Annotated in this window: 55 protein-coding genes (2 of these 55 only partly in view); 30 read left to right on the top strand and 25 right to left on the bottom strand. The window is 52.1% G+C overall.

What is annotated here, in order from left to right; all coding sequences use genetic code 11:
• From mtgA to mpl, 7 genes are all read right to left on the bottom strand, one after another.
• Window positions 1–42: the 5' portion of a monofunctional biosynthetic peptidoglycan transglycosylase gene (mtgA, locus tag ACO0LK_RS00515; protein ID WP_422971128.1), read on the bottom strand. 654 nt of this gene lie to the left of the window's left edge; the window shows 42 of its 696 coding nt (coding positions 1–42); the start codon lies at window positions 40–42; the stop codon falls past the left edge of the window.
• Window positions 42–884 carry a shikimate dehydrogenase gene (gene aroE / locus ACO0LK_RS00510; RefSeq protein WP_422971126.1) on the bottom strand — a complete coding sequence of 281 codons (843 nt, stop codon included), beginning with the start codon at window positions 882–884 and terminating at the stop codon, window positions 42–44. The genes mtgA and aroE overlap by 1 nt, the downstream gene beginning before the upstream one ends.
• 5 nt (window positions 885–889) lie before the next feature.
• Complete coding sequence (locus tag ACO0LK_RS00505; protein WP_186947260.1) at window positions 890–1,732, bottom strand: TonB C-terminal domain-containing protein; 843 nt, start codon at window positions 1,730–1,732, stop codon at window positions 890–892.
• Window positions 1,733–1,842: 110 nt separating this feature from the next.
• Window positions 1,843–3,921: a ribonuclease catalytic domain-containing protein gene (locus tag ACO0LK_RS00500; protein ID WP_422971124.1), complete on the bottom strand. Its 2,079-nt coding sequence runs from the start codon at window positions 3,919–3,921 to the stop codon at window positions 1,843–1,845.
• Between the two features lie 399 nt (window positions 3,922–4,320).
• On the bottom strand, window positions 4,321–4,998 hold the full coding sequence (locus ACO0LK_RS00495; RefSeq protein ID WP_422971122.1) for a chorismate--pyruvate lyase family protein: 678 nt from the start codon (window positions 4,996–4,998) through the stop codon (window positions 4,321–4,323).
• Entirely contained in the window at window positions 4,922–5,494 is a 573-nt protein-coding gene (locus ACO0LK_RS00490; protein WP_422971120.1) for a YqiA/YcfP family alpha/beta fold hydrolase, read from the bottom strand. The genes ACO0LK_RS00495 and ACO0LK_RS00490 overlap by 77 nt, the downstream gene beginning before the upstream one ends.
• Window positions 5,491–6,897, bottom strand: coding sequence for a UDP-N-acetylmuramate:L-alanyl-gamma-D-glutamyl-meso-diaminopimelate ligase (gene mpl, locus ACO0LK_RS00485; protein WP_422971118.1), 1,407 nt, complete (start codon window positions 6,895–6,897; stop codon window positions 5,491–5,493). Before mpl ends, ACO0LK_RS00490 begins: the two co-directional genes overlap by 4 nt.
• A 365-nt stretch (window positions 6,898–7,262) precedes the next feature.
• On the opposite strand from mpl, the gene ACO0LK_RS00480 reads away from it, so the two are divergent.
• The 7 genes from ACO0LK_RS00480 to ACO0LK_RS00450 all read left to right on the top strand — a co-directional run bounded on the left by ACO0LK_RS00480 (window position 7,263) and on the right by ACO0LK_RS00450 (window position 14,444).
• Window positions 7,263–7,874: a hypothetical protein gene (locus tag ACO0LK_RS00480; RefSeq protein ID WP_422971116.1), complete on the top strand. Its 612-nt coding sequence runs from the start codon at window positions 7,263–7,265 to the stop codon at window positions 7,872–7,874.
• 376 nt (window positions 7,875–8,250) lie between these two features.
• Window positions 8,251–8,835 (top strand): TlpA family protein disulfide reductase, encoded by a 585-nt coding sequence (locus tag ACO0LK_RS00475; RefSeq protein ID WP_422971114.1) that lies wholly within the window; start codon window positions 8,251–8,253, stop codon window positions 8,833–8,835.
• A 78-nt stretch (window positions 8,836–8,913) separates the two neighbouring features.
• Window positions 8,914–9,351, top strand: a complete 438-nt coding sequence (gene aroQ, locus ACO0LK_RS00470; protein WP_422971112.1) for a type II 3-dehydroquinate dehydratase — start codon at window positions 8,914–8,916, stop codon at window positions 9,349–9,351.
• Window positions 9,352–9,496: 145 nt separating this feature from the next.
• Window positions 9,497–9,952, top strand: a complete 456-nt coding sequence (accB, locus tag ACO0LK_RS00465) for an acetyl-CoA carboxylase biotin carboxyl carrier protein (RefSeq protein WP_186946906.1) — start codon at window positions 9,497–9,499, stop codon at window positions 9,950–9,952.
• A gap of 110 nt (window positions 9,953–10,062) precedes the next feature.
• Complete coding sequence (accC, locus tag ACO0LK_RS00460) at window positions 10,063–11,430, top strand: acetyl-CoA carboxylase biotin carboxylase subunit (RefSeq protein ID WP_422971110.1); 1,368 nt, start codon at window positions 10,063–10,065, stop codon at window positions 11,428–11,430.
• A 447-nt stretch (window positions 11,431–11,877) separates the two neighbouring features.
• Window positions 11,878–12,789, top strand: coding sequence for a 50S ribosomal protein L11 methyltransferase (gene prmA, locus ACO0LK_RS00455; protein WP_422971108.1), 912 nt, complete (start codon window positions 11,878–11,880; stop codon window positions 12,787–12,789).
• Window positions 12,790–12,794: 5 nt separating this feature from the next.
• A complete protein-coding gene (locus ACO0LK_RS00450) occupies window positions 12,795–14,444 on the top strand; it encodes a DUF3426 domain-containing protein (protein WP_422971107.1) in 1,650 nt (549 codons plus the stop codon).
• Between the two features lie 55 nt (window positions 14,445–14,499).
• On the opposite strand, the gene ACO0LK_RS00445 is transcribed toward ACO0LK_RS00450, so the two are convergent.
• Both ACO0LK_RS00445 and ACO0LK_RS00440 read right to left on the bottom strand, forming a co-directional pair.
• Window positions 14,500–15,426: a pseudouridine-5'-phosphate glycosidase gene (locus tag ACO0LK_RS00445; RefSeq protein ID WP_422971105.1), complete on the bottom strand. Its 927-nt coding sequence runs from the start codon at window positions 15,424–15,426 to the stop codon at window positions 14,500–14,502.
• Entirely contained in the window at window positions 15,426–16,529 is a 1,104-nt protein-coding gene (locus ACO0LK_RS00440; protein ID WP_422971103.1) for a carbohydrate kinase, read from the bottom strand. The genes ACO0LK_RS00445 and ACO0LK_RS00440 overlap by 1 nt, the downstream gene beginning before the upstream one ends.
• Window positions 16,530–16,964: 435 nt before the next feature.
• On the opposite strand from ACO0LK_RS00440, the gene ACO0LK_RS00435 reads away from it, so the two are divergent.
• Together ACO0LK_RS00435 and ACO0LK_RS00430 are read left to right on the top strand one after the other, a co-directional pair.
• A complete protein-coding gene (locus tag ACO0LK_RS00435) occupies window positions 16,965–17,291 on the top strand; it encodes a collagen-like protein (protein WP_422971101.1) in 327 nt (108 codons plus the stop codon).
• A gap of 68 nt (window positions 17,292–17,359) precedes the next feature.
• On the top strand, window positions 17,360–17,551 hold the full coding sequence (locus ACO0LK_RS00430) for a Thivi_2564 family membrane protein (RefSeq protein ID WP_186946899.1): 192 nt from the start codon (window positions 17,360–17,362) through the stop codon (window positions 17,549–17,551).
• Window positions 17,552–17,688: 137 nt separating this feature from the next.
• On the opposite strand, the gene ACO0LK_RS00425 is transcribed toward ACO0LK_RS00430, so the two are convergent.
• Entirely contained in the window at window positions 17,689–18,123 is a 435-nt protein-coding gene (locus tag ACO0LK_RS00425; RefSeq protein ID WP_422971099.1) for an SRPBCC domain-containing protein, read from the bottom strand.
• A gap of 483 nt (window positions 18,124–18,606) precedes the next feature.
• Here ACO0LK_RS00425 and rbsK point away from each other — a divergent pair, with 483 nt between their 5' ends.
• From rbsK to ACO0LK_RS00390, 7 genes are all read left to right on the top strand, one after another.
• Entirely contained in the window at window positions 18,607–19,536 is a 930-nt protein-coding gene (gene rbsK / locus ACO0LK_RS00420; RefSeq protein WP_186946897.1) for a ribokinase, read from the top strand.
• Between the two features lie 305 nt (window positions 19,537–19,841).
• Complete coding sequence (locus ACO0LK_RS00415; RefSeq protein WP_186946896.1) at window positions 19,842–20,846, top strand: BMP family lipoprotein; 1,005 nt, start codon at window positions 19,842–19,844, stop codon at window positions 20,844–20,846.
• Between the two features lie 130 nt (window positions 20,847–20,976).
• Window positions 20,977–22,506, top strand: a complete 1,530-nt coding sequence (locus tag ACO0LK_RS00410; protein ID WP_422971096.1) for an ABC transporter ATP-binding protein — start codon at window positions 20,977–20,979, stop codon at window positions 22,504–22,506.
• A gap of 92 nt (window positions 22,507–22,598) precedes the next feature.
• Window positions 22,599–23,681 carry an ABC transporter permease gene (locus ACO0LK_RS00405; protein ID WP_422971094.1) on the top strand — a complete coding sequence of 361 codons (1,083 nt, stop codon included), beginning with the start codon at window positions 22,599–22,601 and terminating at the stop codon, window positions 23,679–23,681.
• Window positions 23,678–24,649: an ABC transporter permease gene (locus tag ACO0LK_RS00400; RefSeq protein WP_186946893.1), complete on the top strand. Its 972-nt coding sequence runs from the start codon at window positions 23,678–23,680 to the stop codon at window positions 24,647–24,649. Before ACO0LK_RS00405 ends, ACO0LK_RS00400 begins: the two co-directional genes overlap by 4 nt.
• 377 nt (window positions 24,650–25,026) lie before the next feature.
• Window positions 25,027–26,025, top strand: coding sequence for a nucleoside hydrolase (locus ACO0LK_RS00395; protein WP_186946892.1), 999 nt, complete (start codon window positions 25,027–25,029; stop codon window positions 26,023–26,025).
• Window positions 26,026–26,037: 12 nt separating this feature from the next.
• Window positions 26,038–26,880: an isopenicillin N synthase family dioxygenase gene (locus ACO0LK_RS00390; protein ID WP_186946891.1), complete on the top strand. Its 843-nt coding sequence runs from the start codon at window positions 26,038–26,040 to the stop codon at window positions 26,878–26,880.
• Window positions 26,881–27,027: 147 nt separating this feature from the next.
• Here ACO0LK_RS00390 and ACO0LK_RS00385 read toward each other — a convergent pair whose 3' ends face one another.
• Window positions 27,028–27,684 (bottom strand): DUF5610 domain-containing protein, encoded by a 657-nt coding sequence (locus ACO0LK_RS00385; protein ID WP_422971091.1) that lies wholly within the window; start codon window positions 27,682–27,684, stop codon window positions 27,028–27,030.
• Between the two features lie 179 nt (window positions 27,685–27,863).
• Here ACO0LK_RS00385 and ACO0LK_RS00380 point away from each other — a divergent pair, with 179 nt between their 5' ends.
• The 4 genes from ACO0LK_RS00380 (at window position 27,864) to creD (ending at window position 32,117) form a co-directional block, all read left to right on the top strand.
• Entirely contained in the window at window positions 27,864–28,313 is a 450-nt protein-coding gene (locus tag ACO0LK_RS00380; protein ID WP_422971820.1) for a cytidine deaminase, read from the top strand.
• A 97-nt stretch (window positions 28,314–28,410) separates the two neighbouring features.
• On the top strand, window positions 28,411–29,157 hold the full coding sequence (gene creB / locus ACO0LK_RS00375; protein WP_422971089.1) for a two-component system response regulator CreB: 747 nt from the start codon (window positions 28,411–28,413) through the stop codon (window positions 29,155–29,157).
• Entirely contained in the window at window positions 29,154–30,584 is a 1,431-nt protein-coding gene (gene creC / locus ACO0LK_RS00370; RefSeq protein WP_422971087.1) for a two-component system sensor histidine kinase CreC, read from the top strand. Before creB ends, creC begins: the two co-directional genes overlap by 4 nt.
• A 105-nt stretch (window positions 30,585–30,689) precedes the next feature.
• Window positions 30,690–32,117 (top strand): cell envelope integrity protein CreD, encoded by a 1,428-nt coding sequence (gene creD / locus ACO0LK_RS00365; RefSeq protein WP_422971085.1) that lies wholly within the window; start codon window positions 30,690–30,692, stop codon window positions 32,115–32,117.
• A 98-nt stretch (window positions 32,118–32,215) separates the two neighbouring features.
• Here the strand turns inward: creD and ACO0LK_RS00360 are convergent, their stop codons facing one another.
• The 5 genes from ACO0LK_RS00360 to ACO0LK_RS00340 all read right to left on the bottom strand — a co-directional run bounded on the left by ACO0LK_RS00360 (window position 32,216) and on the right by ACO0LK_RS00340 (window position 38,349).
• Window positions 32,216–32,776: an HD domain-containing protein gene (locus ACO0LK_RS00360; RefSeq protein WP_422971083.1), complete on the bottom strand. Its 561-nt coding sequence runs from the start codon at window positions 32,774–32,776 to the stop codon at window positions 32,216–32,218.
• A gap of 61 nt (window positions 32,777–32,837) precedes the next feature.
• Window positions 32,838–33,971, bottom strand: coding sequence for a YbdK family carboxylate-amine ligase (locus tag ACO0LK_RS00355; protein WP_422971081.1), 1,134 nt, complete (start codon window positions 33,969–33,971; stop codon window positions 32,838–32,840).
• Between the two features lies 1 nt (window position 33,972).
• On the bottom strand, window positions 33,973–35,169 hold the full coding sequence (locus ACO0LK_RS00350; protein ID WP_422971079.1) for a cation:proton antiporter: 1,197 nt from the start codon (window positions 35,167–35,169) through the stop codon (window positions 33,973–33,975).
• A 156-nt stretch (window positions 35,170–35,325) separates the two neighbouring features.
• The gene (locus tag ACO0LK_RS00345) at window positions 35,326–36,417 is read right to left on the bottom strand and encodes a gamma-glutamyl-gamma-aminobutyrate hydrolase family protein (RefSeq protein ID WP_422971077.1); all 1,092 of its coding nucleotides are present in this window, start codon (window positions 36,415–36,417) and stop codon (window positions 35,326–35,328) included.
• A 684-nt stretch (window positions 36,418–37,101) separates the two neighbouring features.
• Window positions 37,102–38,349: a putative Na+/H+ antiporter gene (locus ACO0LK_RS00340; RefSeq protein WP_422971075.1), complete on the bottom strand. Its 1,248-nt coding sequence runs from the start codon at window positions 38,347–38,349 to the stop codon at window positions 37,102–37,104.
• Window positions 38,350–38,514: 165 nt separating this feature from the next.
• On the opposite strand from ACO0LK_RS00340, the gene ACO0LK_RS00335 reads away from it, so the two are divergent.
• From ACO0LK_RS00335 to ACO0LK_RS00315, 5 genes are all read left to right on the top strand, one after another.
• On the top strand, window positions 38,515–39,054 hold the full coding sequence (locus ACO0LK_RS00335; RefSeq protein WP_422971073.1) for a hypothetical protein: 540 nt from the start codon (window positions 38,515–38,517) through the stop codon (window positions 39,052–39,054).
• A gap of 146 nt (window positions 39,055–39,200) precedes the next feature.
• Entirely contained in the window at window positions 39,201–39,617 is a 417-nt protein-coding gene (locus ACO0LK_RS00330; RefSeq protein WP_422971071.1) for a lysozyme inhibitor LprI family protein, read from the top strand.
• A 206-nt stretch (window positions 39,618–39,823) separates the two neighbouring features.
• Window positions 39,824–40,705: a dienelactone hydrolase family protein gene (locus ACO0LK_RS00325; protein WP_422971069.1), complete on the top strand. Its 882-nt coding sequence runs from the start codon at window positions 39,824–39,826 to the stop codon at window positions 40,703–40,705.
• Window positions 40,706–40,811: 106 nt separating this feature from the next.
• Window positions 40,812–42,164: a glutathione-disulfide reductase gene (gorA, locus tag ACO0LK_RS00320; protein ID WP_422971067.1), complete on the top strand. Its 1,353-nt coding sequence runs from the start codon at window positions 40,812–40,814 to the stop codon at window positions 42,162–42,164.
• A gap of 156 nt (window positions 42,165–42,320) precedes the next feature.
• Window positions 42,321–43,022, top strand: coding sequence for a ZIP family metal transporter (locus ACO0LK_RS00315; protein WP_329605176.1), 702 nt, complete (start codon window positions 42,321–42,323; stop codon window positions 43,020–43,022).
• Between the two features lie 109 nt (window positions 43,023–43,131).
• Here the strand turns inward: ACO0LK_RS00315 and ACO0LK_RS00310 are convergent, their stop codons facing one another.
• From ACO0LK_RS00310 to ACO0LK_RS00300, 3 genes are read right to left on the bottom strand one after another with little or no spacing between them, the layout of a single operon-like run.
• Complete coding sequence (locus tag ACO0LK_RS00310) at window positions 43,132–43,977, bottom strand: sulfurtransferase (protein ID WP_422971065.1); 846 nt, start codon at window positions 43,975–43,977, stop codon at window positions 43,132–43,134.
• A 53-nt stretch (window positions 43,978–44,030) separates the two neighbouring features.
• Complete coding sequence (locus ACO0LK_RS00305; protein WP_422971063.1) at window positions 44,031–44,960, bottom strand: DMT family transporter; 930 nt, start codon at window positions 44,958–44,960, stop codon at window positions 44,031–44,033.
• Window positions 44,961–45,013: 53 nt separating this feature from the next.
• The gene (locus tag ACO0LK_RS00300) at window positions 45,014–46,114 is read right to left on the bottom strand and encodes an aromatic ring-hydroxylating oxygenase subunit alpha (RefSeq protein WP_422971061.1); all 1,101 of its coding nucleotides are present in this window, start codon (window positions 46,112–46,114) and stop codon (window positions 45,014–45,016) included.
• A gap of 354 nt (window positions 46,115–46,468) precedes the next feature.
• Here ACO0LK_RS00300 and ACO0LK_RS00295 point away from each other — a divergent pair, with 354 nt between their 5' ends.
• From ACO0LK_RS00295 to ACO0LK_RS00285, 3 genes are all read left to right on the top strand, one after another.
• Window positions 46,469–47,119 carry a DsbA family protein gene (locus ACO0LK_RS00295; protein WP_422971059.1) on the top strand — a complete coding sequence of 217 codons (651 nt, stop codon included), beginning with the start codon at window positions 46,469–46,471 and terminating at the stop codon, window positions 47,117–47,119.
• Between the two features lie 36 nt (window positions 47,120–47,155).
• Window positions 47,156–48,088 (top strand): aldo/keto reductase, encoded by a 933-nt coding sequence (locus tag ACO0LK_RS00290; RefSeq protein ID WP_422971057.1) that lies wholly within the window; start codon window positions 47,156–47,158, stop codon window positions 48,086–48,088.
• A gap of 313 nt (window positions 48,089–48,401) precedes the next feature.
• The gene (locus ACO0LK_RS00285) at window positions 48,402–50,789 is read left to right on the top strand and encodes a putative bifunctional diguanylate cyclase/phosphodiesterase (RefSeq protein WP_422971055.1); all 2,388 of its coding nucleotides are present in this window, start codon (window positions 48,402–48,404) and stop codon (window positions 50,787–50,789) included.
• On the opposite strand, the gene ACO0LK_RS00280 is transcribed toward ACO0LK_RS00285, so the two are convergent.
• Together ACO0LK_RS00280 and ACO0LK_RS00275 are read right to left on the bottom strand one after the other, a co-directional pair.
• Window positions 50,752–51,639: a LysR substrate-binding domain-containing protein gene (locus tag ACO0LK_RS00280; RefSeq protein ID WP_422971053.1), complete on the bottom strand. Its 888-nt coding sequence runs from the start codon at window positions 51,637–51,639 to the stop codon at window positions 50,752–50,754. The genes ACO0LK_RS00285 and ACO0LK_RS00280 overlap by 38 nt on opposite strands.
• A 231-nt stretch (window positions 51,640–51,870) precedes the next feature.
• The gene (locus tag ACO0LK_RS00275) at window positions 51,871–53,286 is read right to left on the bottom strand and encodes an FAD-binding oxidoreductase (protein ID WP_422971051.1); all 1,416 of its coding nucleotides are present in this window, start codon (window positions 53,284–53,286) and stop codon (window positions 51,871–51,873) included.
• A 95-nt stretch (window positions 53,287–53,381) separates the two neighbouring features.
• On the opposite strand from ACO0LK_RS00275, the gene ACO0LK_RS00270 reads away from it, so the two are divergent.
• Window positions 53,382–53,933, top strand: a complete 552-nt coding sequence (locus ACO0LK_RS00270) for a cob(I)yrinic acid a,c-diamide adenosyltransferase (protein ID WP_422971049.1) — start codon at window positions 53,382–53,384, stop codon at window positions 53,931–53,933.
• A 256-nt stretch (window positions 53,934–54,189) separates the two neighbouring features.
• Here ACO0LK_RS00270 and ACO0LK_RS00265 read toward each other — a convergent pair whose 3' ends face one another.
• The 4 genes from ACO0LK_RS00265 to ACO0LK_RS00250 all read right to left on the bottom strand — a co-directional run bounded on the left by ACO0LK_RS00265 (window position 54,190) and on the right by ACO0LK_RS00250 (window position 56,405).
• The gene (locus ACO0LK_RS00265) at window positions 54,190–54,891 is read right to left on the bottom strand and encodes a hypothetical protein (protein WP_422971047.1); all 702 of its coding nucleotides are present in this window, start codon (window positions 54,889–54,891) and stop codon (window positions 54,190–54,192) included.
• 80 nt (window positions 54,892–54,971) lie between these two features.
• Window positions 54,972–55,586, bottom strand: a complete 615-nt coding sequence (locus ACO0LK_RS00260; RefSeq protein ID WP_422971045.1) for a hypothetical protein — start codon at window positions 55,584–55,586, stop codon at window positions 54,972–54,974.
• Between the two features lie 69 nt (window positions 55,587–55,655).
• Window positions 55,656–55,922 carry a hypothetical protein gene (locus ACO0LK_RS00255; protein ID WP_422971043.1) on the bottom strand — a complete coding sequence of 89 codons (267 nt, stop codon included), beginning with the start codon at window positions 55,920–55,922 and terminating at the stop codon, window positions 55,656–55,658.
• A 99-nt stretch (window positions 55,923–56,021) separates the two neighbouring features.
• Window positions 56,022–56,405, bottom strand: coding sequence for a nuclear transport factor 2 family protein (locus tag ACO0LK_RS00250; RefSeq protein WP_422971041.1), 384 nt, complete (start codon window positions 56,403–56,405; stop codon window positions 56,022–56,024).
• A 96-nt stretch (window positions 56,406–56,501) separates the two neighbouring features.
• Between ACO0LK_RS00250 and ACO0LK_RS00245 the strand changes: the two genes are divergently transcribed.
• Window positions 56,502–57,253 carry the 5' portion of an alpha/beta hydrolase family protein gene (locus ACO0LK_RS00245; protein WP_422971039.1) on the top strand. The gene runs 91 nt beyond the window's last position, so only the first 752 of its 843 coding nucleotides appear in the window; it begins with the start codon at window positions 56,502–56,504; its stop codon lies off the right edge, out of view.

Below are 57,253 nucleotides of genomic sequence, written 5' to 3'. Positions count from 1 at the left end.
CATCAATACCAGCCAGAACAGGAGTCGCCCAAGGAGTTTCATCAGCTATTCACCTGCATGGCTAAACGCATTTCTGCCAGTACCAGATCACTGGGTGGGCGCAAACCACGCCATAACGCAAAGGCTTCTGCTGCCTGCTCTACCAGCATGCCCAGGCCGTCGCGGCACTGCGCGCCATGGCTGGCGGCAAAACGTAAAAAGGCCGTAGGGGCAGCGGCGTACATCATGTCGTAAGCCAGGGTAGTGGTCGTGAACAAAGCGGGCGACAGCGGGGGCACATCATCATTCAGGCTGGCCGAGGTAGCATTGATGATGACATCCACAGCCTGATCACACTCTTCAAAACGGCAGGCTTGCAGTGTGCAATTGCCGGCCAGGCTTTGTACCTGCGCCAGCAAATCCTGCGCCTTGGCGAGCGTGCGATTGGCGATCAACAAGCTGGCCGGCTGTTCCTGCAACAGGGGCAGCAAGGCACCACGTGCGGCACCACCGGCCCCCAACAAAAGTATACGTTTGCCACGCAGGCTGACACCGGCATTGCGTACGATATCTGCCACCAGGCCTATGCCGTCGGTGTTGTCGCCATAAATACAGCCTGGCTCAAACTTCAGGGTATTGACGGCACCGGCCACCCGGGCGCGCGGGCTTAACTCATCCGCCAGGGCATAGGCTTCCAGCTTGAATGGCAATGTGACGTTCGCACCCTTGCCACCAGCATTGATAAAGTCGCGCACGCTGGCAGCGAAGCCATCGATCGGTGCCAGCAGGCGCTGGTAATCAATATGCTGTACAGTCAGTTCGGCAAAGCGGGCATGAATGGCAGGTGACTTGCTATGCGCTATCGGGTTACCGATAACCACATAGGCGTCCGGTCTGGTATTCATCGTCTTCAACTTTTATCTCCGCGCAGTTCAGTTTCAAGCTGTAGTTCACGGGTAAACTTGAAGCGGGTAATCACTACCCACAAGTCATCCTTGTCGGTAGAACGCATGTTTTGCGGGAAACGTCCAAACGGTGCAGACCGCCTAATAATACGCAGGGCTGCCGTGTCCAGGGCTTTGTCACCAGAGGATTTTTCTATGCGCGGCCCACCTTCTTTTTCATAAATGGTGCCATCCTGGAAAATCGGGATGTAGACGATCAATTCGCCATACAGTTTCTTGCCGTCTTTTTGCGGAAAGTTCAGTGTGCCGGTATCTTCGATACGTTTTTGCATCGCCTTGTAATACACCGCATACCCGGCTTTTTGCGTGCTTGGGGTAATAAAGGTTTTACGCGGACGCTTGTTCTGGTCTTCTATGGTTTGAGAGATTTCCGCTGCCATGCGTGCCAGGGCCTGTGAGGTATCGACCTGATCAGATCCGGTCGCAGGTTTGCGGCTATCATCCAGCGGCTTTTTTTCTTGCTGCGGCAGGCGGAACAATTCCTTGCGTTTGGCCTGGTCTATCAATTGCTGTTGCTGCTGCTCCAGTTCGGCAATACGGCGCTTGGTGGTTTGAGCACTGTCGCCATCTTCGGTCTTGCGCATATCTGGCAACGGCGATTTGCTGCGGCCACTGTCGTGAGCGCCACCACCATCCAGATCCGCCTGGGCCAAAGCTTCGGCCTTCAAGGGTGCCTTGTCGTGCTTGGCATTGACCAGGATGACTTCCAGCCCCGGATCTGCGGGCCGGCTTTCTTCCGGCCTTGGGGCGACAAAATGCAGTAACAGCAAGGTCGCATGGATCACCATTGAAATGATGACGGCAACGGTCAGTATCAACTTGTCGAAAGTTGTCTTTTCAGGCAATTTGTCTTTAAGGTCTGTTGACGGCATCGGTGATTGATCGGTCTGGCTATTCATTAATCTGCTTGTGGCTGTTCGGCAGCAGGCTCATCGCTTCTATCTGTTACTGCGCCGGTGTCTTCTATATCAGTTGCCTCACCATTTTGTTCCGTGGTGGGCGTTTCTTCGATCACTTCGGTCGTATCTTCATCCTGTTCTTCATCTTCACCCAGTTCGGTAACGGTGGATAGCAATTCCAGCAGACGGGCTTCGACAGTGAGATCAACTTCATCCCAGCGCAGAATATCCAGTCTGACCTGGGCACCGCGTGCAGTTTGCGGCATGCCCGGCAAACGAATGATGAGGGGAATATCGACCAGACGCAAGACTTCATCCTTCAATACCACAGCTTCCACCTGACGGGCTTCTTCCTGCCCCAGCCAGCGCAGGCACCAGTAGCGTTCCATATTGTTCTGGAAATCGGCATAGGCCGCATAGGCTGCATCAAAACCTGACACGATGGCAAACAGGTCGGCATCCTTGGGTTTGAAGGGTGCCACCAGCGGCGCTGTCACCCCATGCTGTACACAGGCGATGATTTGCCATTGATTGACCAGATCGGTATAACGGCGCAGCGGTGAGGTACTCCAGGCATATTGATCCACGCCCAGGCCCTGATGCGGTGCTGCATGGGTCAGCATGCGTACCTGCATGCGTGCGGCCCAGCCACCGGGTCCACGGCCACCGGCCACACCCTGCGCCCGGTAGATACCGGGAATGCCATGGTCAGCCATGAGCTTGCCCCAGGTGCTGTTGGCAAATATCATCAGTTCGGCCACGATCTTGTCCAGCGGTGCGCCACGCTTGCGACGCACGATGGAGACGACATCATCTTCAACGTAAAAATTGAAATCGACGCGGTTATTCTGTTCCGGCTTCATGCCAAAGCTTTCGCGCTTGACCATGCGGCCCTGCTCCAGCACTTGCGCCCATTTCCACAGTTGGGCAATGTCGGCCTTGTGCGGATACTCGCCGGCATCGTTCGCCAGGTTATCTTCTGTCACCAGCGCATCAAGGTCATTGTGGCGCAAATTGCTGGCCATCGGGATGGCTTCTACTTTGGTTTCAGTGCTGATGACGGACCAGTCTTCGGTATTCAGGGTTGCATACAGCGACAGGGCCGGGCGGGTCTGGCCTGCACCCAGGGTGTAGGCTTCTACCAGTTCATCTGGCAGCATGGTGATCTTGTCGCCCGGCATGTAGACGGTGGACATGCGGGCACGTGCAATCTGGTCGAGCGCATCGCCACGCTGTATACCCAAAGCCGGGGCAGCGATATGTATGCCCACACGCAACTGGCCGTTGCCGATATCAACGACAGAAAAAGCATCATCAATTTCGGTCGTGGTGACATCATCGATAGAAAATGCCTGTACGTCGGCAACCGGCAAATCGGTCGGCAGGGATGGCACAGTAATGGCGGGGAAAGCCACGCCCTTGGGAAAATGCTCGTAATGGAACTTGGCCAGATGCAAATGCTTGGGGCTGGCAATGCCGCCAGTTGCCAGCATCAGACGTTGCGGCGACATTTGCATGACATCGCAGGCCTCTGCCAGGGCTTTGTATTCGATGCTGTTTTTATCTGGCTTGAACAACAGTTGCAGGGCCAGCGGCTTCATGACATCAGGCAGGTGGTTTTGCTTGAGCTCTTCGACATAGCCTGCCTGTATCAGGGCTTGCTGCTTTTTCTTTTCTATACCGGCCAGCGCTGCTTTCAGTGCGGCTTCTGGCGCTGCCTTATAACGGCCGCGGCCTTTTTTGTAGAAATAAATAGGGGCATTGTGCAGGGCCAGAATCAAGCCTGCTGCTTCCACCGGTTGCGGTGCATGACCAAAATATTCGGCACCTAGTTCGGCAAAGCCAAATTCTTCCTGACCGGCGACTTCCCATAAAAATTCCAGGTCTATCTCGGCCGCAGCGGCCTTGGCCTGCTCAATCAGACTGACAGGATCAGGGGAAGCGAATTGCAACAGCACATCCTTGGCCTTGACCTTGGTGCGCTTGCCACTGGCCATCTCGACCTGATACGCCTCACCAGCCTGCGTCATGAGACTGCCTGCCTTGAAATCACCGGATTCTTCGAAAAATAAATTCATTCAATACTTCTTTAATTAAGACCAAAAAGCTCAACACAGAGGCACGGAGGTACAGAGAAAAGCAAGAGAAAATCTTTGTACTTTTTCACCCTGCTATTGTCAGTCCATCTTGGTTGAGACGTTTGTTGTTTCTATTCTTACTTTGCTTTATCAGCAAAGCGGAAATCATTCAAATACTTATCAATTCCCCTCCTCTTGAAGGAGAAGGCCAGGGTGGGAATGGGGTTCGGTTGATTAGCTACTTATTTCGTTTGCTGAAGAACCCCATCCCCATCCCAACCTTCCCCTTGAAGGGGAAGGAGCTTTATATATATATATATTGCGGCTTGCGTTTTAGCCAAACCAGTTTGTAACGAAGGCTGCCTGCAAGCAGCCTTCCTTTCTCTGTGTTGAAAGGTCTTAAGGTTTTTCAACAAGCTGCAAACTTTCAACCCCAGGCAAAAACACTTCCGTCACCTGTAGACAACCGCCCTTGCGCCAGAACAGTGAGCGACGTGCCAGCATACTTTGCACACCTGCCAGCTCTGGCAACCTGGCTACAATACGGCGTATCAGCGGGTGACTCTGGCGTAACCTGGCATAACTCAAATCGCCCCTGACCACCAGTGGATCATTGAACAGGGTGCTGCCCAAAGATTTTTCACCCAGGGCATGAAACAAGGGCCATTCATTGGCCGTGGCTGTCAGCGGCACGACGGTGTGTCCATACACCATGGCGATGCCATCACAGCGCAAAAATACTTCCCGTTCATGCACTTTCATATTCCGTGGCAAGCCTATGGCAGCATATTCATCCTGTAGACACATGGCCTTGTGCTGCGACAAACGCTGTACACGAAACTGCGCGCATCTGGCCACCAGTCTGGCCGTCAAAGAATCGCGATTGCTCAACCAGTCTTCCATACGGGTACTGGTTTGTACGGCATTCACATGTTCAACCCATCTGGCCGCACGCGGGCGCTGCATCTTTTTCTTCGCTGGCAAAATCGCTGCTTCCAAATCAATGTACCTGATCACAAAACGCCATGACCATATCGAGGTAATCAGCAAATTCGGCAATGCCGTGATCGCTGCCATCAATCACATATTGTTTTGCATCCGGATAATGAGCAACCATTTCATGCCAGTCCAGCACTTCATCACCCGTCGCCGCGATCAGAAAATAGCGTTCCGGCTTGCTGATCTGCTCAACAGCCAGCGAACGCAGCTCTGCCACGTAGTCAGCCTTGAATTCAAAGATGCGGTCGCTGTGGTAATAGGTCGTGACGCCGACATAGCTTTCCAGGTCGCGTGGCGGTTTGACAGCCGGGTTGAGCAATACAGCCTTGCAGCCATATTTTTCTGCCAGCCAGGTCGCATAGTAACCACCGAGTGAAGAACCGATGATGCTCACCTGCCTTGGGTCCTGGCCTGCCAGCAGCGCTTCGGCCTGCTGTATCGCCAGCAAGGGTGAAGGTGAGAGTTCGGGGCAGACAATTTCGTCAGCACGGCCCAATGCCTGCATATGTTCACGCATAACCCGTGCCTTGTAAGAATCAGGCGATGAGCGAAAACCGTGCAGATACAGGATCATGCTGCCCTGGCCTCGCTACCATTCTGTTGCGCGCGATTTTGCAGGGCATCTAGCAATTTTTGATGGACGCCGCCAAAGCCGCCATTGCTCATGATCAGCACATGGTCACCTGGCCGGGCTTGCGCGACGATGGCATCCACCAGATCGGCAATCTTGCTGTGACAATTAACTTTATTACCCAGCGGGGCCAAGGCTTCTGCCAGGTCCCAGCCCAGGGCATCTTTGCCTTCCGCCGCACCAAAACCAAATACCAGGTCAGCCTGTTCCAGGCTGCCGGGCAAAGCCTGTTTCATGGTACCCAGCTTCATGGTATTGGAACGCGGCTCCAGCACTGCAAGAATGCGTGCAGCCCCAACCTTATGCCGCAAGCCGGCAACAGTCGTGCCAACTGCAGTGGGATGATGAGCAAAGTCGTCGATAACAGTGACGCCATCGGCAATGCCGCGCACTTCCATACGGCGCTTGACGCTGATGAACTGGCCCAGGGCTTCAATGGCGATGTCTGGCGTGACGCCGACATGACGTGCAGCGGCAATGGCAGCCAGCGCGTTCTGGCGATTATGTTCGCCATTCAGGTTCCAGTGGACGGTGCCCTGCACTTCGTCATTGAAGACGACATCAAAGTCTTCACCAGCCTGCATAATCAGGCGCCAGGCCTGATTGCCGGCACCAAAGAATTCTTTTTCACTCCAGCAACCCCGCTTCAACACCCGTTCCAGCGAGGCATTGTCGCCGTTGACGATGAGACGGCCGACACCCGGCACAGTACGCACCAGGTGGTGGAACTGGGTTTCTATCGCTGCCACATCGGGAAAGATGTCGGCATGATCATATTCAAGATTATTCAGTACTGCCGTCTTGGCATGGTAATGCACGAATTTGCTGCGTTTGTCGAAAAACGCCGTGTCGTATTCATCGGCTTCGATCACAAAGAAATCCGACGCATGGTTGCCCCACAGGCGGGCAGAAATACCAAAATTCAGCGGTACACCACCGATCAGGAAGCCTGGCGCATAACCGGCATATTCAAGTATCCAGGCCAGCATGGCCGAGGTGGTTGTCTTGCCATGGGTGCCGGCGACAGCGAGTACCCACTTATCATGCAATATATGGTCGCCCATCCATTGCGGACCAGATACATAGGGCAAGCCACGGTTGAGGATTTCTTCCATCAAAGGGTTGCCACGCGATACCACATTGCCTATGACATATAAATCCGGTTCCAATGCAATTTGCTCTGCTCCATAGCCTTGCGTCAGGGTGATGCCCTGCGCTTCAAGCTGGGTGCTCATGGGGGGGTAGACATTGGCATCACAGCCCGTCACCGTATGACCGGCCTCTTTCGCCAATACCGCCAGACCACCCATGAAAGTGCCGCAGATACCTAATATATGAATATGCATAATTGAACCAAATTCCAGAATCCCGCAATTCTACCTGAGAGAAGGCATGTTCTTGTCACCACTCGTAACAGAAGCTGAAAACCTGTGAACACACAGACTAAAAACCTCTCAACACGGGGTCCCAGAGGGGTGCAGGGTGTCACAGAGGAAAATAAAAGTATTAAAAGAATAACTTAAGTGAGTTTTGATTTTAACTTGTCTTTCTCTTGTTCTTCATGCATCTCAGTAAGGTACCTGAGGCTTTTCGGGGCTGCCGCGTGCCTTGGCACCGAAGACAACAAACAGGAGGCATTTCCTTTCTGTACCTTTCTGTATCAAGAGGTCTTGTTTTTGGATTTGACCAGAGTTTCAGTTATGATGGCCGCATGATGATCCATACACCAAACGAAGCTGAAAGCCTGCGGGCTGAGATTGCTGCCCTGGCAGCACGCATGATCGCCGAAGACGGTGCAGACTATGCCTCAGCCAAGCGCAAGGCAGCCAAGCAGTTACTGGGCAACCAGAAAATCAAGGGCGATGTCCTGCCTGACAATGCACAGATCGAACAGGAAGTACGCGAATACAATGAACTGTTCTTTGGCGATACCCAGCCAAAACGCTTGCTGCAACTAAGACAACTTGCGGCTGAGCTGATGGAAGAATTCGACCGCTTCCGCCCCTACCTGGTCGGCGCAGTGCTCAACGGCACGGCAGGCAACCATTCCGATATTTACCTGCACCTGTTTGCCGACAATACCAAGGATGTTGCCATCTACCTGCTGAACAAGGACGTGCAGTTCGAGGTGTCGGAAAGTTTCAACAATCGCAATGACCGCATAGAAACTCTGAGCTTCATGCACAAGAACGAAGGCGTACATCTGGTTTTGCATGACCAGGACGACATTCGCAGCGGCCACGGCAAAAGTACAGAAAGAGCAAATCTCCATGCTTTGCGTGCATTGATTGCGGAAGATGAGGCTGATCTGGAAGGAGAATAGCCTTCAATGTCCTCAGTGTCCCTGCACATTTGACCTGAATACTTTCATGCGGAATCATTTCTGATGCCCTGCTACCAGAATGCGCACGCCTTCGTGCAAGCCGTGATAGCGCGTTATAGCTCCACCCCTCATTATTCTGACAGTGGTTTGACACGCTTATTGGACGATGGTGGGCAAGAACCGTATTTTCACACCACATCGTATGACGGCCAGGAATCGCTAGACTATGGATTAAGCGCAAAACCCGCAGATTGCGCTACGCACATAACCGCATTTGCTGTCCGATCGCCAGATATGCTGGTACTTTCTGTCAGCACAAATTCGCAAGCTGCGCTACTATCCTGAGCCTGAATACACGCTTGTGAAAGAATCCTGTATGAACAAAAGATTTATCGCCCTGGCAGTCGCACTGGGTTTGCTGTCGGCCAGCCTTGGTGTGTATTTCGCCAGCCACCAGGCGCTGCCCGTCACCGCCACGGCTACCTCCACCGCTGCCACACCATCAATTGCCGCGACCACACCAGAAGGCAAGGCCGTCGCGCAATTAATGGCACAGCAGTTAAAAGACAGCGACGGTAAAACGCAGGCGTTATCACAATGGCAGGGCAAGCTACTGGTGGTAAATTTCTGGGCTACCTGGTGTGGGCCCTGCGTGCAGGAAATGCCGGAACTATCTGCCTTGCAAACCGAATTAAAGGGCGCAGCAGTGCAGATATTGGGTATGGGCATAGATAGCCCAAGCAATATTGCTGACTTTACAAAAAAATATCAAATTAGCTACCCATTGTTTGTCGCAGGCATGGAAGGCAGCGAAATATCACGTCAACTGGGAAACCAGGGTGGTGGGCTACCGTTTACTATTCTGATTACGCCGGATGGTAAAGTTGTCAAAAACTACCTTGGCCGCCTGAAAATGGAGGAATTGCGTGCTGACATCGCCAAATTTTCTTCTGAAAAATAAAAGTTGCGACGGTTTTCCTTGCCAATCTAACGCTATTAGCGGCAAAATGCGGCCATCTTCGTCAAATTGAATGTGACTATGGCAAGCAAACTCCTGCTGCTGAATGGACCCAATCTGAACCTGCTAGGTAGTCGTGAGCCAGCCACTTACGGCGCCACTACTCTGGCAGAGATCGAGACTGCAGCCCAGGCGCAAGCCCGTGCAGCAGGTGCTGAATTGGCTTTTTTCCAGAGCAATCATGAAGGCGCATTAATTGATCGCATTCATGCTGCCCAAAAAGAGCAAGTCGATGCTATTATCATCAACCCGGGCGGCCTGACGCATACCAGCGTTGCCCTGAGAGATGCGCTGGCTGCTGTTGCCATACCTTTTATCGAAGTGCACATCTCCAATGTGCATCAGAGAGAAACCTTCAGACATCATTCTTTTCTGTCGGCAATTGCCAAAGGGGTCATTAGCGGCCTCGGTACCGATGGCTACCGCCTGGCAATTGACTTTTCCCTAAGAAATATTTAAATTCTCGCATCTTCGCGCAATTTGCGGATAATGCCAGCCTATTTCGTATATAATCCAAGCTTCGGCGGCATCATCAGAGCTGTTTTCCTGCTCGGAATTGCGCGCCTCAATTAATTCAGAACCACTTTTTTCAAGGGGATTCCACATGGATTTAAGAAAACTCAAGACCCTGATCGACCTCGTAGCAGAATCAGATATCGCTGAATTGGAAGTGACTGAAGGTGAAGGCAAAGTCCGCATCGTCAAATCATCTGCGATGCCACAAAATCAAGTCGTCATGATGCAGCAACCCCAGCACCAGCAAATGATGCCGGCAGCAGCACCTGTCGCCGCAGCACCAGTTACAGCAGCACCCGTGGTACCGGACGGTCATATCGTCAAATCCCCTATGGTTGGTACGTTCTACCGTTCTTCCGCCCCTGGCGCAGCCCCATTTGCCGATATCGGCAAGAGCGTCAATGTTGGCGACACCCTCTGCATTATCGAAGCGATGAAACTGCTGAATGAAATCGAAAGTGATTTCTCAGGCACTGTCAAACAGATTCTGGTTGAAAATGGTCAGCCTGTTGAGTACGGCCAGCCGCTGTTCGTGATTGGCTAATCCAGGCGCGCATTAGGGAAATGTCGGTGCCTGCGGCGAAAAGCCAGCGAGCACTGAAACAGGATTTTCCGCTAATGCAATTGCAACCATTGCCACAGCAAAGTTAAATCATGTTTGAAAAAATTCTTATCGCCAATCGTGGTGAAATCGCGCTACGTATACAGCGCGCCTGCCGCGAGATGGGTATCAAAACCGTAGTCGTGCATTCTGAAGCCGACCGCGAAGCAAAATATGTGAAGCTGGCCGACGAATCTGTTTGCATAGGCCCTGCTCCTTCCAATCTGAGTTACCTGAGCATGCCGGCCATCATCAGCGCCGCTGAAGTCACCGATGCCCAGGCGATTCACCCAGGTTATGGCTTTTTGTCAGAAAACGCCGATTTTGCCGAACGCGTAGAGCAATCCGGCTTTGTGTTCATTGGCCCACGTGCAGAATCCATCCGCCTGATGGGCGACAAGGTTTCGGCCAAACATGCCATGATCAAGGCTGGTGTACCCTGCGTGCCCGGTTCTGAAGGTGCATTGCCTGACGATCCAAAAGCCATCGTGCAAATCGCCCGCAAGGTCGGTTACCCGGTCATCATCAAGGCTGCCGGTGGCGGTGGTGGTCGCGGCATGCGCGTCGTGCATACCGAAGCTGCCTTGCTGAACGCGGTCACCATGACCAAGACAGAAGCGGGTGCCGCCTTTGGTAATCCAGAAGTGTATATGGAAAAGTTTCTGGAAAACCCGCGTCACGTGGAAATCCAGATTCTTGCCGACCAGCATGGCAGCGCCATCTGGCTGGGTGAGCGCGATTGCTCCATGCAGCGCCGCCACCAGAAAGTGATAGAAGAAGCACCAGCGCCCGGAATTCCGCGCAAGATCATCGAAAAAATCGGTGACCGTTGTGCCGCGGCCTGCCGCAAGATCAATTATCGTGGAGCCGGTACGTTTGAATTCTTGTACGAAAACGGCGAATTCTATTTCATCGAAATGAATACCCGCGTCCAGGTTGAACACCCGGTAACGGAAATGATTACCGGCGTCGATATCGTGCAAGAGCAGATACGTATCGCTTTCAATGAAAAACTGCGCTTCAAGCAAACTGATATCACACTCAAGGGCCATGCGATTGAATGCCGTATCAATGCGGAAGATCCATTCAAGTTTATCCCTTCACCAGGTCGTATCACCTCCTGGCATACTCCGGGTGGCCCTGGTATCCGTGTGGATTCACATGCTTACGCAGGTTATTTCGTACCGCCGAATTATGACTCCATGATAGGCAAGGTCATCGCCTACGGTGAAACGCGTGAACAGGCCATTCGCCGCATGCAGATCGCCCTGTCGGAAATGGTCGTCGAAGGCATACAGACCAATATCCCGCTGCACCGCGAATTGATGATTGATGCCCGCTTCATTGAGGGCGGCACCAATATTCATTACCTGGAACACAAATTGGCGGATATGCCAGAGTTGTCGAAAAAAGCAAAATAATCGAATTAAAAACCTCTCAACACAGAAACACCGAGGGGTACTGAGAAAAACTTCAGGCTTATCTCAAAAACGTAGTTTGGGCTCGGCCCAAACTACAAATAAGGAAAAGAAGCACAGAGAAAACCCAAGTTTTTCTCTGTGCTTTTGGCTTTGTTATCAAGCCTCTGTGGTAAGCTTTTTTGTTGTTGATATGTTTTAATGCAATAAATAGACGCTACAGATTTATATTGCTGGTGCACCCGATGACGTCGATGATGAGTTTGTTTTTCTCTTGATTTTCTCTGTGCTTCCTCTGTGCCTCTGTAATGAGCCTTTTGGTCTTGAAGTTTATTGAAGTATCTTGAACGGGACTGACACAAAATCGTCCCAGCAAGGAGCTGCAACACAGCTGGGGCGGTTTTGCGTAAGTCCTATTGAAGTAATAACGTCGTATAAGAAAGTAGCAATATGGGTTGGATAGAAATAGTGATTGAAGTAGCGCGTGAGCAGGCAGAGGCTTTGTCGGATGCCCTGATGGATGCGGGCGCACTGTCTGTTTCCGTCGAGGATGCTGACGAAGGCACGGATGCCGAAAGACCATTGTTTGGTGAACCTGGCATGGAGCCAGATGAAGCCGCCTGGGACCGCAGCCGCGTCGTGGCTCTGGGCGATGTCGATTGCGACCATGCAACGCTGGTCACCGAAGCAGCTACTGCCATCAGTCTGGCAACTGTACCTGCCTATCTCACCCGCAAGGTGGAGGAGCAGGACTGGGTACGTCTCACGCAATCACAGTTTGCCCCCATCCATATTGGTAAAAATATCTGGGTCGTACCGAGCTGGCACGATGCCCCTGACAGCAATGGCCTGATCCTTGAACTTGACCCTGGCCTGGCCTTTGGTACCGGCAGCCATCCTACCACCCGCCTGTGCATGGAATGGCTGGAAGCCCACGCACCCAAGAATCTGTCGGTACTCGACTACGGTTGCGGTTCTGGCATATTGGCGATGGTGGCCAGCAAACTGGGTGCTGCCAAAGTCATCGGTGTTGATATTGACCCGCAGGCGATAGAGTCGGCCAACTACAATGCGGAACGCAATAAATGTGAGATCGAATACGCATTGCCGGAAGCATTTGGCGCTGCACACCCAACGCCAGAAAAATTTGACGTGGTCGTTGCCAACATCTTGTCCAGTCCATTGAAACTGATGGCTCCGATGCTGGCTGGCCGTGTTGCCCCCGGCGGTGCACTGGTACTGTCTGGCGTACTGGCAAGACAGGCCGAAGAAGTCGCAGCAGCGTACGCTCCGTTCATTCAGCTCAGTGTCTGGGCAGAAAACGAAGGCTGGGTCGCACTGTCAGGCAGACTGGACGGCTGACGCACATGGCTCTGGCTACCCGCTGCCCCCACTGTCAAACTGCCTTCAAGGTGGCGAATGACCAGTTGAAATTGCATGCGGGCCTGGTCAGATGCGGCTCATGTCAGCAAACCTTCAATGCGGTTGAAAACCTGATTCCGGCCGATGCCCCAAAAGTACCTGCCACGCCAGCAGCACCAGGTCCGGCGGACAAAGCAGGTACGCCCGCGCCATCCACAGCGACCAGCACGGCAAAACCTGTAACACCGGCAGTCAGCACCACTGCTGCGGCTATTGCTCCTGCAACAGCTACAGTTGCAACCGCGGCGGTCACAACCCCAGCCAAGCCTGCGGTTGAAGTGGAAACTGCATCAGAACCAGAAGTTAAAGCCGCTGACAAGGCAGAGCTGCCTGTCAGCACGCACTCACCAGCCGAGCCAGCAACACCTGCCGCTACGCCAGCGCTACCCTCTACGCCAACAGTTGCAGCCAAACCCCTGCCTGCCAAGCCGGGTGAAGAAGTATTGGCCGCCATTTCCAAAGCAGAAAAAGAATTTGAAGCAGAGAACCTGGACAAGCCCAAAGCAACACCGGCGATACAGGCTATACAGGCAATAGCAGCGGCCTCCGCAGCCATTGAAAGCAAGGGCAGCAAGACCAGCAGCACGGCAAATGCCGAAACTGAACCAGTCAAGCCCCTTGCTGCCGTCAGCGCACCGTTGCCACCTGTTGCTGCCGTCAAGCCTGCGCCAGTGGCCAGTGCCTCGGCCATTGATTTTGATCTGGGTGATGGCAATCTGTCCGCCCCCATGGAAGAAGTTGATGACGCCGATGTCGCAAGGGCAGAACTGGAAACCCGCGCCGCGCTGATGGATCCGCCTACGGCAGACTGGTCCATGAATGAAGGTAAGGAAGACGCTACAGCGCCAGGCAGCGATGCGGCACCTGCCACGACGACCACAAAAGTCTGGCGACACAAGGAAAATACTGCCAGCGTTGAAGTGGATGTCACTTCACAAGCTGAGGCAGAAAACAATCAGTCTGACGATGAGGCGCGCAAAGAGGCTTATATCGGCGCTGAAGAAGCAGCCCTGGCAAATCAGGCAGCCATCAGCGAAGATTCAAACAGCGATGCAGATGAAGATGAGCACCGTCCCAATTTTGTCATCCAGGCAGAGAAACAGCAGCGGCGCAAACGTGTCACGACCATCATGCTGACGCTGATGGTGCTCTTGCTTTTCCCATTGCTGCTGGCACAAAGTTCGTATATTTTCCGTAGCCAACTGGCAGCCTGGCTGCCAGAGAGCAAGCCGTATCTGCAGCAAGCCTGCAAGCTCCTGCAATGCCAGGTCAACCTGCCCGCACAAATCGAACAGATCACGGTAGAGTCGAATGAATTGCAGGCGCTGGCACCTGACAGGAATGTCTTTTTGCTGGTCATGCAAATCCAGAACCGCAGCAGCATCGTGCAGGCATGGCCGACGGTAGAATTGATATTGAACGATGCCAAAGACAAGGCGGTATTGCAGCGCGTCTTCGGCCCGGATGATTACCTGACCGAAAAAGATAAATTAAGCAAAGGCTTCACGGCAGGTAGCGATCAGAATATCAAGCTGTATTTTGAATTGCCCAAACTGAAAGCGGCTGGCTATCACGTCAGCGTCTTCTATCCCTGAGCAGAACTCAAGCCCTGAGCGGTGACGGCACCCAATACCGCACCGCTTCAAGTTTTTATACCGTACGCTTGCGCAAGTGATGCAGGGCCAGCGCCAGTCGCGCACCGACCACCGCATTATTCTTTACCAGCGCAATATTGGTTTCCAGGCTGCGCCCCGCTGTCATCTGCTTGATACGATTCAACAGAAAAGGGGTGATCGCCTTGCCCTTGATACCCTGCTCATCAGCCTCTTGCAAGGCTGACTGGGTAATACTTTCAATCTCTTCTCTTGGCATGGCTGCCACTTCAGGCACCGGATTGGCAATCACCACACCACCCGTCAGGCCCAGCGTCCATTTGGCATGAATGAAATCAGCCTGCTGCTCTGCTGTATCGAGCTGAAAATCAGCCTGGTAAGCACTGTCCCTGGTAAAGAATGCCGGAAAGGCTGACTGGCCCACACTGACCACAGGTACACCGTGGGTTTCCAGATATTCCAGCGTCAAACCAATATCCAGAATGGATTTGGCACCGGCACATACCACGGCAACCGAAGTTCTTGCCAGTTCCTGCAAGTCCGCAGAAATATCAAAACTGGTTTCAGCACCACGATGCACACCACCTATACCGCCAGTCACAAATACTTCTATACCCGCCAGTGCGGCACAGATCATGGTGGCGGCTACAGTGGTAGCACCGAGCTTGTTGCTGGTCAGGGCATATGCCAGATCACGGCGGCTGACTTTCATGGCATCGGGCGTGTTACCCAGTAACTCCAGTTCTGCGTCAGACAAGCCTATGTGTATCTTGCCATTCATGATGGCGATGGTGGCTGGCACTGCACCACGGTCACGGATGATCTGTTCCAGCTCGCGTGCCGTCTGCACATTCTGCGGGTAAGGCATACCATGAGAAATGATAGTGGATTCCAGTGCCACCACGGGTTTGGCCGCCAGACGGGCGGCGCGGACTTCTTCCGACAAGACCAGATAAGATTGCATCATGTTTCCTCGTTAAAAATATGTTGGTTCAGCGTAGGCGCAACAGTCGCCTCGCTTTGTATGGTCAGGGCAGCCAGCTTCAGACCACGCCGGCATGCCAATCCCAGATCATCAGCGCTATGGTACAAAGACCAGGCAACTCCGGCAGAAAAAGCATCACCGGCACCGGTCGCATCTTTGACACTCACCTGTGGCGCAGCAAGATGACTGATGCCATCCTTGCCTGCGGTATCGGTATATAAAACACCGTCACTACCCAGGGTAATAATCACATCCCGGGCACCGCGCTGTTGTAATTGGCGGCAGGCGGCAGCCATGTCTGGTACTTGCGGCAAACTGCGCCCAGCCACTGTTTCCAGTTCACCACGGTTCAATACCAGGCAGCGCAAGCCCTGCAACTGCTCCGGCAGGCGTGCCATCTTGGGTTGTGACACTGCGACCAGCAGCAAGGGACTGGCCTGCAAATGAGCGTCTTCCAATAACAAGGCTATGCTATCTGCGGGTAAATTCAAGTCTGCAATGGTAAAAGCGGCCGCACTGCGCTGGGGGCTACGGCTGCGCAGATAGTCGGGTGTCATGGCTTCACAGCATTCCATGTGCGCCAGTGCCAACACCATGTCACCGTCATCATTCAACAAGGCGGTATAGCTACCACTAAGGGCACCGGCAATTTGCAAGCTGGCCCTGGCATCCACGCCGACGGACTGTGCCTGCGCAAGGATGCTTTGCCCGGCAGCATCATCGCCTACGGCACACAATAAATTGACCGGCAAACCCAGACGCGCCAGATTTTCTGCAATATTGCGTGCCACACCACCAAAGGCTTCATGCTGACTCACGGGATTGGAGGTGCCCATCTGCATGGGCCCCAGCGTACGCATTTTACGGTCAATATTTGCGCCGCCTATACATACCACGGGATGTTGATCAGGCAAGACATATGCCCGGCCCAACAGGCGTTTTTCACGTATCAGTGCGGCGACATGCCCCGCCACGGCAGAACGCGACAAACCCAGTTGATCCGCCAGTTCCTGCTGAGAAATAAAGGGATGGGCGGCAATCAGCTGATACAGCTGCTCTTTTTTAGTGGCAAGGAGGCTCATGGCAAGGTTTTACCTGGAAAAACCACATTTAATCAAACAAAAAACAAACAATTGTTTAATACAATAAACATTTGTTTTTTCGATGTCAATCACAATATCAATCAAATTGTTTCCGGGCAAAAAAATCCCGCATACCTTGCGGCAGCGGGTTTGATCACTATTCATGAATAGCTGACACTGATTTGCTATTTGCACCACCTATCAAATCTTGTCTCAACAACTTCATTTGCTACACTTTTTACAACACTCTTTATTACCGGTTCAATAAATATAAAACAAAACTAATTTTCGATATGTTTGCCAGCGCACGGAACGTAAATCTTTTTACCTGCATCCTCAGAAAAGTGCAGGTGACATGGACAAGTGCAAAATATCTTCCCTTGCCCGGCTCTGCTTCTGTTTTCTCTTTATTTGCATACAACCAAGGTCTCTACCATGAAATTTTCCATACTTTTACTATCACTTGTTGGCGTTCTGGCGACTACAGCATGTGATCGCCAACCCACCCAGGTTGTCGTTCCCGTGCCCGTAGCAGTGCCAGGCCCAGCTGGTGCACCTGGCGCACCCGGCGCTACAGGTGCCACTGGTGCGCCCGCCTCCGTAGGTGCGACTGGCGCGACCGGTGCCACTGGTGCGGACGGCATGCAAGGCGCGACCGGTGACAAAGGTGTTCCAGGCTCACCAGGTTATGATGGTGCCAAAGGAAAAACCGGCGAACCCGGCAAGCCTGGTGATACTATCGTTGTGTTACCACCTAAATAATTAACCGCAGGCCCATTTAGCAAAAAATGCGGGCATTGACCTGCCTGCACCTTACCTGAGGAGGAAATATGAATCTGATCATCAATCTCATTATCTATCTTGTCGTCTTCGGGCTGATCTGGTGGCTGGTGGGCATGCTCCCCCTGCCTGCTCCGGTCGGGCAAATAGTGCGCGTGCTCTTCATAATTTTGCTGATCGCGATTATTTTGTCGGCGTTTGGAATCATGCCTGGCATACACATACCGGCCATTCGCTGGTAGCGTCACCTCGGAAATAAGCTTAACCGTGCACCAGCACGAATCGACATAAAAAAACCGCCAATTGGCGGTTTTTTCATTGTTTCAACACGAAATTACCGCACAAGTATCACTCATACCAACTCGCCTGCACAAGTAGTTCAGTCGCCATCCTGTTTTCGCGCAATCTCAGCCGACAGGCGATCCAGATTCTGTTCATTGGCCGGCACGACGATGTGCTCAACCTGGCTGGCGACATCAGAGTTATCGAATGCCTGTGACCAGGAAACAAGGGTTCCCGCCGGCGTTGGAGTCAGGCCTATGGTCAGGCGAAACTTTGGCTCAGATACGTGTTGAACAACCAGCTTCGCTGGCGATTCCAGCTCAACAAAGATGCATTCATTGGGATAATTTTTGCCATCTGGCCCATGCATGATGAAAGACCATTGTCCACCAGCCACAAGCTCACAGACTGTGAAGGTATTGGTGAAACCCGCTGGCCCCCACCAACGTGCCAGGCGTTCCGGATCATTGATCGCGGCAAAAACTTGCTCTACGCTTGCCGGGATTTCACGAGATGTATTGAATGTCGTCATAGGTTTCTTTGCTTCTGTCGGGTTACAACCCCTGGAAGTTTAGTGTGATTCTGCATTGATTCAAGGCATGCAGGCAGTGATTGACGGCAAACCCGAACCGCACGTCAAAATAAATATCATGATAACAATTAAATTAAGCAAATACTCGCAAACGAGCGTAACAAAGATATCGAATTTGACATCCATCCAAAGCAGCCCCACAATCAGCCCGCTTTGGTGAAATCGCAGAACAATTTGTACTTGCAACTGTCACAACTTCATGCGCACTTCGCGCTGGTGCGGCGCAATAAAATTCTGCTCTGAACACGTCCTGATCAAAGACTGAAAATAATGCCAACTAGCGGGTTGCCAGCTAGCCGCGTCTTTGCACATTTTTTGACCAAAAATCGAGATTGCGCTTGACGTTAAACAGCACCCATAGTTAAATACGAAATCGATTGCGCAAACGATTGCGCGACACCTTTTTATCGAGAAAAAAGCATCATGAAGCCACGCATAACTGTAGTCGGCAGTGTCAATATGGATCTGGTTTTTCGTACTCCACGCATGCCGGCCGTGGGTGAAACACTTCATGGTCATGAATTCAGGCAGATACCTGGCGGCAAAGGGGCGAATCAGGCTGTTGCCGCCGCCCGTCAAGGGGCACAGGTCAGCTTTATCGGTGCCGTGGGTGATGATGGCTTTGGCAGTTTTTCGCATCAATGCCTGGCAGCAGAAGGCATGGAATTAAGCCACCTGGCCAAAGTGGCAGGTGTGGCTACCGGCGTGGCCGGTATCCTGGTAGATGACAATGGCAACAACAGCATCGTGCTGGCAGCAGGTGCCAATGCCACGCTGACCAGTGCCCAGGTAGAGGCAGCTACAGCCACCATCGCCGGTGCGCAACTGCTGGTATGCCAGCTCGAAACCCCGCTGGCCACAGTCACACGTGCGATAGAAATTGCTCACGCCAAAGGGGTCAAAGTCATCCTGAACCCTGCTCCGGCACAAGACCTGAGTGATGCCCTACTGGCCCAGGTTGATTATCTGATTTTGAATGAAACCGAAGCTTCACAACTGAGTGGTGTGACGGTGGTCGATCAGGCCAGCGCCAAAGCCGCCTCGGAACAAATCTTGCAACGTGGTACCGCAACAGTCTTGCTGACCATGGGTGAACATGGTGCCCTGATTACCGATAGCACAGGCAGCCAGTTCATCCCGGCAGTGAAAGTGGATGTGGTGGATACCACTGCTGCTGGCGACACCTTTGTCGGTGCCTTCGCTGTTGGTATTGCGAATGGCCTTAGTCTGATTGATGCCAGCCGCGAAGCCCAATACACGGCTGCGTTGACGGTCACCAAGCTGGGGGCGCAAACATCGATACCACAACGCCAGCAAGTGCTGGAATTCATGGCAGTCGGAAAAGCAGCTTGAATGCCTGAAGTAGATACAAAATTTGGCACCAAAAGTGGGCACAGTCAGTAAATAGCGCCCGGTTCATTCCCTGTTAGTGCCCGATTGAAGCCCGGCTGCCAGCCCGAACACCGTTTTTGATACAATTTTGCCCTCGTGGCTGAAACGAAATGTCTGCACCATGTTAGGCTTGCACTGGCTTTCCAGGCTGGCTCCATAGCAAGAGTGGCCAACCCGGCGGCAGCAGAACATGGTTTTTAATTTGGGTACCGTATGCGCATGGCTTCAAGCGCGTCGGCACTATGACATCTGAATAAGGAAATTTCATGAAACTCAAGCAAATCTGCCTGTCACTGGCTACCCTGATGGCGTTCGGTGGTGCTGCCAGCGCTTATGCTGCAGATCTTAAATTTGCAGTCATCTATGATGCAGGCGGCAAGTTTGACAAATCCTTCAATCAGTCAGCGTCCGAAGGTGCTGAGCGCTTCAAGAAAGAAACCAAACTCAATTACCTCGAAGTGCAGGTTGCCAGCGACACCCAGACTGAACAGGTCTTGCGCAATCTGGCCCGTAAAAATGTGGACCTGATCGCTGCCATCGGCTTTGGTCAGGCACAGGCCGTACAAAACATTGCCAAAGAATTCCCTAAAACGAAGTTTGTCCTCATCGACGGTATTGCCACGGGCGACAATGTCAGCTCGGTTCTGTTCAAGGAACAGGAAGGCTCTTACCTCGTCGGCGTGGCAGCAGCCATTGCCAGCAAAACCAAAAAAGTCGGATTTGTCGGCGGCATGGATATCCCTCTGATACGCAATTTCTCTTGCGGCTATGCGCAAGGTGCCAAGGCAACGGATGCCAAGCTGGAAGTCATACAAAACATGGTAGGCACGACTACTTCTGCATGGAATGACCCCGCCAAAGGTGGCGAACTGGCGCGTGCTCAGTTTGAACGCGGTGTGGATGTGATCTTCGCCGCTGCCGGTGGTAGCGGCCTGGGTACTTTGCAGGCAGTCAAGGAAAAAGGCAAACTGGGCATTGGTGTGGACTCCAACCAGAACTATATGCACCCTGGCAGTATGCTGACTTCCATGGTCAAGCGCGTGGATCAGGCTATCTATGACAGCTTCATGCAGCTGAAAAACGGTAACTGGAAAAACGGTACCCAGTACAAAGGCCTGAAAGAAGGTGGTGTTGACTGGGCGCTGGACAAGGATAACCGCAGTGTCGTCAGCGCCGATATGGAAAAACGCGTGAACGCCGCCAAGCAGGACATCATCAGCGGCAAGATCAAGGTGGTTGATTTCCGTGAAGGCAATAAGTGCCCGGTCTGATCCAGGCAACTTGATAGCAGGTAACAGCTAAGGTATGAGGGGCGCAGTATCTTTTAACAGATACTTTGCGCCCTGATTGATGTTTAGACCCCCATCTGTCGCACATCGTATTTTAAAGAAACGCTAAAGTATGCAGCCAGCAGTCGAATTTCAACAGATCTCCAAACGTTTTGGTGCGGTACAGGCCAATCGTGATGTGAGTTTTTCCATTGCGCCGGGTTCCATCCATGGCGTGATCGGTGAAAACGGTGCTGGCAAGTCCACGCTGATGAGCATACTGTATGGCTATTACCGCGCCGACAGTGGCAAGCTGCTCATCAACGGCGCAGAACAACATATCCGCAACAGCCAGGAAGCCATCAAGCTCGGCATAGGCATGGTGCATCAGCATTTCATGCTGGTGGAAAACATGACCGTACTCGACAATGTCATGCTGGGCATGGAGGGTGGATTTCGCCTGAAACCGCAACGTCATGAAGTCGAAGCCAAGTTGCGCGAGATTTGCAAACGCTATTCGCTGGATGTTGATCCGCTGGCGACGATACAGGACTTGTCCGTCGGTGTGCAGCAAAGGGTGGAAATTCTCAAACAGATTTACCGCAGCGCCAATATCCTGATTCTGGATGAACCAACTGCCGTCCTGACGGTGCAGGAAGCCGCTTCGCTGTTTGAAGTACTGCGCCTGTTCAAGGAACAGGGCAAGACCATCATCCTGATCACCCACAAGCTGCAAGAAATTCTGGAAATCACAGACCAGGTCACGGTTATGCGTGCAGGTACCGTTATCGGTTCTGTCGCCACGGTTGAGACTACCACCACCCAGTTAGCCGAAATGATGGTGGGCCGCCCCATCGTCACCCACTTGCCACGTGCTGCCTATGCGCCGGGTGAGACGGTGCTGGATGTCAAAGACCTCAATCTGGTGAATTCACAAAAAGTCAGTCTGTTGAAGAATGTCAGTTTCAATATCCGTGCTGGTGAAATCGTGGCGATTGCCGGTGTCTCTGGTAATGGGCAGAGCGAATTGCTGGAAATCTTGAGCGGTATGCGCCTGCCTACCAGTGGCAAGCTGCAAATGCAGGGAAAAGACTTGCCCTTTGCTGGCCGCAAGGATGCCGATGGCTTGCCTGCAAACTTCCGTGAGTTGGGTATAGCCCACGTGCCGGAAGACCGCCTGCGTGATGCCGTGATCAAGAACTTCTCGGTGATGATGAATAGTTTTCTGGGTTACCAGAAAAAACTGGGCAAGTCTTTTGGATTGCTGGATTACAAAAGCATATTGAAAAATTGCACAGACTTGCTGGCCAAGTTTGATGTGCGGCCGGCCGACCCGCATTTGCGCATCGCCCTGCTGTCGGGTGGTAACCAGCAAAAAGTGGTGATGGCACGTGAGATCGCCGCCAACCCGAAACTGATGCTGGTGGGCCAGCCTACCCGTGGCGTTGATATAGGTACGATAGAAAGCCTGCATACCCGCCTGCTGGCGATGCGCGATGCTGGCATTGCGATCTTGCTGGTATCGGTAGAACTGGAAGAAGTACGCGCCCTGGCTGACCGCATCCTGGTCATTTCTGGCGGTGCCATCACGGGTGAATTGAAGGCAGAAGAATTTGATGCAACCGAGATAGGCTGCCTCATGGGCGGCATACATACACATTGAAGCAAACAATATAGCAGGCGATAAACTCTCGATTGCGCCTTAGCTGGCACATGCAAGAAACAAAGCGAACACAGACAAGCGACCAAACAAAGATGAATCAAGCCGACCTCCCACGCTGGGCCACCGCATTTGCCCTGCCGCTGTTAAACCTGTTCTCTGCCTTACTGGTCGCAGCGGGTGTGATTTATCTGCTGGGCGAAAGCCCGGTAGAATGCCTGGGTATTTTGATCAATGCAGCGGTGCTGAACCCTGAAGGCCTGGGCTACACCCTGTTTTATGCAGCCACCTTTATCTTCACCGGTTTGTCAGTATCAGTGGCCATGCAGGCCGGCCTTTTCAATATCGGTAGCGAAGGCCAGATGTACGTCGGCGGCCTGGGCCTGACCCTGGTTGTGCTGGCGCTTGATTCCAGCCTGCCGGGCTGGTTGCTGATACCGCTGGCAATGCTGGGCAGTGCCGCCTTTGGTGCGGCTTGGTCTTTCCTGCCGGGTTATCTGCAAGCCAAACGTGGTAGTCATGTGGTGGTAACTACCATCATGTTCAATTTCATCGCAGCAAGTTTGATGAACTATGTCATCGTCAGTTTTCTCATCCCTGCGGGTCAGCAAAATACTGCCAGCCGTGTATTTGCCGATGCCGCCTGGTTACCCAAACTGAATGGCATTTTACCGGTGCTGGGTGAAACACCGCTGAACATCAGCTTTGTGCTGGCACTGGTAGCACTGGTCATTTATGGCCTGGTCGTATGGCGCACCACCTGGGGTTACCAGTTGCGCGCTACTGGCCTCAACCAGCACGCGGCACATTATGCCGGTATCTCAATCAGCAAGACCATTATCATCACCATGATGATATCCGGTGCGCTGGCAGGTCTGGCCGCAGTGAACTCTGTCATGGGTTCTACCCACTACCTGAACCTGAACTTCCCTGCCGGTGCCGGTTTTATCGGTATCGCGATTGCCCTGATGGGGCGTCAGCATCCGCTTGGCATCTTGCTGTCATCGATCTTGTTTGGTGCGCTGATACAGGGGGGATTTGATCTGTCACTGGAAAAAGCCAATATCCCGCCAGAGACGTTTATCTTTATCCAGGGTTTGATTATCCTGTTCTGCGGTGCCATGGAAAACCTGTATGCCCCTGCCCTGTCTGCCCTGCTCAAGCGTAAGGAAAAATGATGTTTGATGATTTTCAATTTTCCAGCATCCTGGTATCAACCATACGCAATGCGCCAGTATTGATGTTTGCTGCCATGGCTGGCCTGTTTGCAGAACGTAGCGGCGTGGTGGACCTGGCGCTGGAAGGCAAAATGCTGGCTGCCGCCTTTGTCTCTGCTGCTGTGGCCTTTGCCACCAAGAACCCGTGGCTGGGGATTCTGGCCGGCATTGGTATCTCGGTCGCCATCGCCCTGCTGCAAGGTTTTGTCAGCATCACACAAAAAGGTAACCAGCTGGTCGCGGGTATTGCGATCAATATTACGCTCAGCGGCCTGACTTTTGTTATCGCTCAATACCTGTTCCAGCAAGGTGGTCGCACGCCTGACCTGGGTGATGCACGTCTGTTTGATATTGTTTTTCCTGGCGCTGAAGCAGTTGCTGGCATTCCTTTCCTGGGCTGGGTATATACCAAACTCATTGGTGGTCATAGCGCTTTGGTTTACCTGGCGTTTGCCCTGATCCCTGTCGTTCACTGGGTCTTGTATCACACCAGCTTTGGCCTGCGCCTGCGCGCCGTCGGTGAAAACCCGCATGCAGCCGATGCGGCTGGTATCAATGTAGAGCGTACCCGCTTCATGGCCATGCTGTGCGCCGGCGTACTGTGCTCATTCTCTGGTGCGTATTTGTCCATCGTGCAAAGCGGCTTCTTCCTGCGCGATATGTCAGCCGGTAATGGCTACCTGGCCTTGACGGCACTGGTATTCGGTAACTGGCGGCCTTTACACACAGCCCTGGGCTGTCTGATGTTCGGCTTCTTTGCTGCCTTGCAGGTACAGATAGAAGGCGTGGTCTTCCCTGGCATAGGCAAGGTACCAGGCTCTTTGATACAAATGATTCCTTACGTCGTGACCGTAATCGTACTGGCAGGCTTGATGGCAAAATCCGTCGCCCCGAAAGCGATAGGTCAGCCGTTTGTGAAGTCACGTTAATTTGAAAAACATAAGACCTCTCACCACAGAGACACGGAGGGGCACAGAGAAAAGAGCCGGGGAGGTTGGCAGGTTTGTAGGTTGAGTCGGGCCACGCTGGCTACGCTTCATCAGCCCAACACTTAGCCTACAATCGACGAGTACGTATTTGAAACGCCGAGTGTTGGGCTGGTAAACCGTAGCCCAACCTACACTATTACAACCTACACGGCTTTTCTCATGTCTTTCTCTGTGCCTCCGTGTCTCTGTGGTGAGCCTTTCGGTCTGGCACTACAAAACATAATTTCGACCTCCTTGAACCGGGTCCACTGCAACAATTCACATCGCGACTGGGTTCTGCCCAATGGCCAGCCGGTGTAATTTTGGAGAGCATACACATGTCAACAACAGCAAAACATAAAGTCATTTTTGATACGGATCCAGGCGTCGATGATGCAATGGCCTTGTATTTCGCCCTGGCCCATCCTGATATCGACGTGGTTGGTATCACGACTACTTTTGGTAATGTCCATGTTGAGCAAGCAACCACAAACGCGCTGTACCTGACGCGCATTGCTGGCCGCAATATCCCTGTCGCCCAGGGCGTTCCTGTTCCATTCGCCAAAGCGCCTGGCATGCCGCCAGATTTCATCCACGGTGCTGATGGTTTGGGTAACCTGAACAGCCGTATTGAAGTCGGTGGTAAAGCAGAAGTGGAAAGCGCGGCTGAATTCATCGTCAAGATGGCACGCCAGCATCCGGGTGAAATAACTCTGGTCGCGGTTGGCCCTTTGGGTAACCTGGGCCTGGCATTAAAAATGGAACCACAACTGCCAAAACTGCTGAAGCAGGTTGTGCTGATGGCGGGTACCGTCGACGAACCAGGCAATGTCTCACCCGTGGCAGAAGCCAACGTCTGGAATGACCCGGACGCAGCAGACCTGGTCTTCACCGCCGGTTGGGATTTGACCATGGTTGGCCTGGACGTGACTCACCGTGTGGTCTTGCCTTCGACCTTCTTTGCCGCCCTGGCAGAAAAACACAAGCATGTGGCGATGGATACCCTGTCGCATGCGGTCAACTTCTATGCCAACTTCTACCAAAGCATACGCCCTGATCTGGGTCATGCCTGCTACGGCCACGATGTACTGGCGTTTGTCTGGCTGGTGGCACCACAGATTTTCGAAACCAACTCTGGCCGTGTACGCGTCGCCAAAGAAGGCATCGGCAATGGCCAGACCATGATGGCAAAACTGCCTATCCCGTATCCGCAAGCAGGTTGGGAAGCCAGCAAACCAGAAACACGCGTTTGCATGAAGGTCGATGCAGAAGCCTGTAAACAATTGATCGATGCAACCCTGGCGTCAAACTGGTTGCAGGCACCACTGGCGCAATAAGGGGAAAACATCATGTTTATCGAACCAGTTGATTATCGCGCACCAGATGCCGCGCAAAAATTCACCGAAAGCCTGCACCGTACCGGGTTTGGTGTCCTGACCAATCACCCCTTGTCGCAAGGCACACTGGAAACCATCTACAAGGAATGGTATGACTTTTTCCAGACCGATGCGAAAAACAAGTATGACTTTGATGCCGAGAAAATGGATGGCTATTTTTCGCCAAAAATTTCCGAAACAGCCAAGGGCCAGACCAAGCGTGATCTGAAAGAGTTTTATCATATCTACCCAACCGGTCGTTACCCGGCTGAAGTATCGGATGCGGCACGCAAGTATTATGACGATGGTGCCAAGCTGGCGGCAGAGTTGCTGCAATGGGTAGAAGATCATTCACCGGCGGATATCAAGGCCAAGTATTCCATGCCCCTGTCAGACATGATCACCGACAGCGATCTGACCCTGCTGCGTGTTTTGCATTACCCGCCTCTGCGCGGCGATGAAGAACCCGATGCAGTACGTGCTGCTGCCCATGGTGACATTAATTTGCTGACCCTGCTGCCAGCCGCCACTCAGGCTGGTTTGCAAGTACAGGGCAAGGATGACGCATGGCACGATGTACCCTGTGATTTCGGTATGCTGATCGTGAATATCGGCGATATGCTGGATGAAGCCTCTGGCGGTTACTATCCATCGACGATACATCGTGTACTGAACCCTACCGGTGAAGAAGCGAAAAAATCACGTATCTCGTTGCCACTGTTCCTGCATCCACGTGCTGACGTAGTGTTGTCCGAACGTCATACCTCGGGTAGCTATCTGCAAGAACGTCTGCGTGAGCTGGGTGTGAAGAAATAAGTTTTTATACCAGGTCTGCAAATGGAAAACGCGCATCAGAAAACTGATGCGCGTTTTTTTGTAGGGTGCGCCGCGCGCACCGCTCTCATTTTTTCGTCAAACAATTCATAAATCCATATGGTGCGCATGGCGCACCCTACTATGTAATCAAGCAGCCTTTTGGGTCGCTGATGTCGCTGGCTTGGCCAGACTCACCGTATCACCGGAAGGTATACCTTCGGATTTCCAGCGCGAGAATTCTGTCCGTATGGCTTCCAGGGTTTGTTTGCTGATATCAGGCAAACTGCCACCCAGAATATCTGAAGCTTCCTTGAAACCCTGCTCCACTGCCGCAGTAATCTTGTCCAGCTTGGCGGGGTCATCACCGATCGCTGCCTTGGCAAAACTCAGTATGCGTTCAGCGGTTTTTTGCACGCTGAATTCACCACCGTCGGCCACTGCTGCCTGGGCAGCCTTGATAGCTTCAGGGCTGGCTGAAATTTTCTGTTCACCACTGACTACTTTGGATAAATCCAGCCCTTGCTGTTGAACCAGTGGCTTGATCAAATTAATGATTTCCTGCGCCTTGCGGTCCGACTCTTCCAGCAGCGCCTGTAAATCGGGTGCTGCTGTCTTGTTGAGACGTGGATCAGCATACACAACAGTATCGCTACTGCTGCTTTGCAGGCTGACCTTGGTGCTGTCTGCAGCACTGTCTGTGGCAACTGCGGTGTCGTCGCTGGCGTCAGCAGTCTTCGGCGTCTTGGTTTGTGCGGTCTGGTAAGTGCGGACGTACAAGTCCTGGCTAGAAATACTGATACTCATTTTATTGCCCTCTGGTAAAGGTCAGAAAGGAATCTTGCTTACTTCGTTATGGACTAAAAACCGGAAAATTACAATGATAAAAGAAAATCATCATTGAAAATAGCCTGTCGGCATGACCATTCGAGGCTAGCTGATTTAGCTCTTATCCTGCAGGAAAATACCCTTATTAGCATGGTTTAATACTACAATATCGCCTATCACAACGAAAGAATACCATGCTGAATCAAGACCAATTTCAAGACAAGTTATTGCAAGCTGCAAACACCGCGCGCGAATCTGCGTATGCTCCCTATTCCAAATTCAAGGTAGGCGCTGCCGTACTGACCAAGGATGGCAAAATTTTCCATGGTTGCAATGTAGAAAATGCATCTTATGGATTATGCAATTGCGCTGAACGCACTGCCCTGTTCAGCGCGGTTGCCAGCGGTTACCGTCCTGGTGATTTTGCTGCGATTGCCGTCACTGGTGATACTGAAGGCCCGATTGCCCCTTGCGGTGCTTGCCGCCAGGTTATCATTGAACTCGGTGGCCCGGATCTGCCGGTATTGCTGACGAACCTGAAAGGTGACGTGAAAGCCACCACAGCCGGTGCACAATTGCCTGATGCGTTTTACCTCAAGCCTGAATAAGCGATTCTGAAACAGGGCTGGGTTACCTGACTCAGTCCGCCCCCGGCCCTGGTCAATCTGCTTCTCTTCTCCCCCATTTCTGCGTTAACCCGCCCGCATGTCCAAATCCATACTGATTATCGAAGATGAAATCAGCATCGCAGAAAACCTTGCGTATGCACTAAGTACGGATGGGTTTATGCCTACCCATGTCAGTCTGGGGCAACAAGCGCTGAGCATGTTGCGTGAAGCCAGTATCACACCGGCCCTGATCGTACTGGATATCGGCCTGCCCGATATCAGTGGCTTTGATGTCTGCCGGCAGTTGCGCCAGTTTTCAGATACGCCAGTACTTTTTCTGACAGCACGCAACGATGAAATCGACCGTATCGTCGGGCTGGAAATCGGTGCAGATGATTATGTGACCAAGCCATTCTCACCACGCGAAGTGGTGGCCCGCATACGCGCCATTTTGCGACGCCAGCAAGGCAATGTGCAGACAGGCAATGGTACGGCCACCACTGTGGTCAAACGCTTTGAATTGCGCCCGGATGAAGCTCGTATTCTGCATTACGGACATGCCCTGAGCCTGACCCGTTATGAATACCTGTTGCTCAAGACCCTGATAGAACGCCCCGGGCATTTGTTTTCACGGGCACAACTGATGGAAATAGTCTGGGTCAACGCACCTGAAACCCTGGACCGGACGGTTGATGCCCATGTCAAATCACTGCGTGCCAAACTGCGGCAGACGCGCCCTGGCAGCCACGATGCAGCGGATACAGCAAATACACAGACGGCAGACGGCAGTGACGAAGGCATACAGACGCATCGCGGCATGGGTTACAGCCTGAACATCACATGAAGATAGGCCTGCGCATACTGCTGGGGTATTTCCTGATTCTGGGCCTGACGGCCTGGCTGGTATTGAATGTGGTGGTGGAAGAAATAAAACCCGGTGTGCGTGCCACGCTGGAAGATACGCTGATCGATACCGCGCAAATGCTGGCAACGCTGGTGGCGGAAGATGTGGCGAATGGCAATACATCCGACAGCACCCTGATGAAGCGCCTGCAAAACTATGCGCAGCGCAGTATTGATGTCAACATCAGCGGTGTGCGCAAGAACAGCCTGGACTACCGTGTGTACATCACCAATGACAAGGGCATTGTCGTCTTCGATAGCGATGGCAGGGATGTCGGCAAGGATTATTCACGCTGGAATGATGTTTACCGCACCCTGCAAGGTCAATACGGTGCACGCAGCACCCGCGCCGACCCGGATAGCGATGCCAGCAGTGTCATGCATGTGGCAGCACCGATTATGGACCACGGCCATATCATCGGTTCATTGACGGTCGCCAAAGCCATTTCCACCATCAATCCGTTTGTGCAGCGCAGCCAGCGCAAGATACTGCAGCGCAGTGCATGGATGCTTTTGGGTTCTCTGCTGATAGGGATTGCGTTTTCATGGTGGTTAAACCAGGCCCTGCGCAAGTTGCAGCGCTACGCCAGCAGCGTAGAAAAAGGCGAGAAAGCCAGTCTGCCAGCCTTGGGCAACAATGAAATCGGTATGCTGGGCCGGGCTCTGGAATCCATGCGCGACAGGCTGGAAGGCAAGCAATATGTCGAACAACTGATGCATACCCTGGCCCATGAGTTAAAAAGCCCGATTGCATCCATACAGGGCTCGGCCGAACTGATGCGCGAAGATATGCCGGCAGCAGACAGGCAGCGTTTTCTGCAAAACATACTGGAACAAAACCAGCGCCAGAAGCAATTGATAGACAAACTGCTGGCTCTGGTAAAACTGGAAAAACAGCAAAGTCTGGAGCATGCCGAAACCATACAAGTACCAACACTGTTACAGCAATGTGCACAGGATGTGCAAGCGGGCCTGCAGACCAAAAAACTGACTCTGGAAATTGACGTCACAGCTATCGTTGCCACCCCGGACATCATGGGCGATGCCCTGCTGTTGCGACAGGCCATAGGCAATCTGCTGGACAACGCCATAGCCTTTGCCCCGGCTGGCAGCACGATACGCATGTGCGCCCTTGTACATGGACAACAACTGCAAATCAACATACAGGATCAGGGGCCGGGCATACCCGATTACGCACAAGATAAAATCTTTGACCGCTTTTATTCCCTGCCCAGGCCAACTGCCGCCAAAAGCACGGGACTGGGCCTGCCCTTCGTGCGTGAAGTCGCGCTGCTGCATCAGGGCAGCGCCAGTGTGAACAATCTGACCGGGGGCGGCACCTGCGCCTGTCTGAATTTGCCTCTGTGAATAAGCATTTGGTTACATCACTTCACACAAATCACTTCACACAAAACACATCAACAACGCACATAAGTTATTTACATTGATGACTCCTTATCTACGGAGTCTGTCATGCAAAAGAGTTTGCTGTTCAAAACCATTATCATCGGCCTGTTGGCGATAGTTATCTACATTCCCCTGATGATGATTCAGTCTACCATCTGGGAACGCATGCGCTACCGGGACGAAGCGGTACGCAGTATTACCGCCGATTCTGTCAGTGAACAGGTGGTCATAGGGCCGGTTCTGGTGATACCGTATGTTGAAACCTGGGAAGAAGAAACTGTTGACACGGCGACCCAAAAAGTCACCAAACGCCAGGTTTCCAATAGCCGCAAACACTATGTGTACCCGAATGACCTGACTGTCAAAGGGACTATCGATACCGACCAGCGTTATCGCGGCATTCACAAGGTGCTGGTCTATACCGGCAACCATCAGATTTCTGGTGATTTCATGCTGCCCGACATGGCCAGCCTGGCATCCAGAGATAAAACCAATGCCAGTATCAGCAGGACAGAAGCACCCTATATCTCGATAGGTTTGAGCGATACCCGTGGCCTGCAAAATTTCCCGAAACTGCAATGGGGTGAGCAGAGTTTTGAATTCAGGCAGGGCAGCAAATTAAATGCCTTCCAGCGCGGCATTCACGCCAGGATGGATGGCATGCAAATGGCCAGCGCAGGCCAGGTTAAATTCAAGATGGATTTAATCCTGGATGGTGTGGAACGTCTTAGCTTCGCCCCACTTGCCAAAAACAACCAGGTCACGCTGTCATCAAGCTGGCCACATCCGCAATACGGTGGCCGCTTCCTGCCGTCACCAAAAGGCAGAATACGCAACGACAATGGCTTTAGCGCCAACTGGAATATTTCTGCCTTGTCGAGCAATGCGCAACAACAATTGAGCAATCTGGAAAATGCCGGCAATCCTGTGAATGTAACGCAGACATCAAGCCCTCCAGAATACAGTGCAGTAAGTGCAGCAAGTTCGGCATCGATCGATGTATTCAGCGTATCGTTTATCGAGCCAGTCAATATTTATTCACAGGCAGATCGTGCAGTCAAATACGGCCTGATGTTTGTTGCGCTGACCTTTGCTGCTTTTTTCCTGTTTGAAGTATTGAAGCAACTGCCTATCCACCCGATTCAATACACGCTGGTAGGTCTGGCATTGGCCTTGTTCTTTCTGTTACTGGTCAGTCTGTCGGAAAAAATCAGCTTTGTACTGGCGTACCTGCTGGCCAGTATTGCCTGTATTCTGCTGATAGGTTTTTATCTGTCGTATGCCTTGCGCAACTGGAAACGCGGCTTTGGTTTTGGCTGTGCACTGACTGTCTTGTATGGAATATTGTTTGGCCTGCTACAGTCAGAAAGTAACGCCCTGGTCATGGGTAGCCTGCTGCTGTTTGCCGTGCTGTCAGCCATCATGGTCATCACACGCAAGGTAGACTGGTATCAACTGGGTAAGACTGCACCTGCACCGGTAATTGCAAGCTGAAACAGTTTGCCTGACTGAAACAGGGAGTGAATTTGACAAAATCAAATTCACTCCCTTTCATAATAGGTGAAATCCACTGCAGGCAATCCCCATCCCGGTTATTTACGCAAAAATTGGGGATAAGCCTGTATCTTCGCTTGCAGACGTTCTGCAAGTTTGGCATCGGCAGTATGCAATTCATCATGAATCATTTGTGCTTCATGACGGTAAGCGAGTATTTTTTCATTGCCCCAATAATGCGGTGGGTGATATAAATTACTGATGCGGTCAGCCATCTTGACCATCCAGATTTCTTGCGGCTGCAGCAAGATGCGGTCCAGGCTATCGCGCATTTGTGCAGCCTTGTCAGGCAGAGCAGTATTTTTTGAAAGCGCCTGCACGCCGTCAGCCACGGCCTGACCAAACTCAGCTTTCAGCAAATCATAACTGGCACTCGTATCTTCCAGAGTGTCATGCAACAGGGCACATTGCACCGCCAGCGCAGCATTCGCAGTTGCATTGAACTGCAAGGCCCATATCACTTCCATGGCGACGCTGGCGACATGGTTGATGTACTCTACCTTTTCACCTTCCACCTTGCCACCATAAGTCTGTCCGTTATGCTGACGTGATGAAAAATCCCAGGCTTTTGCGTATATATCTGGTGTCCATTTATTCATCTTGTCTTCCTTTTATAAATTGCTCATCCGGCAAAGACAGGCGAAGTATCTGCATCACAGATCACCTGGCACTGCGTCTTACATCCCGGAAGGTATGCAAGGCCGCATTCACCATTCCTTCCGGGCTACCGCTTTGCTGGTATTGCTGGCGCAGGTATTGCGCATCATTACCTGCCTGTACTGCTTCGCGCAAGTGACTGAATGCAGGCAAGGCATCCAGGTTTTCGGCATAGGGCCTGAGCCGGTCGAAACTGGCAAGGATGTCATCGCGCAAGACCGTGCTTTCATAGGTCTTGGGATGAACGGTAACCCCATCCAGACCGAAACGGCAAGCCTGAAAGCGATTATAGTTATACACGAGGTAATCGTCTTCTGATGGTGGAGCTTCGCGTCGTTCCAGCAGATAGGCACACAGGACTTGCAGATACGCTGCCAGTGCGGCCGCTCTTTCCACCGTCAGCGGCGTATCACAGACGCGCAATTCTATGGTGCCGTATTCTGGCTTGGGGCGAATGTCCCAGTAAAAATCCTTCATGCTTTTGACGACACCGGTTTTTTCCATTTTACTGAAATAGTCATTGGCAAATTCATCCCAGCTTAACAAAAATGGAGCACGCCCTGACAAAGGGAAAGCAAACACGGAATTCAGCCGGGCAGAATTGAACAAGGTATCGCCACCCTGCACATAGGGCGAAGAAGCCGACAGGGCAATGAAGTGAGGTACGTAACGGCTGAGTGAGTGCAGCAAAAACATGGCGTCATCGCCGGATGTACAGCCTATGTGTACATGCTGGCCAAAGATGGTGAACTGCTTTGCCAGGTAACCATACAGAGCAGATACTTCCCTGAAGCGCGGCTTGGAAAATATCTTGCGGTCTGTCCATTTCTGGAAGGGATGGGTACCGCCACCACAGATCCCGATATTCAAGACATCGGCCCCATGCACCAGGGTGTCACGAATCTCCTGCAATTGTCCCAGCACACCCTGATACCTGGTTTGTACATCGGTACAGATTTCTATCATGCTCTGGGTAATTTCCGGTGTGACATTGCCCGGAAAAGGACGTTTCGCCAGCAGATGCAAAAGATCGGGGCTGGCTGCGGTAAGGTCAAAATCAGACAGGCTGACCAGTTGTAATTCCAGCTCTACCCCCATGGACAGGGCGTTCGAATTGGTGAAGGCTTCAAGTGGCATATTATTCTTCCCTTTCTTCCGGTGTTTCTTTGGCGGCAAACAAGGCCAGTTGTGTCAGGAGGGGCCCTACCACTTCCAGCATCAGCGTCATGGCGACCAGGGCAAACCATTCCTCAGTCATGACCATGCCAAAATTGCGTGGCTGCTCCAGGCTTAACAGCAAGAAAACTGAAACGGGCGCCAGACCAACACCGCTGAGCAAACCCTTGCGCAAAGAGATACCGCTGACTGGCGCCAGAGCAGTAGTTACCAGTATCTTGCTACCCAGGCGCATGACCAGCAATACCACGCCCAAAAGCGCACCTGCCCAGACATGCTGCCATGCCAGTGTGGATGCCGCGAATACGAACAGTACTACCGTCAGCAATTCACCCAGCACCCCGAAATTTCTTTGCGTGCGACCGAGGCTGATGCGACGGTGCCTTGCTACCAGGCCAAAAGCCAGGGTAGCCAATACCGGCGACAGTCCACTGGCATAGCTGAGCGACACCAGCACAATCACAGCAAAGGCAAAGCCCAGCGTTGCGTCTTCTGCCTGGCGGCCACGCCAGCTCAACACGATAGGCAGCAAGATGCCGAATACGATACCGGCTACCAGTGACGCCAGCGCCGCCATCATGACATGCAGACTTTGTGCAGAAGCCTGTAACAGATCGCCTGAGGTCTGCATCACCCAGTACATCAGGATGATCTTGAAGGCAAATACGGCCAGCACAGAATTGATGGCTGTCAGATGCAGAATACGTTCGCTGACCTGGCCTGAACTGCGTTGCTCATTAATGATACGCAATACCGCTGTTGGAGAAGAAGACATCGCCAGCGCCGCCAGCAACAAAGACATCAATTGCGAACTGCCATGCCATAGCGCGACGAAATATACTGCTGCAAAAGTGACACCCGACTCCACCAGCCCCGTCACCGCCACCCAGGGATTAAGGCTGAGCCAGCGCAGATTGATGCGATAGGCAAATTCAAACAGGATGAGACCGAAAGCGATATTAGCCAACAGCACAAGACTATGGTTATCCAGCGGTGAAAGATATGCGGGGAACAGATTGACCAACACAAAGCCTGTCAATGCGTAGATGCTGATGCGCGGCAGGCGCAGCCAGCGATGCCCCATATCGCCCAACAACCAGGCCAGCGCAATGATGCAGGGCCAGGCCATCTCGCTGACGTTGATGGAAAATTCTGTCATGCTGTCTCCTGTTATGGGTGCCTGAAACTGATGTTAATGCGAATGCGAATTTTGATACCGATACTGACACTGATGCTGCTGAGATGAAAAATGCAGTCATCCCGATGACTGCTGCATTTCTCTTTTTTTGTCACCGGCGAGGAACCAGGCCAATTTTTAAAATCGTGTTTCTCTGGCTGCGCGCAAGAAACTGTCAAGTATGGGTGTGCAATCCAGCAAATCGCTTTGTCCAGTCAGGTGAAATTCTGGATGCCACTGCAAGCCGACGACAAATTTCGCTTTTTGATAGCGTATCGCTTCAACGATGTTATCTTCCGGAGAGACGGCTTCTACCATGATATCCCTGCCCAGGTTTTTGATGGATTGATGATGTATGGAATTGACTCTGGCAGTCGCCATCGGTGGGAACAATTGCGCCAGTGAGGATTGTGCGGTGAACTGCAATTCATGTCCGTTCTGGTCATACAGATCATTCACATGGGCGATGGCATTCGGTACCTCGGTCGCAATGTCCTGGTACAGGCTGCCACCAAAAGCTACATTCAATAGCTGACAACCACGGCATATGCCCAGCAAGGGTTTATCGGTTTCAATAAATTCATGCAAAAGTTCCAGCTCATACATATCACGTGTGCGGTCACCACTCCATTCCGGGCGTGTTGATTGCTGCGAATAACTTTCTGGTGCGACATCGGCACCACCTTGTAATACCAGGCCATCGAGATGTCTTGCATAGTCACGCAGGCGTATATTACTGGGGCGTATCAGACCATTGGTATTCACGGAAGGGATCATGAACACCATGACATCACGTGCCATAACCCATTGTGCAATCGACTCTTCGAGATATTGCAAAGTCTTGCTGGATAAACCCTTGGCACCGGCCTGAGGGTGAAATATCCGGGCAGATACACCGATCTTCAAGGTACGATGGGTAATGCCTTTTGCAGTACGCAGCGAGGTTGCGCGCAAGCGGGCGGAAACAACACGTACCAGCGTACGCCAGGGTGATTCACCAGCCTGATAAGCAGTCTGGTACGCCGACTGGTGATCCTGTGGCCCCGCAGCGGGTGTTGGAGGCTGCGTCACGGCACTGCTTGCAGGTAGCGCCTGCGCCTGGTTTGTCACTGCCGCACTGTCAGGCAGGCTTGATTGTGCTTGTGGTGGTACTACGACGGCTTGCGCAGTATGGACATCGGTTGAGCCAGCTACACCGGTTGATTCTTGCTTGTTTTTTTCATCTGACATGATATTCATCCATCTCTAAAAAGACGAAACTAAGACGAAAAGCATTACGTGAAAACAATATACGCAATGCGGAGAAATATCTTTCTCGCCAATTGGAAATGCAAAAAACGTGAGCACTCCATTTCATCCATCGTCAGGGGGAACAGGCTATGTGCAGGCACATGCAAAAAAAAAGCAACATCATACCTGGCGCAGATATGCCATCCCCCCCTTTTACGTCTATTATTATCGCCAGGAAAAATACGCTGGCTGGTTTCAGTCAAAAACGAAGTCACTGCGATCTAATGACGAGTCTAGAATTCTGTCCCGTATCAGCCTCTGGCTTACGTGACTTATATGGCTTAGAGCAGTCTTGCATAAATCATGCAACTGTACGATGCGCAAAGCCTGCGGAATTTCTGTATCGCATACATTGCATTGCACGCGCTGTGTGCACACAATGTGTTACAGCGCTATTAAAACACTTTTACAGTGCTGTGTCTGTCAGATAACGCCTACATCAGAACTCTGCCCTTTGCGGTCTTTGTAGCCTTCGCAATACCTGATTTCCAGTATAGTCCAAAACACGTTTTTAGAAATCTATCTGCCGCACTGGCACGGGCATTGCACAGGCCTGCATCTTGCCTGCATAAAGCTGGAACGCATACAAAGTTGAACACACTGATAAGCAACAACAGATGCCAATCAGATTAAAAACATCAACGCAGCCACCGCTGTCGGTGGCAATGCGCCCAGCAACAAACCCAATGCACCGATAGATTCATTATCGAAACCGCGCTTCAATAAAGCCACGCCCGCCGGATTCGGTGCGTTGGCAATGACAGTCAACCCACCACCAGCAACGGCACCGGCAACCAGCAGGTATTTGGCTTGTTCACTCAGGCCTGCAATCAATGATCCCAGGTAAGTCAGCGCGGCATTGTCGGTAATCGCCGTCAGTCCCAGTGCAGCAAAAAACAGGGTGTGCGGTTTCAGACTGGATACGACGGGTTGCAACCACCATTGCTGCATGCCACCCAGCACCACCAGGCCAGCAAGAAAGAAACCAACCAGCAAACCCTCTTTCAGAATCAGTGGATTCTGATGGCGTTCGTAAGCCTGGGCATAGCCCATGAAGAACAGGAACAAGCCCAGAAAAAATACAGGATGATGTGCAAGCAAGACCACCCCTGCCAGGAAAGCAAGATGGATCAGGCTGACGATCAGTGGCACTGGTTCAGTGTGTGTTTCATCTGCACCTTCATCAACGGTAATCTGCTTGCGCAATAACAGGGTCACGACAGTGGCATTGAACAGTACGGCAATAGCGGCTTTCCAGCCGAAGCTGGCCAGCATGAAAGCACTGTCCCATTGCCAGGCCGATGCCACCATCAGTACCGGCGGTGCGGCATAGGAGGTCAGCGTGCCGCCGATGGAGACATTGACAAACAATACCCCCAGTGCAGCGTATTTCAGCCATTCCGGTATACCCCGACGAAATATTCTGGGGGCCAGTATCAGTGCCGCCAGGGTCATTGCAGCCGGTTCGGTAATCAGGGAACCCAGCAAGGGCACAACCGCCAGACCAAACCAGACCATGGCTAGCGCATCAGGCAGGGGAACAAAGCTTGCCATGCCGCGCAGCACACGGCCCACGATCTCCAGCACAGGACGCGACGCAGCCACCACCATGACAACAAACACAAACAGCGGCTCTGTATACTGACGTGATTCGGCATACGCCACCGCAGCATCACCACCAGACACAAGGGCCATGACGACGACCAGCACAAAGGCCCAAAAACCGAATACGACTTCAACCTCGCCCAATAGATGGAACAGACCTGCATGCCGGGCATGGCGATGCGCCAGCACTTCAAAAAACTTGGCACTGAAAGTATGTAGCAAGGCCAGGCCAAAGATCACGACACTCAGGGTATCCATTAAAGTCATTGCTGTTTTCTTTGCGTAGATATGGATAGAACTCATTTCATCAACAGTGATGAGTTTTACATATCTTACACGAGCTTACCTGTGGCTACGACATAAACCGGTGTAATATCCACCGATATAATCTATCCTTGATCCGTCCTGAATTGCATTGCCTGGTGCCATACCATGATCAAAAAAAAGCCGGTCTATAGCTGCTTGCTTGCCGCCATCAATATTCTTTTTTTACTTCCTGCCAATGCAGACCAGTACGACAAACTTGCCGGTAGTTATCGACTGGTGAGTGACCTGACTACCAACCCGGACGGTTCCGTGTTTGAATGCGGGAAAAACAAGGATGGCAGTATCTTTCAATGCCAGACAGTCAAAGGAAAAATACAGATTGAAGCCCTGCCCGACCACAGCTATGTCTATCTGGAAGCTTATACAGTCAAAGGGGTAGGCACCATGGGTAATCTGGGCAATTATCAATTAAAACAGGACAAGATTGCGGAAAGCACCTACACCACTGGCGGTCTGTATTGTTGCAGTGCCTCACTTAAACGATTGACGCTGGACAAAGATACACTCAATCGCCAGACGGAAGGCCCCAACTTCAAACGTATTACCGTGTGGAAGCGTGAAAGTAGCAATGAGGTCAGAGATAAATATCTGGAACGTGAAATAGAAAAACAAAGGCAGTTTTTCAACAGTTTGAAAGAAAAATAAATTCAAGACATCATTCAGTCATCAGGCAAACATCAACTGGTTTTCACTAGAACTCATTTCATCAATAGAGATGAGTTCTACCAACGCACCTGCTTCCTGAGCAGCACCAGAGAGATTAAACTTGAATAACATTAGCGACTACATCCATGAGTAATATGAAACCAGTTCAACTGCTCGTACTCGGCATCCTCTGTGCCATTGCACATGATGGTCATGCAGAAGCATTGTGTGCCGCAGCGCAAAATACACTGGAAGACAGTCTGTGCATGGCTGATGAGGTAGCCAGGGCTGACAAAAAACTGGACACTTACCTGCAAGCTGCCAAGACCCGCCTTAAAAAAGACGGTGACAGCAAATTGAATCTGGACATCGCCCACAGCGCATGGACACAATATCGTACCAAACACTGTGGCGACGTCTACACTTACTGGGAACAGGGCAGCATACGCTACCGTCAGTCTGCACAGTGCCAGCTTGATCTGATACAAAGCCGTACGCATGATATCTGGAAAGCTTACCTGACTTACGCTGACACCACACCGCCGGTTTTGCCAGAGCCGTAAGCAATCTCAGTAAATAATCTCAGTAAGTAATCTCAATAAGCAACCTCAATAAGCAATGCTAGCAGGCAATAGCAGCAATACCGCCCATTACAGGTAAGTTCTCCGAATCAGTTGTACAATTCATTCCTGTTTTGCCCGGGGTTTCATGTACTTGACTGTCCTAACGCATACCAATGCGTACCAACGAATATACATAGGAGAACACCATGCAGTATCGCGAAGACTTTAATAGCCTGGTTGGCAGCAGCGAAGACAACACAACGGTCAACCGTCGCAGCTTTATACAAACAGCGGTCGGCGTGGGTTTTGCCGCAGCGGTGGCACCGGTTTGCGCACAAACCATGATCAAGACTGACCGTGTCGGCTTGACCGATGGCGTGACCAAGTTAAGTGTGGCAGGCGCAGAGGTGCCCATGTATTTTGTCAAGCCTGAAGGCAAGAGCAATTTGCCGGTGATACTGGTGATCTCCGAGATTTTTGGCGTGCATGAACATATCGCTGATGTCGCGCGCCGTTTTGCCAAGCAGGGTTACCTGGCACTGGCACCAGAATTGTTTGTGCGCCAGGGTGATGCCAAGAATGCCGAAAGCGTTGCGGTATTGATCAAGGAAATCATTTCCAAAGTACCGGACGCGCAAGTCATGGGTGACCTGGATGCGGCTGTCGCCTGGGCTGGCAGCAATGGCGGCGATATCAAGCGTCTGGGCATCACCGGCTTTTGCTGGGGTGGCCGCATTACCTGGATGTACTCTGCCTATAACCCCAGTGTCAAAGCCGGCGTGGCCTGGTATGGCAAGTTGCTGGGTGATGCCTCGGCGTTGACACCTAAGCACCCTATCGATATTGCCTCTGGTCTGAAAACACCGGTGCTGGGTCTGTATGGCGCCAAAGACCAGGGCATTCCGGTTGAATCCGTCTTCAAGATGGAAGTCGAACTCAAAAAAGGTAACAGCAAATCAGAATTCAAGGTGTATGAAAATTCTGGCCATGCCTTTAATGCAGACTATCGCCCCAGCTACAATGAAGCCGATGCTAAAGACGGTTGGAACCGTTGCCTGGCCTGGTTCAAGGCGAATGGCGTCGTTTGATTTTAATCTCGCCGCAACAGCCACACCGTGTAGCCAATCTCAGGCAGATTCCGTTGATAAACATAGCGAATCTGCCTGACACCATTACCCCAGTTCAAGGACCATCATGCATACGTACGACTATGATTTATTCACGATAGGCGGCGGTTCTGGTGGTGTACGTGCCAGCCGTTTTGCAGCACAGTATGGTGCACGGGTGGCACTGGCAGAAGCTGGCCCACTGGGTGGCACTTGTGTGAATGTAGGCTGCATCCCCAAGAAATTAATGTCCTATGCGGCACACTACCATGCCGATTTTGAAGAAGCTGCCGGTTTTGGCTGGAGCCTGACCGGACAGCGTTTCGACTGGCCCACGCTGATCGCCAACAAGGACAGGGAAATCACCAGGCTCAACGGCATCTACGACCAGCTACTGACAAACGCCAAAGTACATGTCATCGCTGGTCATGCGCAGATACTGGATGCGCATACCGTCGTCGTTAATGGGCAAAGCTATCGTGCCCACCACATCCTGATTGCTACCGGTGGTCACCCCGTGCGGCCAGAATTGCCAGGCAGCGAACTGGGCATCACCTCGGATGAATTCTTTCACCTGCCGGCACTGCCACGCCATGCAGTCGTGCAGGGTGGTGGCTATATCGCGGTAGAACTGGCATCCATCCTGAATGGACTTGGTTGCAAGGTGACACTGGTACAGCGCGGCACTCAGATATTGCGCACTATGGATAGTGATCTGGGTCATTTCCTGATCAGTGAAATGCGCAAGAAAGGGATAGAGATAGCACTCGATACCAAAATCCTGTCCATCACTGCCAGCGGCGACAGCAAGCGCGTTGCGCTCAGCGATGGTCGCACGCTCGACAGCGATTGCGTGCTGTTTGCCACTGGCCGTCAACCCAATGTCAAAGGTCTGGGCCTCGACAATGTCGGCGTGCAGGTGCGTGAAAATGGCTCCATCATCGTCAACGAACACTTTGCCACCAGCGTCGACAATATCTATGCAATAGGCGATGTCATCGACCGCGTTGCCCTGACCCCGGTGGCACTGGCCGAAGGCATGATAGTCGCGGCCAACCTGTTCCAGCATGGACGCAAGCTGATGTCATATGAAAATATCCCGACAGCGGTATTCAGCCACCCCAATGTGGCAGCCCTGGGTCTGACAGAAGCCAAGGCGCGGGAAAAAAATCCGCACGTCAAAATCTTCAAAAGCGAATTCAAGGCACTCAAGCATACGATGTCCGGTTCGACTGAACGTTGCCTGATGAAGATGATCGTCGATGCGGATACCGACCGTGTGCTGGGCATGCACATGGTGGGCGCCGATGCCGGTGAAATCATCCAGGGCTTTGCCGTAGCCATGCAATGCGGTGTCACCAAGGCACAAGTGGACGCCACGATAGGTGTGCATCCGACGATTGCAGAAGAATTTGTAACCATGCGGACGGCGGTGGTGTAGAGCCTGCCTATCCAATCCAGATTTGCAGAAAACGCCGCAATATGCTTTAATTTGCAACCTGGTTGCAAATTCCCGAGGCTTAAAATTCATTCCACGCTGTTATCTATCCTGTTTGCCACCACCGCTGCTGGTGTTTTAAGCATCACGGCTGCTGCCATTTTTTCGTTTTCGCTATTATCCAAAGTAGTAGAGCGCATGGTCAGCCTGTCGGTGGGCATCATGCTGTCCACTTCTTTGCTGCATGCCCTGCCAGAAGCGTTTGAGTCTGGTGCGGACACCCGTACCCTGTTTGCCTGTCTGCTGGGCGGCTTGCTTGCCTTCTTTCTGCTGGAAAAATTCGCGATACTGCGTCATTCCCATCATCATGAAGGTGACGGTCATCATCATGAGCATGGCCATGATGCGGATGAGGCAGGCCGTGCCGGCTGGATGATACTGGTGGGCGATGGCCTGCATAATTTCACCGATGGCATTTTGATTGCAGCAGCCTTCCTGGCCAACCCCAAGCTGGGCCTGGTCACTGGCCTGGCAATTATTGCGCATGAAATCCCGCAAGAGATAGGTGACTTTATCGTCTTGCTGAATGCCGGCTTCAGCCGTACCCGTGCCTATGTGTATAACCTGCTATGCAGCATGATGGGAGTAGTCGGTGGCGTGATTGGTTATTTCACGCTGGAACATGCCAGTGGCATGATCCCTTACGTACTGGTGTTTGCCTCTTCCGGCTTTATCTATATCGCCGTCAGTGATCTGATGCCGCAAATGCAGCGGCGGGCGACACTGAAAGAAACCATACCGCAGATTCTGCTGGTATCACTGGGCGTGGTGCTGGTGTTGTTTGTGACCAGTCACAGATAGGCATTGAAAATTCACACCTTTCCGTAGCTTGGGCCGGGCCTCGCTAGGCTACGGGGTATCAGCCCAACCATCAGCCCAAGCTACGAAATATCATCTACCCAGTCTCGACTCAACGCTCCACAGGTCGCGAGGCATCTGCACACCACTCGCTCCACGATCCAGGGTACAAAGCCGCGCCGTGCATGCCTGCCACTTCCAGCGCCAGCAGGTTATGACATGCCGTCACACCCGAGCCGCATTGCATGATGGCCTGGCTGGCGTCGCTGACGACGGTCATCCATTCTTCACGCAATTGCGCGGCTGGTTTAAAGCGGCCATCAGCTTGCAGATTATCTTTGAAGAAGCGGTTTTTGGCACCGGGGATATGGCCGCCTACCGGATCCATGGTTTCGTTCTCGCCACGGAAGCGGTCAGCAGCGCGAGCATCAACAACGGTCCTGGTGGGCTTGCTGATGTTTGCCAGCACCTGACTGACTTCAACTGAGCCGACCAGTGCCGGTCTGTTACTGAGATTGCCGCTGCCAAGGGCCGGCACAACCGTAGTGAGCGGCAATTCTGCCGCCTGCCATGCGGGCAAGCCACCATCCAGTACGGCGACAGTGGCGTGTCCTACCCAACGCAGCATCCACCACAGGCGTGCCGCAAACATGCCGCCATGGGCATCATAGACCACGACCTGGCTATCATCATTGACACCCAGATTACGCAGGCTGGCGATAAAATCACCTTTTTCTGGCAAAGGATGGCGTCCACGGAAAACGCCATCTGGCCCAATTTTAGCGGCCGACAGGCGCTGATCCAGATTCACGAACTGCGCACCTGGAATATGTCCCAGGTCATAGGCAGCCTGCCCGGCATTGGTGTCCATCAAATCATGCCGGCAATCCAGCACGACCCAGTTACTGCGTTCAGTATGAAGGGCCAGATCGCTTGCACTGATCAAAGTCGTGTACATCTTTATCTCCTGAAAAAATAAATCGCTCACCATCACACGGAAAAACTGTCATTTTATTCCGAACTGATGGCATCACTGGGTGTAGGGGCAGTATTGGTCTTCGCATTATAAAAGGTGGCGATCAGGCCGCTACATAAAATCACGGCTATACCAACCCAGCTTAACCAGGCCAGGCTTTCTTCCCAGATCAGCACATCCCACAAGCTGGAAAACACTATACCCACATATTGCAGATTGGCCGTGACCAGGGTATTACCCAGGCGATACGCGCGCGTCATGGCCATCTGCGCCATCGCTGCGGTCAGGCCTATGGCCAGCAGCAATAGAACGCCTCTGGTATCAAGGTGATGCCAGACGATATTTTGCGCATTGCTGTTCATGGCCCCTATGGATTTGCTGAACACGGTGCCAGCCAGGCCAGCCACGGCACAGGTCATGGAAAAATAAAATACCACGCGGTATTCAGGCTCACCCATCAAGCCCATTTGCCTGACCTGCATATACGCCCATGCAGCCAGCATGCCCGAGACCAGTGCAATGATACCGCCGATGACCTGGTCGGCATGAATGCTTGGGCGCAGCAGCAACACCACCCCCACGAAACCCATGAGTATGGCACCGACCGGTTGCCAGGTCAGGCCAGGCTGTTTGCGCCACCAGGCTGCACCCAGCAACATGGCAGCAATCCAGATGGGTGACATGTAGTTCAGCGTTACCGCCATCGCCAGTGGTAATTTGCTGATGGCATAAAACCATAGCCACAGCGCGATGACGCCTATCAGGCCGCGCCCGATGTGATGGTAAGGCATGCGGGTACGCAAGGTGCCGCCCTGCCAGCGCACCAGCATGGCAATCATCAGCATACCGATGGCGCCGCGATACGCCACTATTTCAGAGGTTGAATAATCAACCGATGCCAGCTTGACGCAGACACCCATGATAGAAAACAGAAAGCTGGCAACCAGCATCCATAAAGACTGCATAAATCCTTGCTCCAAAAGATAAGGGAGGCACACGCCTCCCCTATTGAAACACTTCAAATTGCGATTTTTCTTCGATACCATTCATGGAAGTGCTGCATGCCATCTTCCATGGGTGACTGATACGGCCCGACTTCGCTGACGCCACGATCCAGCAAGATCTTGCGCCCGGCATCCATGCGCAAGGCGATTTCATCATCCTCAACGCAGGTTTCCATATAGGCGGCCCGTTCGGCGGCGATAAATTCGCGTTCGAACAAGACGATTTCTTCAGGATAATAAAACTCGACCACATTGCGTGTCTTGCCGGTTGCTGTTGGCCACAGGGTTGATACCACCAGCACGTGCGGATACCATTCAACCATGATATTCGGATACAGGGTCAGCCAGATCGCACCGTACTTCGGTGTTTCACCCTTGCGGAACTTCAGCACCTGCTCTTGCCAGCGCTGATACGTGTCGGAACCGGACTTCAGCAAACCCTTGTTAACACCCACGGTTTGTACGCTGTAATCCTCGCCAAATTCCCATTGCAGATCATCGCAAGAGACGAAGCTTCCCAGGCCTGGATGGAAGGGTTCGACGTGATAATCTTCCAGATAGACTTCAATGAAAGTCTTCCAGTTGTAATCACATTCATGCACTTCGACATGGTCGAGCATGTAATCGCTAAAATCGAGATCTTTGGTCACGCTGAGAGTGGCCATGCGCTCCATGACGTTGTAACCGTTTTGCTCGAACAGCAGACCATTCCAGTTTTGCAGCGGTGTACGCTGTAAATTCAGACAAGGTGTGTCATCAAAGTGTGGCGCGCCAATCAGCTCGCCTTTCAGGTCGTAGGTCCAGCGATGCAAGGGGCAGACAATATTATTGGTATTGCCGCGACCATTGAACATCAATGCCTGCCGGTGACGGCAAACATTCGACATCAGCTCTATGCCCTGGGCGCTGCGTACCAGCATCCGGCCTTCGTTTTCAGAAGCCAGCGTGGCAAAGTCACCGACGTTGGGCACCATCAATTCATGGCCAACATAACGTGGGCCAGACTGGAATAACTCTTTGATTTCGCGCTGTAGCAGCGTTTCATCAAAATACACGTGAACCGGAAGTTGCGCGTCAGAACGCGCGAGTGTAGACAAAGAAGCCAGATCGGACATCCCCACCCCCCAAATTAATTTGCACCAACCTAAGAGAGAAAGAATCCACAAAAACCTGTTTCGGCAGGACTTTCAATCCCAACGAAAATTCAAACGATCAAACGCCTTGAAGAGGAAATTTTGGACAGAACCGCGAATTATACCTGAACTGCGAAATTTTATGCCAGTTACTTGCCATCTCACCATGAAAAATATCTGCATGACACTATCAGCCGTCTGCATTCATGTTGTTGGCATCTACAGAAAACCAACTATAAACAGAGGAATAGACAGAATTTCTGCCGGCTGCCAGACGCAGCAACTTTCTATACAATGACCGCCTGACGCCCACCAATGTGACGACGAGAGCAAGTGATGACACACCTTATTTATGTTGCCGACCCCATGTGTTCATGGTGCTACGGCTTTGGCCCTGAATTGCAGGCTTTGCTGGACGCCGTACCCGGCAGCCGGCTTGACCTAGTACTGGGTGGCTTGCGGGCCTATAACCAGCAAGTGCTGGATGACACCACCAGAACCACCATCCTGAGTCATTGGAAGCATGTGGAAGAAAGAAGTGGCCTGCCCTTTGGCGGCGAGGCCATGTCACAGCCCGGCTTCATCTATGACACCGAGCCAGCCTGCCGTGCCGTGGTTGCCGCCCGTACCCTGGTGGATGAAGTATCCAGCACTGCCGTTCTGAACGTATTTCATGCCATACAGCATGCCTTTTATGCCGAAGGCAAAGACGTGACTGATATTGGTGTCTTGTCCGAAATTGCCGTCACTGCCCTGAATGCCGTCGAAGGTGCCGACAGCTATGACGCCATCAGCTTTCACGAAACCATGCTGTCGCCCATGACCATGTCTGACGCAAGACAAGACTTTGAACAAAGCCAGCGCTGGGGCATACGCGGCTTCCCGGCCTTGCTGCTGGTACATCAGGATGCGCTGCATATGATAGCGTCGGGCTATACCACCCGCGATGAGCTGATAGCGACACTCAAACAGATACAACAGACTTGAACCTGCATCACCATCATAAAGAATAAGCGAACACCGATGACGACCACCCATACAAAAACCATCAGCCCACGCCAGCAGGTGGCACCAGCCGGCCCTGAATTTTCCCGCATCGTACTTGGCCTGTGGCGCCTGGGCGACTGGAAGATGACACCGGAACAAAGAGTCAGTTTTCTGGAACAGGCGCTGGAGCTGGGCATCACTACCGTAGACCAGGCCGACATCTATGGCAATTACCTGAGCGAAACCCTGCTCGGCGAAGCGCTGGCACTCGCCCCGCACCTGCGTCGTCAATTGCAGTTTGTCAGCAAATGCGGCATCAAGCTGGTGTCGGACCAGCGCCCCAGCCACGGCATCCAGCATTACGACACCAGCGCTGCCCACATCATTGCATCTGCCGAGCAATCCCTGCGCGCCATGCAGATAGAACAGCTGGACCTGTTGCTGATCCATCGTCCGGACCCGCTAATGCATGTAGATGAGATGGCTGAAGCATTCCGGCATTTGCAAGATAGTGGCAAGGTCAGCCATTTTGGTGTGTCGAATTTCACCCCGGCACAATTTGATTTGCTGAATTCGCGCTTCCCACTGGTGACCAATCAGATAGAGTTGTCCTTGCTGCATATGCAACCATTACTGGATGGCAGCCTGGACCAGTGCCAGCGTCTGCGTATTGCACCGATGATCTGGTCTGCCCTGGGCGGTGGGCAATTAATGCTGCCAGCCAGTGAACAGACAGAACAGGGCCAGCGCGTCAGCCTGGCATTGCAACGCATTGCTGCCGAACTCGATGTATCCCCCAGCGTCGTGGCATTGGCATGGATACTGAAACATCCTGCATCCCCCATGGTATTGACAGGCTCAGGCAGAATCACCGCCGTGGCCGAAGCGGCACAGGCAACGAATGTACAACTCAGCCGGGAACAGTGGTTTGCCTTGTGGTCTGCATCCTCTGGCAAGAATGTGGATTAGGGAAGCAATACGCTCCCCCCTCAAGCTAACTAGCGAATCTGCCGTAACCACCGGATCAGCAGGATATTTTGCGACAGTGTTAGTATGTTCTTAATACATGACATCACTCACACTATGCTGCGGTGCATATATTTTCTGAATCGGGCATAAAGTTGGTATAGTATTACCAAGTTGGACGAACAAGGCTTACGTAAAATTGTCACGGCCAGGCGCAGTCAGGCTACCTGGGCAATTTTGCGCAAGTACCTGGCTGTAAACTGAGCTGAGTTGGCTATTGCCAACTTTTGGGACTGATTTCAGAAGGACAGCATCAATGACTGTTTTTCAATTCATCCGTAGTTATTATTTGCTCCCCCCTTCGGCGCTGAATGAGACTCATCAGTGGCGCGAGCAGGTATTGTCAGCCATTCTCTTCTTTGTACTGGCATTAGGCTCTGCCACGGCTATTCCCAGCATCGTGCTGGCGATCAGTGAAAACCTGTGGTCGGTCGTCGTTGTTGATATCTTTGCGCTGATCTGGGTGGCCACCATTTGGCGCCTGCCGTTTCTCAACTACCAGCAGCGTGCCTGGAATTTTTTGCTGTTTCTGTATCTGCTGGGTGTCTGGTTCTTGATCAAGGTGGGGCTGACGGGCCTGATTTACCTGATGGCCTTCCCGGTCCTGACGTCCCTTTTGCTCAACCTGCGGCATGCCATGCAGGCCCTGTTTCTGTCTGCACTCAGCCTGCTGGTCGTCGGTTACCTGGCTGATCCCAGTTTGCATGTCTATGGCTTTGATTCGCATCCTTTTTTGCGACTGGTCATCGTCACCATCAATTTCACATTTATTTCTGCCGTGATGGCTGTCTCTTGCGGGGTGTTACTGCAAAGGCTGGATAGCAGTCTCGAACAGCAACGCGTGATTGCTGCGTCACTACAACTGGGGCAATCGTCGCTGCGCATGGCAAATGAAGAACTACGCCTTATCGTGGCAGCCGTGGCCAGGCTCAACGATATGGTCATGATCATCCATGTAGATGCCGACGCAGTAGGAAAACGTCGCCTGAAAATCGTCTTTGTGAATGATGCCTTTGTACGCCAGACCGGTTTTAGCAGCATCGACGTGATCGACAAGTCGCCGGTATTTTTGCAGGGACCACGCACCCAGCCCGAAGAACTGGAACGTCTTAACCACGCATTGATCACCTGCGAATCCGTGCATATAGAATTGATCTGCTATACCCGCGAAGGCAATGAATTCTGGATAGAGGCCGATATCGTCCCCCTTGCCAATGATGCCGGCCAATACGCACACTGGGTCGCCACCGGGCGTGACATCAGCGAACGCAAGAAAGCCCAGGAACACATACACAGGCTGGCCTATTTTGATGTGCTGACGGGCTTGCCCAACCGCCGCCTGCTGCTCGACAGGATGGGTATCCTGCTGGCGACAGCCAGGCGCAACAATATGTTCAGCGCTGTGCTTTTCATTGATCTTGATCATTTCAAGTACATCAATGAGGCACGCGGCCATGCTGTCGGCGACGCCTTGTTGATACAGGTGGCAGAAAGGCTAAGTCAGGCACTGCGTGAAGTCGATACGGTAGCCCACATTGGCGGTGACGAATTCGTGGTATTGCTCTGCCATGTATCCAACAATGTCGCCGTTGGTGCCCACGCAGCGCAGGCAGTGGCAGAAAAAATACGCTATACCATCTCACAGTTTTTCGATATCAACGGCATGCAGTACAACACCACCTGTAGCATAGGCATCACCCTGCTGCCACGTGAAAACCAGAGTGCCCATGATTTGTTACGCGAAGCCGATACTGCCATGTTCCGCGCCAAATCCAGCGGCAGGAATCAGATCGCCTTTTACGAAACCGGCATGCAGTCAGAAGTCGAACAAAGACTGACCGTCGAGCGCGAGCTTAGCGAAGCCATTTCTGGCGGCCAATTGCAAATGCACATACAGTCCCAGGTTGATCGTCAGGGCACGCCCGTTGGTGGCGAAATGCTGATGCGCTGGACCCACCCTGAACGCGGCCCAATTTCACCCGCCATCTTCATTCCGGTGGCAGAAGAATCCGGCATGATCTTGCGTCTGGGTGACTGGGTCATGGAACAGGGTTGCCTGGCACTGTTGCAACTACAACAGGCAGGCTGGGACATACCGCTATCCGTCAATGTCAGCCCCAAACAATTCCGGCAAGTGGACTTTGTAGAAAAGGTCAAACAGGTATTGAAAAATACCGGCGCACCGCCACACAGACTGATACTGGAAGTGACCGAAGGTTTGTTGATAGAAAACCTGCACGACACCATCGCCCGCATGGTCGAACTGACCAAGCTCGGCATACGTTTTTCGATTGATGATTTTGGTACTGGCTATTCCAGCCTGGCCTACCTGAAAAAACTACCGTTGTATGAACTGAAAATCGACAAGAGTTTTGTCCAGGATACGCCAGGTGATGCCAATGACACCGCCATCGTACAGTCGATCTTGTCGATGGCATCTCACCTGGGATTGCGTGTGGTGGCCGAAGGTGTAGAGACCAGGGAACAGGCCGATTTTCTGATCGCCAACGGCTGTGAATCGATGCAGGGCTTTTTATTTGCCCGCCCCATGCCGCTGGATAAATGGTTAGCCCTGCAAATACAAGCCAACCTGCCTGTGTCAGCGACTAGGCCTGCTGAAACGTCGCTTGCATCCAGTCAATAAACAACTGCACTTCAGGGCGTATATTGGCCTGTGCCTCATGCACCAGATAATACGAATGCGGCGGCGTTGCCAGTTGTGTTTCAAATACCCTGACCACGTCGCCACGGCGTATCATCTCTTGCGCGAAATGCTGACGTGTCAGCCCTATACCGTGACCATGTTTGATCGCTTCCAGCAACAAGCCCAGGTCATCGACGCGCAGGCCGGTAGTCGGCTCTGGCCAATCCAGCCCGGCCACTTCAAACCAGGGCTGCCAGGGTTCAAGTGCGGACCGCAATAATTTGGCATGCCGCAAATCGGTGGGTGTCTGCATCGCGGGCAAGGTTTTCAGATACGCCGGGCTGGCCACCACAAAGCTGGGCTCCACAAATAATTTGCGGGTCACCAGGTTAGGGTATTCACCAGCACCAAAGCGCACTTCGACATCACTTTCCGACAGGCTAAGATCGTAGAGCGGTACAAACAGAAACACCTCGATTTCAATTTCCGGATACTGCCTGGTAAAACTGGCCAGCCTGGGCATGAACATATAACGCGCAAATGTCGGCGGCACAGTCACTTTCACCCGCAACTGATTTTGCGCAATCTTGTTCGGCAAGGGGAAATCAGACAGGGTACGCAAAGCACCACGCACCACATCCAGGTAACGACGACCGAATTCGGTCAGAGTGACACTGCGCCCTTCCCTTACAAATACACGTTCGCATAAATGCTCTTCCAGCAAACGTATGCGGTGTGACAGGGCAGATGGTGTAATACAAAGTTCTTCTGCCGCAACAGCAAACGAATTATGGCGGGCAGCGGCCTCAAAAGCCGAAAGTGCATGTACTGGCGGTAAACGTGTTGCCATTCGTATTCCAGATAAATAATGGGTATAAAACAGATCGTACCGGGCCGGCGGTCCTGTATGGACCAGCCCCGCCCCGCAAAATTCCCTAAAAATTGCCCAAGCATAAAATCGATGATGCAACGTAGGCAATTTCGACACGCAAAAATCTAGCTCTACATCATAAAATAAAGCAGCAAACCCGGCATCTGTAGTACTACTGAAGCAGCCCGTACAAACATGCCGCGTGGCAAACTATTCATCCCAGGCAAGCACTTTGCCCGGGTTCAGGATATTCTTTGGATCAAAAGCCTGTTTCAGCATACGCATCATGTGAATGGCATCTGCTCCATGTTCTTCGATCAGAAAACCCATCTTGTGTATGCCGACGCCATGTTCACCGGTACAGGTGCCATCCATCGCAATGGCGCGGCTGACCATACGCTGGTTGATGGCTTCAGCCTTGGCAATTTCTTCACTGCTGTCCGGATCAACCAACATCAGTACGTGAAAATTGCCGTCACCAACATGGCCAATGATGGAATACAGGATGTCATGGTTTTCACAATCGATCTGGGTTTCGCTGATGCATTCAGCCAGGCGAGAAATCGGTACGCAACAATCCGTGGAAATCGCCCTTGACCCCGGGCGCAATTGCAACAAGGCAAAATAGGCATTGTGGCGTGCGGCCCACAGGCGCGACCGGTCTTCTGGTTTGGTCGCCCATTCAAAATCGCCAGCACCATTGGCAGCAGCAATTTCTTGTACCAGCTCTGCCTGTTCCTTGACACCGCTATCGCTGCCATGAAACTCAAACAGCAGCAAAGGTTTGACAGGCAGGTTCAGCTTATCGTGTGCATTGATGGCACGCACGCCATTCGCATCCAAAAACTCTACCCGCGCAATCGGCACCCCCATCTGTATGGTCTGGATAACCGTATTCACCGCATCAGCATTATCCGGGAAACTGCATACCGCAGCCGAAATCGCCTCCGGCAAGGGATACAACCTGACCGTCACTTCGGTAATGATGCCCAGCGTGCCCTCACTACCGACAAAGACACGTGTCAGGTCGTAACCGGCAGACGATTTTTTGGCACGTGAACCGGTGCGAATGATGCGCCCGTCTGCCGTCACCACTGTCAGCGCCAATACGTTTTCGCGCATGGTGCCATAGCGTACTGCATTGGTACCCGAAGCCCGCGTTGCAGCCATGCCACCCAGACTGGCATCCGCACCGGGATCGATAGGGAAAAACAGGCCCGTATCACGAATCTCCACATTCAACTGCTTGCGCGTGACACCTGCCTGCACGGTGGCAGTCAAGTCCTCGGCATGCACCGCCACCATATTGTTCATTTGCGACAAATCAATAGTAATGCCGCCATGCAATGCCAGAATATGACCTTCCAGCGATGAACCAGCGCCATAAGGAATCACTGGCACGCCTTGCTCATGACACAGCTTGACGATGGCCGCCACCTCTTCCGTCGTCTGGGCAAATGCCACGCCTTCTGGCGGCATGGGGTCATAAGAAGATTCGTCACGACCATGATGCAAACGCACTGCTTGGGCGGTGCTGAAACGGTCTTCCAGCAGATTTTGCAGGGCTTGCAGCAGGCTCGCAGGCAAAGGCGTTCTGACGCTTGCGATAGGGGCAGGATGGTTCATAATGAAGTCCAGACTAGTCGTGATACGCTCTATTATGCTGTGTTCGGCCAGAATTTGCCGTATCCTTTCCAACTTCTCTCCTTATTTCATGTGCCATGGGTAATCGACTCTCAAAAATTGCAACACGTACCGGCGATGCCGGCACCACCGGCCTGGGCGATGGCAGCCGCATCGCCAAAGACGCCCTGCGCGTACACGCCATGGGCGATGTGGACGAACTCAACTCGCAGATCGGTGTATTGCTGTGCGAAGACATGCCAGAGCAGATGAAACATGAACTGGTGTCCATCCAGCATGACCTGTTCGACATGGGTGGCGAACTCTGCATCCCCGGCTACACCATGATCACCGAAGCCCAGGTCACAAGGCTGGATGCCCTGCTGGAAAAATACAATGCCGACCTGCCACCGCTCAAGGATTTCATCCTGCCCGGCGGATCACGCGCCGCCGCCATCGCCAACGTCTGCCGCACCGTCTGCCGCCGCGCAGAACGCGCCATTGTCAGCGTCGGTGCTGCCGAAACGATTAACGAAGCCCCAAGACAATACATGAACAGGCTGTCAGATTTGCTGTTTGTGTTGTCGCGGGTGTTGAACCGGTATGCGGGGGGGAGTGATGTGTTGTGGGAGAAAGAGCGGGAGCGTTAAAAGAAACCCTGACTAAGCTACTGCGCGGCGCGATTTTGGGCCTGCGATGCTCGACGTACTTTCGTACGACTGCGCTTCTTAACCCAAACTAGCGCCGCTCGCTACGCTTACTCAGGGCTTCTTGAACGAACATTACGTGTTTAGCTGCACCTGTAATAGTCTAAATAGCTGCTAAAGTTCTAAATTATTTTGGCAATTAATAATTTATATTAATCTCATCGCTTTTATAAAAAAAATACGTCGAGGATATTCCATTTCATCTAAGTTTAATACTTGGATTTATGGAATCCGGATGCCAGCCCTCATAAGCGTTAAGTCGACGTCGACCAATTTCTTTATACGACACCAACACACCGAGTGACCCTACTATGTAATACCAAATCGCGGAAACTGTTCTCGTTCCCGTACTAGAAATGGCATTCATTGCATCTATTTTCCCGACTTGGATTTCATATCTCGTAGATTTTTTCGGGATATGTACAAACGTCAATTCTAGATTTGGTTGGGGAGTTTCTTCGAGAATACTAAACGCAAATTGATGAATGGGGAGTGGAATACTGTACTCAACGGCATAACAGCCAAAGAGCTTAACAAAATACAAATGGACATTAAGTATTTCAGTTTCAGTTCTTTCATTAAAAATTTCTTTAAGAGGTATTCTAGAACCACTCTTTAATGGAGGCACGTTGCTTCGTATTACTTCTGAAAAACGTTGCCAAGCCTTGTCATGATTTTGTGTACGTGCGTTATTACAGTTACTACATAACGAAGGTGAAAATTTAACCTTTATTGAATTTGGCCCTTGAACCGTTTCGTTTGGGTTGTCTTGGGAGTGCCTATAGATAGGTGCATGAACAGTGAATTTACCAAAAATAGATCGCAAATCCGACGCTTTGATCATATGCTCCTCACTATCGGCAACTTCACCGCAAATCCAGCATTTAGGTTTGAAAATCACTTTTGCCCCTTCTCAGGTCTAATTTTTGACTGAAAAAATTAGCGTATCAGACTTTCGTTGCTCGTTCTAGTTTTCGGACTTCATCTAAGAAAATACGCCAATCCAAACCCCAGCGCCAAAGTCCCTGTCAGTGACTGCATCAACCCGAAAAACGATTTCACCTCACCGAAGTGACGCCCCTCCCGCATGATCATTTTTTGCACGCCTGGGGATAATTTCGCTGAGCTTGCAAATGCACATGCCGATACCAGTGCGAGTATTTGAAAGGGACCGGGTTCAGCGCGGAGATGCGAAAGTTGAGATGGCAGATCGAGAAAAAACAGCACATTCCAGATGAGTAACATGGCGATAAGCACACTCCAGCGCATGGGCATGCCCTGTGATCTTGCGCTGGCTTTGCCGCAGGCTTGAAAACCACACTGCGCAAAGCTGTTCAGTACCGTATCGCGCCGACCCAAACACCAGAAAATGATGGTATCTGGATAATCCGGGCGATTATGATTGATGCGTATACCGCTGGCGATGACGGGGATCACGCCGTAGGGTTCAAATGAAACGACTTGATCAGAGCTGAATTCATATTTTCCAAAAGTTGTAAGCACAACTTTTTGCCGCGAAATGTTCAGCTTAGCAAACGGCCATGAAGCATTGACCCAACCTATTCGCGAGCCACCGGTAAAAGATTTGTCTTGCATACAGTAGCTTCCTCTTCTGATCATTCAGTTCATTTTGACGTAGGTCAGTCACCAGATGCCTGCTTACAATCAGGCCATCAGTTCAAATGATATGGATTCCTTCTGCAAGATCGCGACAATTCTGTCGTAATGCTCAGGCGTTACGCGGTTGAGCACCAGTGTCACCTTATCTTTTTTCATTGAAGTCCGCGCACCCAGATGACGTAGCCACAATATGGTTTTTATCTGTTCATCTGTCAGACCAGGCTTAGGGCCGAAACAAAACGTGAAACTAGCATGCTCTGATGCCGCCAGTGTTGGGTAACCTGGGCCATCACAAATTGTTATACGTTGCATTTTTTCTTCCTCACAAACACGTACACGCGTGGTCAGCTTTACAGGTCTACCCCCTTCGCATTACAGGGAAATTTCTTTGGATAACCAAATTAATAAAGCTTAGCTGATATCCTTGATTTTTGAAATCAGACCATCTCGAAATTCAAATTCCGAACGGCCGTCCATTTCCAATACTTGCCCTTTCTTCAGGCCATTTGGCAGATCAATGGCGACCACTGCACGAAACTTGATACCTGCCACTGCGGTGTTTTCGCCGTTTTCGAAAAATATGATGTCTTGATGCCGTTCGCTGAACAGTGCAACTGATTGCTCTGCCAGTGCTTTAAATTCAGCAGCACCAACGGTGTGCGCATTGACTACACCCATGGATATGTTGCTGAACTCTACCCCGGCATGGATAGTCAGCAACATCGTTGCAATATCCTTGCGGTTGTAGGCGTCTATATAGCGATCTGTCAAAGCGCGAATTTCAGTAGCGTCCATTCAAGTCCTCTATTAAAGTAGCCATATCAGCGATATTGGCCTGCAGTATTTTTCAGTGTCCAGATCAGAAAACATCAGGCAAACGGAATTACATACATGAAGATCAAACTCTGCATCGCAGCAATAGCCAGCCTGTATTTTGTCAACGCGACACAAGCCAATGACAAGATCGACAATGCGACAGTACCCGAAATTGTTCATTTTGAAAACCAGGCACTGACGCTCGGTGGGGAATTGTATAAGCCTGCTGGCAATGGCCCTTTCCCTGCGGTCTTGTATAACCACGGCAGTGCATCCGGCATGTGGAGCAGCGATGCCAGCAAGGTACTTGGGCCTCTGTTTGCCAGCCGTGGCTGGGTCTTCTTCATGCCATACCGCCGTGGCCAGGGATTGAGTGCCAAAGCAGGCCCTTACATCAGCGATGAAATCGCCGCAGCGCAACGTCGTGGCGGCATGAGCGAAGCAGTGGCGACCATGGTGCGCCTGCACAGCACCGATCATTTACAAGACCAACTGGCCGGCTTGCAATGGCTGAAAACGCAAGCCTTTGTACAGGCGAATACGATTGCCGTTGCAGGCCAATCTTTTGGTGGAATACAGACCGTGCTTGGTGTCGCAGCTTACCCGTATTGTGCAGCGGTTGATGCCGCAGGCGGGGCCGAGAGCTGGAGCAAGGCGGCTGCCTTGCAAGATTTGATGAGGACAGCGGTAAGATCAGCCCAGGCCCCCGTATTCTTTTTTCAGGCAGAAAATGATTATGACCTGGCCCCCAGCAAAGTGTTGCATGCAGAAATGCAGCAGGCAGGCAAGACATCGGAAATGAAAATCTACCCGCCCTTCGGCAAATC

Source organism: Undibacterium sp. Ji49W (genome assembly GCF_049340205.1).
Lineage (GTDB): Bacteria > Pseudomonadota > Gammaproteobacteria > Burkholderiales > Burkholderiaceae_D > Undibacterium.
The sequence above is the reverse complement of the archived record's forward strand: the minus strand, read 5'-3'. Positions and strand labels throughout refer to the sequence as shown.

Excerpts from the sequence above, each read along its gene's own strand:
- aroE (WP_422971126.1), bottom strand. The coding sequence starts at position 884 with ATGAATACCAGACCGGACGCCTATGTGGTTATCGGTAACCCGATAGCG.
- ACO0LK_RS00505 (WP_186947260.1), bottom strand. The coding sequence starts at position 1,732 with ATGGTGATCCATGCGACCTTGCTGTTACTGCATTTTGTCGCCCCAAGG.
- ACO0LK_RS00500 (WP_422971124.1), bottom strand. The coding sequence starts at position 3,921 with ATGAATTTATTTTTCGAAGAATCCGGTGATTTCAAGGCAGGCAGTCTC.
- ACO0LK_RS00495 (WP_422971122.1), bottom strand. The coding sequence starts at position 4,998 with ATGGCAGCGATCACGGCATTGCCGAATTTGCTGATTACCTCGATATGG.
- ACO0LK_RS00490 (WP_422971120.1), bottom strand. The coding sequence starts at position 5,494 with ATGATCCTGTATCTGCACGGTTTTCGCTCATCGCCTGATTCTTACAAG.
- mpl (WP_422971118.1), bottom strand. The coding sequence starts at position 6,897 with ATGCATATTCATATATTAGGTATCTGCGGCACTTTCATGGGTGGTCTG.
- ACO0LK_RS00480 (WP_422971116.1), top strand. The coding sequence starts at position 7,263 with ATGATGATCCATACACCAAACGAAGCTGAAAGCCTGCGGGCTGAGATT.
- ACO0LK_RS00475 (WP_422971114.1), top strand. The coding sequence starts at position 8,251 with ATGAACAAAAGATTTATCGCCCTGGCAGTCGCACTGGGTTTGCTGTCG.
- aroQ (WP_422971112.1), top strand. The coding sequence starts at position 8,914 with ATGGCAAGCAAACTCCTGCTGCTGAATGGACCCAATCTGAACCTGCTA.
- accB (WP_186946906.1), top strand. The coding sequence starts at position 9,497 with ATGGATTTAAGAAAACTCAAGACCCTGATCGACCTCGTAGCAGAATCA.
- accC (WP_422971110.1), top strand. The coding sequence starts at position 10,063 with ATGTTTGAAAAAATTCTTATCGCCAATCGTGGTGAAATCGCGCTACGT.
- prmA (WP_422971108.1), top strand. The coding sequence starts at position 11,878 with ATGGGTTGGATAGAAATAGTGATTGAAGTAGCGCGTGAGCAGGCAGAG.
- ACO0LK_RS00450 (WP_422971107.1), top strand. The coding sequence starts at position 12,795 with ATGGCTCTGGCTACCCGCTGCCCCCACTGTCAAACTGCCTTCAAGGTG.
- ACO0LK_RS00445 (WP_422971105.1), bottom strand. The coding sequence starts at position 15,426 with ATGCAATCTTATCTGGTCTTGTCGGAAGAAGTCCGCGCCGCCCGTCTG.
- ACO0LK_RS00440 (WP_422971103.1), bottom strand. The coding sequence starts at position 16,529 with ATGAGCCTCCTTGCCACTAAAAAAGAGCAGCTGTATCAGCTGATTGCC.
- ACO0LK_RS00435 (WP_422971101.1), top strand. The coding sequence starts at position 16,965 with ATGAAATTTTCCATACTTTTACTATCACTTGTTGGCGTTCTGGCGACT.
- ACO0LK_RS00430 (WP_186946899.1), top strand. The coding sequence starts at position 17,360 with ATGAATCTGATCATCAATCTCATTATCTATCTTGTCGTCTTCGGGCTG.
- ACO0LK_RS00425 (WP_422971099.1), bottom strand. The coding sequence starts at position 18,123 with ATGACGACATTCAATACATCTCGTGAAATCCCGGCAAGCGTAGAGCAA.
- rbsK (WP_186946897.1), top strand. The coding sequence starts at position 18,607 with ATGAAGCCACGCATAACTGTAGTCGGCAGTGTCAATATGGATCTGGTT.
- ACO0LK_RS00415 (WP_186946896.1), top strand. The coding sequence starts at position 19,842 with ATGAAACTCAAGCAAATCTGCCTGTCACTGGCTACCCTGATGGCGTTC.
- ACO0LK_RS00410 (WP_422971096.1), top strand. The coding sequence starts at position 20,977 with ATGCAGCCAGCAGTCGAATTTCAACAGATCTCCAAACGTTTTGGTGCG.
- ACO0LK_RS00405 (WP_422971094.1), top strand. The coding sequence starts at position 22,599 with ATGAATCAAGCCGACCTCCCACGCTGGGCCACCGCATTTGCCCTGCCG.
- ACO0LK_RS00400 (WP_186946893.1), top strand. The coding sequence starts at position 23,678 with ATGATGTTTGATGATTTTCAATTTTCCAGCATCCTGGTATCAACCATA.
- ACO0LK_RS00395 (WP_186946892.1), top strand. The coding sequence starts at position 25,027 with ATGTCAACAACAGCAAAACATAAAGTCATTTTTGATACGGATCCAGGC.
- ACO0LK_RS00390 (WP_186946891.1), top strand. The coding sequence starts at position 26,038 with ATGTTTATCGAACCAGTTGATTATCGCGCACCAGATGCCGCGCAAAAA.
- ACO0LK_RS00385 (WP_422971091.1), bottom strand. The coding sequence starts at position 27,684 with ATGAGTATCAGTATTTCTAGCCAGGACTTGTACGTCCGCACTTACCAG.
- creB (WP_422971089.1), top strand. The coding sequence starts at position 28,411 with ATGTCCAAATCCATACTGATTATCGAAGATGAAATCAGCATCGCAGAA.
- creC (WP_422971087.1), top strand. The coding sequence starts at position 29,154 with ATGAAGATAGGCCTGCGCATACTGCTGGGGTATTTCCTGATTCTGGGC.
- creD (WP_422971085.1), top strand. The coding sequence starts at position 30,690 with ATGCAAAAGAGTTTGCTGTTCAAAACCATTATCATCGGCCTGTTGGCG.
- ACO0LK_RS00360 (WP_422971083.1), bottom strand. The coding sequence starts at position 32,776 with ATGAATAAATGGACACCAGATATATACGCAAAAGCCTGGGATTTTTCA.
- ACO0LK_RS00355 (WP_422971081.1), bottom strand. The coding sequence starts at position 33,971 with ATGCCACTTGAAGCCTTCACCAATTCGAACGCCCTGTCCATGGGGGTA.
- ACO0LK_RS00350 (WP_422971079.1), bottom strand. The coding sequence starts at position 35,169 with ATGACAGAATTTTCCATCAACGTCAGCGAGATGGCCTGGCCCTGCATC.
- ACO0LK_RS00345 (WP_422971077.1), bottom strand. The coding sequence starts at position 36,417 with ATGTCAGATGAAAAAAACAAGCAAGAATCAACCGGTGTAGCTGGCTCA.
- ACO0LK_RS00340 (WP_422971075.1), bottom strand. The coding sequence starts at position 38,349 with ATGACTTTAATGGATACCCTGAGTGTCGTGATCTTTGGCCTGGCCTTG.
- ACO0LK_RS00335 (WP_422971073.1), top strand. The coding sequence starts at position 38,515 with ATGATCAAAAAAAAGCCGGTCTATAGCTGCTTGCTTGCCGCCATCAAT.
- ACO0LK_RS00330 (WP_422971071.1), top strand. The coding sequence starts at position 39,201 with ATGAGTAATATGAAACCAGTTCAACTGCTCGTACTCGGCATCCTCTGT.
- ACO0LK_RS00325 (WP_422971069.1), top strand. The coding sequence starts at position 39,824 with ATGCAGTATCGCGAAGACTTTAATAGCCTGGTTGGCAGCAGCGAAGAC.
- gorA (WP_422971067.1), top strand. The coding sequence starts at position 40,812 with ATGCATACGTACGACTATGATTTATTCACGATAGGCGGCGGTTCTGGT.
- ACO0LK_RS00310 (WP_422971065.1), bottom strand. The coding sequence starts at position 43,977 with ATGTACACGACTTTGATCAGTGCAAGCGATCTGGCCCTTCATACTGAA.
- ACO0LK_RS00305 (WP_422971063.1), bottom strand. The coding sequence starts at position 44,960 with ATGCAGTCTTTATGGATGCTGGTTGCCAGCTTTCTGTTTTCTATCATG.
- ACO0LK_RS00300 (WP_422971061.1), bottom strand. The coding sequence starts at position 46,114 with ATGTCCGATCTGGCTTCTTTGTCTACACTCGCGCGTTCTGACGCGCAA.
- ACO0LK_RS00295 (WP_422971059.1), top strand. The coding sequence starts at position 46,469 with ATGACACACCTTATTTATGTTGCCGACCCCATGTGTTCATGGTGCTAC.
- ACO0LK_RS00290 (WP_422971057.1), top strand. The coding sequence starts at position 47,156 with ATGACGACCACCCATACAAAAACCATCAGCCCACGCCAGCAGGTGGCA.
- ACO0LK_RS00285 (WP_422971055.1), top strand. The coding sequence starts at position 48,402 with ATGACTGTTTTTCAATTCATCCGTAGTTATTATTTGCTCCCCCCTTCG.
- ACO0LK_RS00280 (WP_422971053.1), bottom strand. The coding sequence starts at position 51,639 with ATGGCAACACGTTTACCGCCAGTACATGCACTTTCGGCTTTTGAGGCC.
- ACO0LK_RS00275 (WP_422971051.1), bottom strand. The coding sequence starts at position 53,286 with ATGAACCATCCTGCCCCTATCGCAAGCGTCAGAACGCCTTTGCCTGCG.
- ACO0LK_RS00270 (WP_422971049.1), top strand. The coding sequence starts at position 53,382 with ATGGGTAATCGACTCTCAAAAATTGCAACACGTACCGGCGATGCCGGC.
- ACO0LK_RS00260 (WP_422971045.1), bottom strand. The coding sequence starts at position 55,586 with ATGCAAGACAAATCTTTTACCGGTGGCTCGCGAATAGGTTGGGTCAAT.
- ACO0LK_RS00255 (WP_422971043.1), bottom strand. The coding sequence starts at position 55,922 with ATGCAACGTATAACAATTTGTGATGGCCCAGGTTACCCAACACTGGCG.
- ACO0LK_RS00250 (WP_422971041.1), bottom strand. The coding sequence starts at position 56,405 with ATGGACGCTACTGAAATTCGCGCTTTGACAGATCGCTATATAGACGCC.